The 56,253-nt window shown below is 65.6% G+C and carries 55 protein-coding genes (2 of these 55 only partly in view); 13 read left to right on the plus strand and 42 right to left on the minus strand.

Going from position 1 to position 56,253, the window contains the following annotated elements:
* Positions 1-1,353, minus strand: the 5' portion of a protein-coding gene (locus tag ASC94_RS27765) for a hypothetical protein (protein ID WP_200955846.1). The gene continues 291 nt to the left of window position 1, outside the view; the window shows 1,353 of its 1,644 coding nt (coding positions 1-1,353); its start codon is at positions 1,351-1,353; its stop codon lies off the left edge, out of view.
* 163 nt (positions 1,354-1,516) lie between these two features.
* Here ASC94_RS27765 and ASC94_RS27770 point away from each other — a divergent pair, with 163 nt between their 5' ends.
* The 3 genes from ASC94_RS27770 (at position 1,517) to ASC94_RS27780 (ending at position 4,601) form a co-directional block, all read left to right on the plus strand.
* Positions 1,517-2,890: a family 43 glycosylhydrolase gene (locus ASC94_RS27770; RefSeq protein WP_056404045.1), complete on the plus strand. Its 1,374-nt coding sequence runs from the start codon at positions 1,517-1,519 to the stop codon at positions 2,888-2,890.
* A gap of 90 nt (positions 2,891-2,980) precedes the next feature.
* Entirely contained in the window at positions 2,981-3,742 is a 762-nt protein-coding gene (locus tag ASC94_RS27775; protein ID WP_056404047.1) for an ABC transporter substrate-binding protein, read from the plus strand.
* Between the two features lie 172 nt (positions 3,743-3,914).
* Positions 3,915-4,601: an ABC transporter substrate-binding protein gene (locus ASC94_RS27780; RefSeq protein WP_229417433.1), complete on the plus strand. Its 687-nt coding sequence runs from the start codon at positions 3,915-3,917 to the stop codon at positions 4,599-4,601.
* On the opposite strand, the gene ASC94_RS27785 is transcribed toward ASC94_RS27780, so the two are convergent.
* The gene (locus ASC94_RS27785; RefSeq protein ID WP_229417434.1) at positions 4,586-4,981 is read right to left on the minus strand and encodes a hypothetical protein; all 396 of its coding nucleotides are present in this window, start codon (positions 4,979-4,981) and stop codon (positions 4,586-4,588) included. The two genes, ASC94_RS27780 and ASC94_RS27785, sit on opposite strands and share 16 nt — an antisense overlap.
* 226 nt (positions 4,982-5,207) lie before the next feature.
* Here ASC94_RS27785 and ASC94_RS27790 point away from each other — a divergent pair, with 226 nt between their 5' ends.
* Both ASC94_RS27790 and ASC94_RS27795 read left to right on the plus strand, forming a co-directional pair.
* Complete coding sequence (locus tag ASC94_RS27790; RefSeq protein WP_056404051.1) at positions 5,208-5,765, plus strand: hypothetical protein; 558 nt, start codon at positions 5,208-5,210, stop codon at positions 5,763-5,765.
* Between the two features lie 45 nt (positions 5,766-5,810).
* Positions 5,811-7,856, plus strand: a complete 2,046-nt coding sequence (locus ASC94_RS27795; protein WP_056404053.1) for a S8 family serine peptidase — start codon at positions 5,811-5,813, stop codon at positions 7,854-7,856.
* On the opposite strand, the gene ASC94_RS27800 is transcribed toward ASC94_RS27795, so the two are convergent.
* The 29 genes from ASC94_RS27800 to ASC94_RS27935 form a co-directional block, all read right to left on the minus strand.
* Complete coding sequence (locus ASC94_RS27800) at positions 7,816-9,405, minus strand: S41 family peptidase (protein ID WP_056404055.1); 1,590 nt, start codon at positions 9,403-9,405, stop codon at positions 7,816-7,818. The two genes, ASC94_RS27795 and ASC94_RS27800, sit on opposite strands and share 41 nt — an antisense overlap.
* Before the next feature lie 79 nt (positions 9,406-9,484).
* Positions 9,485-10,264, minus strand: a complete 780-nt coding sequence (locus tag ASC94_RS27805; RefSeq protein ID WP_056404058.1) for an enoyl-CoA hydratase — start codon at positions 10,262-10,264, stop codon at positions 9,485-9,487.
* Positions 10,265-10,340: 76 nt separating this feature from the next.
* A complete protein-coding gene (locus ASC94_RS27810; protein ID WP_056404060.1) occupies positions 10,341-11,537 on the minus strand; it encodes an acetyl-CoA C-acyltransferase in 1,197 nt (398 codons plus the stop codon).
* A gap of 40 nt (positions 11,538-11,577) precedes the next feature.
* Complete coding sequence (locus ASC94_RS27815; protein ID WP_229417435.1) at positions 11,578-12,075, minus strand: PaaI family thioesterase; 498 nt, start codon at positions 12,073-12,075, stop codon at positions 11,578-11,580.
* Between the two features lie 6 nt (positions 12,076-12,081).
* Positions 12,082-14,481, minus strand: a complete 2,400-nt coding sequence (locus ASC94_RS27820) for a 3-hydroxyacyl-CoA dehydrogenase/enoyl-CoA hydratase family protein (RefSeq protein ID WP_056404062.1) — start codon at positions 14,479-14,481, stop codon at positions 12,082-12,084.
* 17 nt (positions 14,482-14,498) lie between these two features.
* The gene (locus tag ASC94_RS27825) at positions 14,499-16,289 is read right to left on the minus strand and encodes an acyl-CoA dehydrogenase C-terminal domain-containing protein (RefSeq protein ID WP_056404064.1); all 1,791 of its coding nucleotides are present in this window, start codon (positions 16,287-16,289) and stop codon (positions 14,499-14,501) included.
* A gap of 99 nt (positions 16,290-16,388) precedes the next feature.
* Complete coding sequence (locus ASC94_RS27830; RefSeq protein WP_056404066.1) at positions 16,389-16,976, minus strand: TetR/AcrR family transcriptional regulator; 588 nt, start codon at positions 16,974-16,976, stop codon at positions 16,389-16,391.
* 257 nt (positions 16,977-17,233) lie between these two features.
* Positions 17,234-17,611, minus strand: a complete 378-nt coding sequence (locus ASC94_RS27835) for an RNA-binding S4 domain-containing protein (RefSeq protein ID WP_056404068.1) — start codon at positions 17,609-17,611, stop codon at positions 17,234-17,236.
* Positions 17,611-18,774 (minus strand): cardiolipin synthase ClsB, encoded by a 1,164-nt coding sequence (gene clsB / locus ASC94_RS27840; RefSeq protein ID WP_056404070.1) that lies wholly within the window; start codon positions 18,772-18,774, stop codon positions 17,611-17,613. The genes ASC94_RS27835 and clsB overlap by 1 nt, the downstream gene beginning before the upstream one ends.
* A 6-nt stretch (positions 18,775-18,780) precedes the next feature.
* Positions 18,781-19,587, minus strand: a complete 807-nt coding sequence (locus tag ASC94_RS27845; RefSeq protein ID WP_056404072.1) for an endonuclease/exonuclease/phosphatase family protein — start codon at positions 19,585-19,587, stop codon at positions 18,781-18,783.
* An 87-nt stretch (positions 19,588-19,674) separates the two neighbouring features.
* Positions 19,675-20,592, minus strand: a complete 918-nt coding sequence (locus ASC94_RS27850; RefSeq protein WP_056404075.1) for a fatty acid desaturase family protein — start codon at positions 20,590-20,592, stop codon at positions 19,675-19,677.
* Entirely contained in the window at positions 20,589-21,812 is a 1,224-nt protein-coding gene (locus ASC94_RS27855; protein ID WP_056404358.1) for a hypothetical protein, read from the minus strand. The genes ASC94_RS27850 and ASC94_RS27855 overlap by 4 nt, the downstream gene beginning before the upstream one ends.
* Before the next feature lie 14 nt (positions 21,813-21,826).
* Positions 21,827-22,849 carry a glycosyltransferase family 2 protein gene (locus ASC94_RS27860; protein ID WP_056404095.1) on the minus strand — a complete coding sequence of 341 codons (1,023 nt, stop codon included), beginning with the start codon at positions 22,847-22,849 and terminating at the stop codon, positions 21,827-21,829.
* A gap of 90 nt (positions 22,850-22,939) precedes the next feature.
* The gene (locus ASC94_RS34385) at positions 22,940-23,134 is read right to left on the minus strand and encodes a DUF2442 domain-containing protein (protein ID WP_373888139.1); all 195 of its coding nucleotides are present in this window, start codon (positions 23,132-23,134) and stop codon (positions 22,940-22,942) included.
* Positions 23,082-23,546, minus strand: coding sequence for a dihydroneopterin triphosphate diphosphatase (gene nudB / locus ASC94_RS27865; protein ID WP_056404097.1), 465 nt, complete (start codon positions 23,544-23,546; stop codon positions 23,082-23,084). The genes ASC94_RS34385 and nudB overlap by 53 nt, the downstream gene beginning before the upstream one ends.
* A gap of 48 nt (positions 23,547-23,594) precedes the next feature.
* Positions 23,595-25,400: an aspartate--tRNA ligase gene (gene aspS / locus ASC94_RS27870; protein ID WP_056404099.1), complete on the minus strand. Its 1,806-nt coding sequence runs from the start codon at positions 25,398-25,400 to the stop codon at positions 23,595-23,597.
* A gap of 29 nt (positions 25,401-25,429) precedes the next feature.
* Complete coding sequence (locus tag ASC94_RS27875) at positions 25,430-26,017, minus strand: DUF502 domain-containing protein (protein ID WP_056404101.1); 588 nt, start codon at positions 26,015-26,017, stop codon at positions 25,430-25,432.
* A gap of 4 nt (positions 26,018-26,021) precedes the next feature.
* Positions 26,022-26,333: an FmdB family zinc ribbon protein gene (locus tag ASC94_RS27880; RefSeq protein ID WP_056404102.1), complete on the minus strand. Its 312-nt coding sequence runs from the start codon at positions 26,331-26,333 to the stop codon at positions 26,022-26,024.
* A 65-nt stretch (positions 26,334-26,398) separates the two neighbouring features.
* Entirely contained in the window at positions 26,399-27,049 is a 651-nt protein-coding gene (locus tag ASC94_RS27885) for a methyltransferase (protein ID WP_056404104.1), read from the minus strand.
* Positions 27,046-28,614, minus strand: a complete 1,569-nt coding sequence (ubiB, locus tag ASC94_RS27890; RefSeq protein WP_056404107.1) for a ubiquinone biosynthesis regulatory protein kinase UbiB — start codon at positions 28,612-28,614, stop codon at positions 27,046-27,048. Before ubiB ends, ASC94_RS27885 begins: the two co-directional genes overlap by 4 nt.
* On the minus strand, positions 28,611-29,240 hold the full coding sequence (locus tag ASC94_RS27895; RefSeq protein ID WP_200955839.1) for an SCP2 domain-containing protein: 630 nt from the start codon (positions 29,238-29,240) through the stop codon (positions 28,611-28,613). Before ASC94_RS27895 ends, ubiB begins: the two co-directional genes overlap by 4 nt.
* Positions 29,241-29,310: 70 nt before the next feature.
* Positions 29,311-30,267: a Tim44 domain-containing protein gene (locus ASC94_RS27900; protein WP_056404109.1), complete on the minus strand. Its 957-nt coding sequence runs from the start codon at positions 30,265-30,267 to the stop codon at positions 29,311-29,313.
* 13 nt (positions 30,268-30,280) lie between these two features.
* Positions 30,281-31,015, minus strand: coding sequence for a bifunctional demethylmenaquinone methyltransferase/2-methoxy-6-polyprenyl-1,4-benzoquinol methylase UbiE (gene ubiE / locus ASC94_RS27905; RefSeq protein WP_056404111.1), 735 nt, complete (start codon positions 31,013-31,015; stop codon positions 30,281-30,283).
* Between the two features lie 72 nt (positions 31,016-31,087).
* The gene (locus tag ASC94_RS27910) at positions 31,088-32,425 is read right to left on the minus strand and encodes an RNA polymerase sigma factor (protein ID WP_056404114.1); all 1,338 of its coding nucleotides are present in this window, start codon (positions 32,423-32,425) and stop codon (positions 31,088-31,090) included.
* Positions 32,426-32,448: 23 nt separating this feature from the next.
* Positions 32,449-32,799, minus strand: a complete 351-nt coding sequence (locus ASC94_RS27915) for a YciI family protein (RefSeq protein WP_056404362.1) — start codon at positions 32,797-32,799, stop codon at positions 32,449-32,451.
* Between the two features lie 110 nt (positions 32,800-32,909).
* Complete coding sequence (locus tag ASC94_RS27920; RefSeq protein ID WP_200955840.1) at positions 32,910-33,326, minus strand: gamma-butyrobetaine hydroxylase-like domain-containing protein; 417 nt, start codon at positions 33,324-33,326, stop codon at positions 32,910-32,912.
* The gene (locus ASC94_RS27925; protein WP_056404117.1) at positions 33,323-33,772 is read right to left on the minus strand and encodes an HIT family protein; all 450 of its coding nucleotides are present in this window, start codon (positions 33,770-33,772) and stop codon (positions 33,323-33,325) included. The genes ASC94_RS27920 and ASC94_RS27925 overlap by 4 nt, the downstream gene beginning before the upstream one ends.
* Entirely contained in the window at positions 33,769-37,773 is a 4,005-nt protein-coding gene (locus tag ASC94_RS27930) for an FAD/FMN-binding oxidoreductase (RefSeq protein WP_056404119.1), read from the minus strand. The genes ASC94_RS27925 and ASC94_RS27930 overlap by 4 nt, the downstream gene beginning before the upstream one ends.
* 206 nt (positions 37,774-37,979) lie before the next feature.
* Entirely contained in the window at positions 37,980-38,474 is a 495-nt protein-coding gene (locus tag ASC94_RS27935) for a YqaA family protein (protein WP_056404122.1), read from the minus strand.
* Between the two features lie 148 nt (positions 38,475-38,622).
* On the opposite strand from ASC94_RS27935, the gene ilvA reads away from it, so the two are divergent.
* Entirely contained in the window at positions 38,623-40,158 is a 1,536-nt protein-coding gene (gene ilvA, locus ASC94_RS27940) for a threonine ammonia-lyase, biosynthetic (protein WP_056404124.1), read from the plus strand.
* An 8-nt stretch (positions 40,159-40,166) separates the two neighbouring features.
* On the opposite strand, the gene ASC94_RS27945 is transcribed toward ilvA, so the two are convergent.
* Both ASC94_RS27945 and ASC94_RS27950 read right to left on the minus strand, forming a co-directional pair.
* Positions 40,167-40,607 carry a hypothetical protein gene (locus tag ASC94_RS27945; RefSeq protein WP_157201619.1) on the minus strand — a complete coding sequence of 147 codons (441 nt, stop codon included), beginning with the start codon at positions 40,605-40,607 and terminating at the stop codon, positions 40,167-40,169.
* A gap of 127 nt (positions 40,608-40,734) precedes the next feature.
* Positions 40,735-41,169: a hypothetical protein gene (locus ASC94_RS27950; protein WP_056404363.1), complete on the minus strand. Its 435-nt coding sequence runs from the start codon at positions 41,167-41,169 to the stop codon at positions 40,735-40,737.
* A gap of 182 nt (positions 41,170-41,351) precedes the next feature.
* Between ASC94_RS27950 and ASC94_RS27955 the strand changes: the two genes are divergently transcribed.
* The 6 genes from ASC94_RS27955 (at position 41,352) to rapZ (ending at position 46,919) form a co-directional block, all read left to right on the plus strand.
* The gene (locus tag ASC94_RS27955; protein ID WP_056404128.1) at positions 41,352-42,680 is read left to right on the plus strand and encodes an SDR family oxidoreductase; all 1,329 of its coding nucleotides are present in this window, start codon (positions 41,352-41,354) and stop codon (positions 42,678-42,680) included.
* Positions 42,680-43,144 carry a DUF2269 domain-containing protein gene (locus tag ASC94_RS27960; RefSeq protein ID WP_056404130.1) on the plus strand — a complete coding sequence of 155 codons (465 nt, stop codon included), beginning with the start codon at positions 42,680-42,682 and terminating at the stop codon, positions 43,142-43,144. Before ASC94_RS27955 ends, ASC94_RS27960 begins: the two co-directional genes overlap by 1 nt.
* A gap of 82 nt (positions 43,145-43,226) precedes the next feature.
* On the plus strand, positions 43,227-44,060 hold the full coding sequence (gene queF, locus ASC94_RS27965) for an NADPH-dependent 7-cyano-7-deazaguanine reductase QueF (RefSeq protein ID WP_056404365.1): 834 nt from the start codon (positions 43,227-43,229) through the stop codon (positions 44,058-44,060).
* Positions 44,061-44,422: 362 nt separating this feature from the next.
* Entirely contained in the window at positions 44,423-44,905 is a 483-nt protein-coding gene (locus ASC94_RS27970) for a PTS sugar transporter subunit IIA (protein WP_056404132.1), read from the plus strand.
* Positions 44,906-44,959: 54 nt separating this feature from the next.
* On the plus strand, positions 44,960-45,895 hold the full coding sequence (gene hprK / locus ASC94_RS27975; RefSeq protein ID WP_056404135.1) for an HPr(Ser) kinase/phosphatase: 936 nt from the start codon (positions 44,960-44,962) through the stop codon (positions 45,893-45,895).
* Positions 45,896-46,055: 160 nt separating this feature from the next.
* Entirely contained in the window at positions 46,056-46,919 is an 864-nt protein-coding gene (gene rapZ / locus ASC94_RS27980) for an RNase adapter RapZ (protein ID WP_056404137.1), read from the plus strand.
* A gap of 77 nt (positions 46,920-46,996) precedes the next feature.
* On the opposite strand, the gene ASC94_RS27985 is transcribed toward rapZ, so the two are convergent.
* The 8 genes from ASC94_RS27985 to ASC94_RS28020 all read right to left on the minus strand — a co-directional run bounded on the left by ASC94_RS27985 (position 46,997) and on the right by ASC94_RS28020 (position 53,614).
* Positions 46,997-48,079, minus strand: a complete 1,083-nt coding sequence (locus ASC94_RS27985) for an enoyl-CoA hydratase/isomerase family protein (RefSeq protein WP_056404139.1) — start codon at positions 48,077-48,079, stop codon at positions 46,997-46,999.
* Between the two features lie 93 nt (positions 48,080-48,172).
* Positions 48,173-48,529 carry a ribosome hibernation-promoting factor, HPF/YfiA family gene (gene hpf, locus ASC94_RS27990; RefSeq protein WP_056404142.1) on the minus strand — a complete coding sequence of 119 codons (357 nt, stop codon included), beginning with the start codon at positions 48,527-48,529 and terminating at the stop codon, positions 48,173-48,175.
* A 67-nt stretch (positions 48,530-48,596) separates the two neighbouring features.
* Complete coding sequence (locus ASC94_RS27995) at positions 48,597-50,087, minus strand: RNA polymerase factor sigma-54 (RefSeq protein ID WP_056404143.1); 1,491 nt, start codon at positions 50,085-50,087, stop codon at positions 48,597-48,599.
* Positions 50,088-50,094: 7 nt separating this feature from the next.
* Positions 50,095-50,865: an LPS export ABC transporter ATP-binding protein gene (gene lptB / locus ASC94_RS28000; protein ID WP_373888140.1), complete on the minus strand. Its 771-nt coding sequence runs from the start codon at positions 50,863-50,865 to the stop codon at positions 50,095-50,097.
* A 2-nt stretch (positions 50,866-50,867) separates the two neighbouring features.
* Positions 50,868-51,443, minus strand: a complete 576-nt coding sequence (gene lptA, locus ASC94_RS28005; RefSeq protein WP_056404145.1) for a lipopolysaccharide transport periplasmic protein LptA — start codon at positions 51,441-51,443, stop codon at positions 50,868-50,870.
* A 15-nt stretch (positions 51,444-51,458) separates the two neighbouring features.
* Positions 51,459-52,064: an LPS export ABC transporter periplasmic protein LptC gene (gene lptC / locus ASC94_RS28010; RefSeq protein ID WP_056404148.1), complete on the minus strand. Its 606-nt coding sequence runs from the start codon at positions 52,062-52,064 to the stop codon at positions 51,459-51,461.
* Between the two features lie 12 nt (positions 52,065-52,076).
* On the minus strand, positions 52,077-52,616 hold the full coding sequence (locus ASC94_RS28015; RefSeq protein WP_056404150.1) for an HAD family hydrolase: 540 nt from the start codon (positions 52,614-52,616) through the stop codon (positions 52,077-52,079).
* Positions 52,616-53,614: an SIS domain-containing protein gene (locus tag ASC94_RS28020; RefSeq protein WP_056404153.1), complete on the minus strand. Its 999-nt coding sequence runs from the start codon at positions 53,612-53,614 to the stop codon at positions 52,616-52,618. Before ASC94_RS28020 ends, ASC94_RS28015 begins: the two co-directional genes overlap by 1 nt.
* 109 nt (positions 53,615-53,723) lie before the next feature.
* On the opposite strand from ASC94_RS28020, the gene ASC94_RS28025 reads away from it, so the two are divergent.
* Complete coding sequence (locus ASC94_RS28025; protein ID WP_056404155.1) at positions 53,724-55,700, plus strand: monovalent cation:proton antiporter family protein; 1,977 nt, start codon at positions 53,724-53,726, stop codon at positions 55,698-55,700.
* A gap of 113 nt (positions 55,701-55,813) precedes the next feature.
* Here ASC94_RS28025 and ASC94_RS28030 read toward each other — a convergent pair whose 3' ends face one another.
* On the minus strand, positions 55,814-56,253 hold the 3' portion of the coding sequence (locus ASC94_RS28030; protein ID WP_373888141.1) for a DUF484 family protein. It continues 703 nt past the right edge of the window; only the last 440 of its 1,143 coding nucleotides appear in the window; its start codon lies off the right edge, out of view; the stop codon is at positions 55,814-55,816.

Below are 56,253 nucleotides of genomic sequence, written 5' to 3' on the forward strand. Positions count from 1 at the left end.
GCGCAAGCTGTCCGCCTCCAGGTAGCCGTTCATGTCCTCGACCCGCACCTTCACCTCTGCGTGCAGGCGCTCCAGCCCTAGTTGGGCCGCGCACATCTGGTACAGCGCGCGCACCAGCGTCTGCTCCGAAATATCCTTGAACCAGTATCGGTGCGTGAAGCGCAGGAAGCCTTCGAAAGAGGAGCGGATGCGGCGCTTGAAGCGGCGCACGCTGTTCGCGTCCACCACGCTCAGGCAGTTCAGCGCTTCGGCCAGCCGGTCCGAGAACATCAGCAGCGAAGACTTCTGCAGGTGCGCGATCAGGAACAGCAGGAAGTGCTGGTGGCGGAACTGCGCCAGCACGCCCCTGTCCCGGCAGCAGAAGAAGTCCGAACGGGCCGCGCCGACCACGATCAGCGACAGGCCGCTGCACAGGTAGCGCGTGTCCGGTGCGGCGCCGCTGCCGCCCCAGAAGCGGTCGTAGCACACCTGCCGCTCGAAGTCGTTCAGGTGCTCCTCCGAATAGGGCAGCGAACCGCGCCCCTGCCCCGTCACCAGGCCGAGGCGGATGAAGTCCTCGCGCGACAGGGCGCGCGGGTCCTCCAGCGACAGGTAGGCCATCACCGGCATGCGGTAGTACTCGATCTGCCGGTAGCGCAGCGCGCCCGGCTGGTCGCTCAAGTCGTACACCAGGGGCTCCAGCATGAACTGCCAATGCGCGGCGATGCGCGGGGCGCGCTTTTCGCAGACGTGCGACAGGAAGGCATCGCGCTGCTGCGCGTCGGAGCGCGACAGCACCCGGTCCCGTGCGTCCAGCCACTCCACGCTGTGCATGCAGTGCAGCGCCTTGCCCTCGCCGTCCCAGCCTGCCGGGTAGCCGCGCCCGAAACGGTACAGCAGCTCCTGCGCCGCTTCCAGCGCCAGGTCGTCCGCGCTCACTTCCAGGTTGAGCATCACCACGTCCACGTCGAAGAAGAAATACAGGTCGGTGTGGACGATGGACAGGGTAAGGGGTGCATCGCCTTCGCGCGCGGTGACGCGCACCTTGGCCACGTCGTGCCGGCGGAACACGCGCATGCCGGCGCCGGAGGTTTCGCCGCGTCCGCTGCGCGCCTCGCCGTACAGGAAGCGCTGCACATAAGGCAGGAAGGTGACGAACTCGTTGTAGTGGCGCTCATGGAAGTTGGCGGCGTCGCCGTCGAATTCATCGACCACTTCGCGCCACGGCGAGCCGCCGCCAGCATCGCCCAGACCGCGCAGCACTTCCCACGGACGCTGGTGGGTATGGTCGGCGCCGGTAGCCGGCATCAGGCGCAGAGGCCAGAGCAGCACCTGCCTCAAGTGATGAACATGGGTGCCCGCTGTGGTTTCCATCATCCCGCCTCCCATCTTTTGTTTGAATCCATTCTAGCGGAAAGGCGATACCAAAGCCGGTATCGCTTGCCGAAAAAATGTGATTGGTGGCGCGCGCGTGGCGGGCATAAGCTGGCTGCGCATTGCTCGTGAATGCACCATAAAAAATCAGACGGAGACGCTTATGAAAAAACTACTGGCACGATGGTGCCTGGCGCTGTGCGCGCTCGCGCCGCAGGCAGCCCAGGCCATCAACCTCGGCGGCCTGCAGAACGCCCACGATCCCGGCACGCTCACCAAGGACGGCGACACCTGGTTCAACTTCACCACCGGCACCGGTATCTGGTACTCAAAGTCCACCGACATGGTGAACTGGTCCGGCGGCCCGGCGCCGGTGTTCAGCAGCTACCCTTCCTGGATCGCCGCCAAGGTGCCCAACTTCAGCGGTTCGTTCTGGGCGCCGGACGTGATCCACATGAACGGGTATTACTACCTGTACTACTCCGTCTCCACCTTCGGCACCTCCACCTCCGCCATCGGCGTGGCGCGTTCGGCCTCGCTGAAAAACCCCAGCTGGACCGACCTGGGCATCGTGGTGGAATCGTTCGGCGGCGCCAGCGAAATCAACGCCATCGACCCGGCCCTGTTCCGCGACCATGACGGCAAGGTCTACATGTCCTACGGCTCCTTCTTCGGCGGCATCGGCGTGGCCGAGATCAACCAGGCCACCGGCAAGCTGGCCGGCAACGTGACGCCCATCCTGGGCGGCGGCCATGTGGACATGGAAGCGCCCTACATCGTGCGCGAAGGCGGCTACTACTACCTGTACGTGAACCGCGGCGCCTGCTGCAAGGGCGCCAACAGCACCTATTACGTGGAAGTGCAGCGCGCCACCAGCGTGACCGGTCCCTACACCGGCACCCGCACCATCCTGCCCAACGTGGACGGCAAGTACAAAGGCCCCGGCCATGTCGGCGTGCTGAAACAGGACGGCTGCAACTTCGCCTCCATCCATTACTATGACCTGAACGACGGCGGCAACGCCAAGCTGGACATCCTGCGGCTGAGCTACAGCGGCGGCTGGCCCGTGATGACGCGCAATTTCAGCGACTTCAACGGCTGCGGCGGCCTGAGCGACGCGCGCTACGTGCTCACCTCGCGCTTGAGCGGCAAGGCGCTGTCCGTGGCCGGGTCGTCCACCGCCAACGGCGCCATGGTGCAACAGCAAAGCTACAGCGGCGCCAAAAACCAGCAGTGGTACGCGGTGGCGCACGGCGACGGCCAATACAGCTTCATCAACGCCAACAGCTTGCTCAGCCTGGACAACTACGGCAACTCCACCACCGCCGGTACCAATATCGCGCAGTGGGGCTATTGGGCCGGCAACGGCCAGCACTGGAGCGTGAGCAGCCCGGCAAGCGGCTACTACGTCGTGAAGAATCTGCTGAGTGGCATGGTGCTGGATGTGGCCAGCAAGAGCACGGCGGAAAATGCGCAAATCATCCAGTACACGCAGAACAACGGCAGCAACCAGCAGTGGACGCTGACGCGGCCCTGATGCCGGCGCCGGACGGCCGCCCTGGCGCGCAAGCTTGACTTTCCAGCCGGTTCTGTCACATTGAAGCTTTACCGGCTGGCGAACTCAATCATGCACGCCCGCACCATCGTTCTGGCAGTTGCGCTGTGCCTGTCCGGCGCGGCAGCGCAGGCCTGCACGCTGCGGCTGGCGCCCGAAGCCTGGCCGCCCTATATCTTCATCAACCCGCAGGGCAAGCTGTCCGGCCTGGACTACGAACTGGTGCAAGCCATCATGCGGGAAGCCGGCTGCGCGCTGCAGCTGGCGACCGAACTGCCGTCGCTGCGGCGGCAGCTGCTGTTCCGCCAGGGCCAGCTCGACCTGATGCTGGCCGCCTCCGACACGCCCGAACGGCGCGCCTACGCGCGCTTCAGCACCGCCTACCGCACCGAAACCGTGGGCCTGTTCACCAGCCCCGACAACCTGGCGCGCTTCCGCGGCCTGGCCAGCTTCGAGGCGATACAGGCGCGCGGCGTATCGCTGCTGGCGCCGCGCGCCGGCTGGTACGGCGAGCACTACCAGCAAGCCATCGCCGGCCTGGACGCGGCGGCGCGCCGCAGCACCTTCGGCAGCTTCGAGCAGGGCGTGCTGATGTTCAAGGCCGGGCGCGGCCAATTGATCATGGGCGACGCCGCCGCCGTGCGCCACGAAGCGCACCGCCTGGGGGTGGCGCTGGCGGCGCTGCCCTTCGTTCCCTTCCGCGCGCCGGTGCACCTGATGCTCAACGCGGCCAGCACCACGCCGCTGCAGCTGGAACGCATCAACGCGGCCATCGCGCGCCTGGAACAGGACGGCACGCTGGCCGCCATCCGCGCCCGCTACGGGGTGCGCTGAGCCGCCCGCCGCCCCCCGCCGATGCGATGGCGCACGGGCCGACTTGACATTCCGGGCCGTTCTGTCACATTGGGGCTTTTGGTAACGCGGCAAAAACATGAGCGGACGCACCCTAATGCTAACAGCGGCACTGTGTTCCCTGGCAGCTCCCGGTCACGCCTGCATTCTGAAAGTGGCGCCCGAACCCTGGCCGCCCTACATCTTCATCGACCAGCGCGGCGGCCTGTCCGGCCTCGACTACGAGCTGGCACAGGCTATCATGAAGGAAGCCGGCTGCGCGCTGCGGGTGGAGATGGCGCTGCCCACGCTGCGGCGGCAAATGGAATTCCGCCAGGGGCGGCTGGACCTGACGCTGGGCGCGTCGGACACCGCGGAGCGGCGCGCCTTCGCCCGTTTCAGCCTACCCTACCGGAACGAGACGGTGGCGCTGTTCACCAGCCCGGCCAATGCCGCGCGCTACCGTGGCCTGGACGGCTTCGACGCCATCCTCACGCGGCACGTCACACTGCTCACGCCGCGCGGCGGCTGGTACGGCGACAGCTATGCGCGCGCCCTGCCCCAGCTGGACGCAGCGGGCGTGCGCAACCCCTTCAGCAGCTATGAACTGGGCATGCGGATGTTCAAGGCCGGGCGCGCCGACGTGATCATGGGCGACATGGCCGCCGTGCGCCACGAGGCCGAACGGCAAGGCGTGCCGCTGGCAACCCTGCCCTGGGTGCCGTTCCGCGCCCCGGCGCACCTGATGCTCAACGCCGCCAGCACCACGCCGGAGGAGCTGGTCCGCATCAACGCCGCCATCACCCGCCTGGAACAGAGCGGCGCGCTGGCCGCCATCCGCGCGCGCTACGGCTCCAACTGATCGGCGCTGCGCTGGCGGTGCGCGCGCCGGTAGCGGCGCTCGGCCTCGGTCAGGTGGCTCACCAGCAGGTGCGAGATGATGTTGATGCCCACGCCGGCAAACAGCGCCGGCACCAGGTACAGCGCCAGCGAGATGCCGGAGGCGAACAGCTGGTCGTCCAGCAGCGAAGGCGTGTGCGCGGTCAGTTCGGCCAGGCGGCGCAGCACCGCCACGTTGACGCCGGCCAGCACGATCAGGCTCAGGCCGAAGCCGAAAATCGCCAGGCGCGACAAGGCGCGCTTCCACATCATGTAGCCGTAGATCGCCGCCGGCAGCAGCAGCGACAGCACGATGAGCAGAAAAAAATCCAGCTCCACGAACACCGATTGACTCACCGCCATCTTGCCTCCCGAACCTAGCCGTTCAGGCGATTATAGCCGGGGCCTGCCGCGCGGCTGTGTCGCGCAGGACCGCGAATGTAAGCAAAGGCAACCGTCCCCATCAGCAAAAGCAGGCGTGCCGTTTGCGCAGGATCAAGCGCCGCCCAGATAGGCGCGCCGGCGCAGCCAGTCTGTCCTAAGCTGGTCTGGCAGCCAGCCGCCATGCACCGACGCCGGGGAGGTCACCATGTTCAGGAAAATCGCAGCTTCCGTCCTGCCCGCCGTGGCCGTTGCGGCCGCTGCGGCCGTCGCGGCGCTGACCGCGGGATGCGCCTCGTCGCTGGGCACCTTCTACAACCGGCCCGTGGTGGAGGACAAGGTGGGCGAAACGCTGTCCACGGTGTCGCTGTCGGCCGACCGGCGCACCATCGTGGTGTCGCAGCTGCCGCCCGGCTCGCCCAAGCCCCTCTACTGCGCCGAGCCGCCGCCGGACACCGCCACCGGGCTCAAGACCAGCCTGGACACTTCGCTGAAACTGCCGGCCAAGGGCGACGCCTCGCTGAAGGACACGTTCGAGGGCCACGTGACCGTGCTGGCGGCCCGCAACGCCCCGCTGGACGCCTTCCGCACCGGCGTGTTTTCCCTGTGCCAGTACTACATGAACGGCGCCATCAAGGCGGAAGACGTGCGGCCCATGTTCGAGCGCCTGGTCACCATGTTCGAAGCCACGCAAAGCCGGCTGCCGGCTGTGGTGGCCCCCGCCGCGCCCGTTTCACCACCGCCCAGGCAGGACGGCGGCCGTTGAGGCTGCGGCTTTTTCAACCGAGCAGGACTGCTACAGGAGAATGGAATGTCCGAGGCAAACTATTTCTGGCAAGGCGGACGCAGGATCGACATCCGCAAAGACGACTCCGCCATCACGATACAGGCCGAGAACGAGCACGAGGCTTACCAGGCCGCGCGGCAGGCCGGCGTTGAACTGCGCGCGGCCACGCCGGTGACGCCGGGCCTGGTGCGCGCTACCGTGGTGGACGACCGCGAGCAGGCGGTGGACCGGCTGCGCGCCGCAGACCGGGTGGTGCACCACGTTTACCGCGACCAGGAAAGCGGCGATGCCGAATACCTGATCACCGAAACCTTTTTTATCAAGTTCAAGCCGGACACGCCGGACAGCCGCATCCGCGACTACTTCGCGGCCGAGCAGCTGCTCGTCGACAAGGTGCTGGGAGAGAAAACCTACCTGGTGCGGGTGACCACGTACACCGGGCGCAATCCCATCCGCGCCGCCAATGCGGCCACCAACCGCGACGACGTGGAATACGCCGAGCCCAACCTCGTCCGGCCACTGATCAAGTTTTCCTTTATCCCGCCCGATGACCTGTTCTGGCGCCAATGGCATTTGCACGCGCCCGCCGCAGCCGCCGACCTGGTGGCCGGCGCCGGCGTGTTCGCGCCGGAAGCCTGGGACATCACCCGTGGCCGGCGCGAGGTGGTGGTGGCCGTGGCCGACGACGCCTTCGACCTGAGCCATCCCGATTTCCAGGGCGACGGCAAGGTGGTGGCGCGCCTCAACGCGTCCATACGCGGCAGCGAAAACAATGCCGGCATCGACTGGGACGACAACGTCGCGCCGCGTCCCGGCGACTACCACGGCACGCCCTGCCTGGGCGTGGCGGTCGCCGAGGGCAACGGCACCGGCGTGGTGGGCGTGGCGCCCGGCTGCGCCCTGGCCGCCGTGCGCTTCCCGCTGGCGGAAATGTCGGACGCGCACTTCATCATCATGTTCCATAAAATCTCGGCGCTGGCCGATGTGGTGTCGTGCTCATGGGGCTACGGCCCGGCCGACGCGCCCATGAGTACGACCCTGAAGGACACCATCGCCACGCTGGCCCGCAGCGGGGGCAGGCGCGGCAGGGGGCTGGTCATCTGCATCGCCGCCGGCAACAACAACTGCCCGGTGCAGGACCTGGACAACACGCGCACCTACCGCTACCGCACCCGGTCCGGCATCCGCAGCTACAGCGGCCGCATCGACCGCTGGATCGCCGCGCACCCGGACGTGATCACGGTCAGCGCCAGCACCTCGGGCAAGACGCGCTCGGCCTACTCCTCCTGGGGCAAGCAGATCTGCGTGTGCGCCCCGTCCGACAACTGGGACGACCTGGGCGAGATCTCGCCGCGCGGGCTGGGCGTGGTCACCACCGACAACGAGGGCGCCGGCCCGAATTCCGACTTCACGCCGGGCTCGCGCTTCACCGACCGGTTCGGCGGCACGTCCAGCGCCACGCCCACGGTGGCCGGCGTCTGTGCGCTGGTGTTGTCCGCCAATCCGGTGCTCAGCGCCATGGAAGTCAGGCAGATCCTGGAGCAGACCGCCGACCAGGACATGTCGCTGGAAACGGACACCCCGGTCAACGAGGCGGGCGACTTCCACGACGGGTTCAGCCTCTGGTTCGGACACGGCAAGGTGAACGCGTTCCGCGCCGTCGAGATGGCCGCCGACCGCAATGCGGCGGAGCGCCCCATCGAGGCCAGCGACGACACGCCGCTGGATATCCCGGACGACGGCGCAGCGGTGCTGGGCGCCATCGAGATAGGCGACGAGGGCACGATCACCGAACTGCGCGTGCAGGTCGATATCGAACATACTTTTATCGGCGATCTGCGGGTGGACCTGATCGCGCCGGACGGCACCGGCGTGGTCCTGCACAACAACGCCGGCGGCTCGGCCAACGACCTGCTGCGGACCTACGCGGTGCAGGACACGCCCGCGCTGCGCCCGCTGCTGGACCGGCCCATACGCGGCACCTGGCGGCTGCGCGTGAAAGACACCGCGCGGCTGGACACCGGGCGCCTCAACGGCTGGCGGATTGCGGCGCGGGTGGCCGGCCAGTAGCCAGATCCTGCTCGATCACGCGGCGGAAGGCTGCGGTGCTCCAGACCAGGCTGCGCACCATGATGTCGGGCTGGTAGCCCTCCCCGTTGCCCCTCGGACGGTGGACGTAAAGCTTGGTAGGCACGACCACCACCGACAGGCCCGACGGGACTTTCTCCAGCCTGACTTCCATGTACGTCGAGTCGGCCGAACTGGGAGCGCCAATCAGCCTGGTATTGGGGAAGAGCTTGAAGGTGTCGATCGCGTCCAGGCAGGCGCTGGCGCACTGGCCGGGGACGATGACGTACACCGGCCGCGTGAACGCGGGCGGGTCTCCCGCCTGGTCGGCGGCGGCGTCAGTGGCGGCGTCAGTGGCGGCGTCGGGGGCGGCGTCAGTGGCGAGACCGATGCCAGCTGCCTGCGGCGCAGCCGGGGCGTCGGCCGCTTGCACGTAGAAGGCCTCGCCGCGCGCCAGCGCAGCGCGGATGTGCACGCTTATCTCCCGGGCCCATGCTGCCGTTTCCGCTTCCTTGTCGCGCAGGGACTGCTGGTGCAGCGCCTCGAAGTGCGCCAGGTTGCCGGGCGTGGCGCGATACCAGGTCTGGGTGCGCGCGAAATACGCCGCCGTGCGGCGCTTCACGCGCGCTTCTCCCCACAGCGCAGCAGCGAAGTCCTCGCTCCAGGAAGACGAGCCGCCCTGGTTGTCGCGCAGGTCGATCACGACCGCGTGCGCTTCCAGCATGCGCTGGCGCTGCTGCCTCACCTGGGCGGACATGGCCCGGTAGGCGGCCCGGTCCGCCTCTTCCGGCACGAAGGTCGGCATGGCGGCCCAGAACAGTCCGGGCGCGGGTTCGGTCAACCCGACCGGAAGAACGTCGCCATTGTAGCTTTCCTTGCTCCAGCGCTCCGCCTGCGGCGTGGCCGCGCGCCAGGTCAGCGCCAGCGCAGATTTCCTGCCCTGGTGCTGGAACACGCAGCGCTGCGGATGGCGTATGAAGGGGTTGCCGTCGTCGCTGAACAGCCGGCGGCCGCGCGACCACCACTGGCCCGCTTCGGCGATACGGCCGCTGAAGCTGAACAGATTGTCGCGCATCAGCTGTTCGCTGGACTTGCCATCGCAGGAGACAATGCGGGCGCCGGCGGCGGGCGAGCCGTTTTCGGCCGCGTAGACGTACAGCCCATCCCCGCGCCATGCGGCGACAAAGCCAGGCCAGCGCTTCGCCGGCGTCCCGGACTCCAGCTGGCTCGCCATGCCCGCATGGCCGTCCCGGATGCGGACGTTAAAGGCGTTGATGGCCGCCGCATAACCGGCCGCGTTGCGCACCTTCTGTGCTAGTCCCAGCGCGTACGCGCGCGCTTCGCGCAGCTTGCCAGGGAAGCCGGGATTGTGCGGATCGACCGCGCCGGGGTGGTTCTCCAGCGTGATGCGGTAACCGTCTTCGATGTCGCGGATGACGGCCGCGCGCCACTGCGCCGGCGAGGCGGGCAGCGGCGGCAGGTCCGCAGCCTGCACGCTGCAGACGGCGGAGAACAGGAAGCTTGCAGCAGTGCGGCGGCGGGCAGGGATCACTTGGTCAGCTCATGATGTTAACTATCCGATATTAACAAATTATGAACTGCGCCTGAAGCGCCCCGCCCCTCCGCCCCGCTCAGTTGAACTGGCTGAAGTCCGGCTTGCGCTTCTCGAAGAAGGCGGTGAAGGCTTCCTTGGCTTCCGGGGCCAGCAGCATCTGGCCGAACAGCTGGCCTTCGGTTTCGATCACGGCCTGCACTTCGCTGTTGCGGCCGGCCTTCATCAGGCGCTTGGTGTTGCGGATGGAGGTGGCGGGCAGCGCGGCCAGCTTGGCGGCCTGGCCCTGCGCGTAGGCCAGCACCTCGGCGGCCGGCAGCACTTTCGAGACGATGCCCATGTCGTACGCTTCCTGCGCCAGGAAGGGTTCGCCCAGCATCAGCTTTTCGGCTGCGCGCGCATGGCCGGCCGCTTGCGTCATCAGCAGGCTGGAGCCGAATTCCGGGCACAGGCCCAGCTGCGCGAACGGCACCGAGAACTTGGCCGTGTCGGCCGCATACACCAGGTCGCAATGCATCAGCAAGGTGGTGCCGATGCCGATGGCCGCGCCGGCGACGGCAGCCACCACGGGCTTGCTGGCGCCGCTCAGCGCGCGCATGAACTGGAACACGGGACGGTCGGTGAAGGCGGCGCCGTCGGCCGGCTTGGCGGTCTTCAGGAAGTCGTCCAGGTCGTTGCCTGCGGTGAAAATCTCCGGCTTGCCGGTGATCAGGATGGCGCGCACCGAGGCATCCTGCTCGGCGTCCTTGATGGCGTCGGCCATGGCCTGGTACATCACGGTGGTGATGGCGTTCTTGCGCTCCAGGCGGTTGAATTCGATGGTGAGGATGCCGTTGGCTTTGCTGCTCAGAATATCCATGTAGGGGTCTCCGTTTTAGTATGAAAAAAGGCGCCGGGGTTGTGCCGCGGCGCCTTCAGTTAGTATGCAGCGATGCTTATACGCGTTCGATGATACCAGCCGCGCCCATGCCCGCGCCTACGCACATGGTGACCATGCCGTATTTGAGGCTGTTGCGGCGCAGCGCGTGCACCACGGTAGCGGCGCGGATAGCGCCGGTGGCACCCAGCGGGTGGCCCAGGGCGATGGCGCCGCCCATCGGGTTGACCTTGGAGGTGTCCAGGTTCAGGTCGCGGATCACAGCCAGCGCCTGCGCTGCGAACGCTTCGTTCAGTTCGATCCAGTCCAGCTGGTCCTGGGTGATGCCGGCAGCTTTCAGGGCTGCAGGAATCGCCACTTTAGGACCGATACCCATGATTTCCGGCGGCACGCCGCGCACGGCGAACGAGGAGAACTTGGCCAGCGGGGTCAGGTTGTGCTCGCGCAGGATTTTTTCGGAGACCACGATCAGCGCGCCGGCGCCGTCGGACATCTGCGACGACGTGGCGGCGGTGACGGTGCCCTTGGCGGCGAAGACCGGCTTCAGCTTGCCCATGGTTTCCATGCTGGCGTCGGCGCGCGCGCCTTCGTCCTTGTCGACCACGCGCCTGGAGACCTTGATCTCGCCGGTGCGCAGGTCCGGGGTGCGGGTGATGATTTCAACCGGGGTGGTCTCGTCCTTGAAGAAACCGGCTTCCTGCGCGGCGATGGCCTTGCGGTGCGATTCCACGCCGAACGCGTCCTGGTCTTCGCGCGAGATTTTCCACTGCTGCGCCACTTTCTCGGCGGTCAGGCCCATGCCGTACGCCAGGCCGATGTTCTCGTCCTTGAAGGTGTCCATGTTGATCGACGGGTGGTGGCCCATCATCGGCACCATCGACATCGATTCCACGCCGCCGGCAATCATCACGTCGGCTTCGCCAACGCGGATGCGGTCCGCCGCCATGGCCAGGGCGGTGATGCCGGACGCGCAGTAGCGGTTCACGGTGACGCCGCCCACAGTGTTCGGCAGGCCGGCCAGCACCACCGAGTTACGGGCGATGTTGAAGCCCTGCTCGGCTTCCGGGAAGGAGCAGCCGATGATGGCGTCGACGATCAGCGCCGGGTCCAGGCCAGGCACGGCGGCCATGGCGCCCTTGATGGCGGCGACCAGCAGGTCGTCCGGGCGGGTCTTGTTGAACATGCCGCGCGGCGCCTTGCCGATCGGGGTGCGGGTCGCTGCGACGATGTATGCGTCTTGAAGTTGTTTGCTCATTTTCTGCTTTCGAATATTGTGTGATCGATTAGCGCTGTCTTTATCGCTTGGCCGAGAGATACCAGTCCACCTGTACCTGTGCCGCCAGCGTGCCGTGCTCGTCGACGATGTCGACGTTCACAGGGAAGGCCAGCTTGCCCTCCGCCGCCAGCTGCGCCTTCAGCGCGGCCAGGTCGCCCGGCACGCGGCCGCTGGCGCGCGTGGCGCCCTTGGCCAGCTTCTGGTACTGGATGCGCGACTCCTTGGCCACCGGCCGCATGTCTGCGATCAGTTCGGCGAAACCGCCTGCCATGGCCGCCCCGCTGGCCGTCTCCGCCAGCGTGAACAAGGCGCCGGCGTGCGGCGTGCCAAGATGGTTGTGCAGCTTCGCATCGTCCGGCATCGACACTTCGGCAGTGCCGTTGCCGATGCTGTCGATGCGGATGCCGAGCAGCCGTACCATGGGCAGGGTGTCCATCATTTGCTGCTTGATACGGTCGTATACCATGCTCGGTTTCACTTTCAGCAGGACTTTGAAGGCCAGCGACAGGAGGGACATCGTGGATTAGTTGCGCACCGGCTTACCGGTTTGCAGCATGCCCATGATGCGCTCTTGCGACTTCGGATTGTTCAGCAGCTCCAGGAAGGCCTTGCGTTCCATGTCCAGCAGCCACTGCTCGCTCACCACGCTGCCCTGGTCGATGTCGCCGCCGGACACGATTTCAGCAATCATGTCGCCCAGCTTGAAGTCGTGCGCGGAGATGAAGCCGCCGTCGCGCATGTTGACCAGCTGGCCCTTGATGGTGGCCCAGCCGTAACGGCCGGTCACGGTCACGGGACGCTGGATCGGTGCGCGGTAGCCCGCGTCGAACATGGCGCGCGCGGTCACTTTGGCCACGTGCAGCAGTTCGTACGGGTTGAACACGATCACGTCATCTTCCTTCAGGTAGCCCATGGCCTTAGCTTCCAGCGCGGACTTCGATACTTGCGCGGTGGCGGCGTTGGTGAAGCCGGTCTTCAGGAATTGCAGAATGTCGTTCCCCTTGGCTTCCTTGAAGGCGCGTACCGCCGCTTCTTTCAGGCCGCCGCCGGCAGGAATCAGGCCCACGCCCACTTCCACCAGGCCGATGTAGGATTCGATCGAGGCCACGCGCTTGGACGCGTGCAGCGCCATTTCGCAGCCGCCGCCCAGCGCCAGGCCCGCCACCGCCGCAACCACCGGCACGTTGGAGTACTTCATGGCCTGGAAGGTGTCCTGCAGTTCCTTGATGATCGGGTCCACTGCTTTCGCGCCGCCCTGCATGAATGCAGGCAGTGCCGATTGCAGGTCGGCGCCAGCCGAGAACGCGCCGCCGTCGGCTGCGTCCGCGCTCCAGATCACCAGGCCCTTGAAGTTCTTGCCGGCTTCTTCCAGGCCCATTTTCAGGCCCTTGATCACGCCGTCGCCGATCACGTGCATCTTGGTCTTGAGCGAGATCACCAGCACTTCGTCGCCGGAGTGCCACAGGCGTACCGATTCGTCCTCGAACACGGTGGTGCCGGCCTTGGTGCCGTCGATGGCGCCGCTGCCGAAGATCTGCGCGCGGAATTCCTGGCGCTTGTACACGTCCAGCGTCGAGCGCGGCACGTAGCTGTTCGATGCTGCCGAGTAGGAGCCCTCAGGGGTGTGCACGCCCTTCTCCGCCACCTGGCCTTCGAATACCCACGCCGGCAGCGGTTCGCTGCACAGAGCCTGGCCCGCGTCGATGTCGGCTTTCACCCACTCGGCGATCTGGGTCCAGCCTGCGGCCTGCCAGGTTTCGAACGGGCCGGATTTCCAGCCGAAGCCCCAGCGCAGCGCGAAGTCGATGTCGCGCGCGTTGTCGGCGATGTCTTTCATGTGCACGGCGATGTAGTGGAACACGTCGCGGAAGATCGCCCACAGGAACTGGCCTTGCGGGTTGGTCGATTCGCGCAGCGCCTTCATCTTCTTGACCGGATCCTTTTCCTTCAGGATGCGGGCGATGATGTCGGCTGCCTTGGCGCCGCCTGCCACGTATTCGCCGGTGGCGAAGTCCAGGCGCATGATGTCCTTGCCGACCTTCTTGTAGAAGCCGGCGCCGGTCTTGGAACCCAGCGCGCCTTTTTCCACCAGCTTGCTCAGCACTTCAGGCGTCTTGTAGATGGCTGCGAAGGGATCGTTCGGCAGGTAGTCCTGCATGGTCTTGATCACGTGACCCATGGTGTCCAGGCCAACCACGTCCGCGGTGCGGAAGGTGCCGGAGCTGGCGCGGCCCAGCTTGGAGCCGGTCAGGTCGTCCACCACGTCCACCGACAGGCCGAACTTTTCGGCTTCGTGGATGGTGGCCATCATGCCGAACACGCCAACGCGGTTGGCGATGAAGTTCGGGGTGTCCTTGGCGCGGACCACGCCCTTGCCCAGGGCCGAGGTCAGGAAGGTTTCCAGCTGGTCCAGGATCTCCGGCTTGGTGGCGGCGGTCGGGATCAGTTCCACCAGGTGCATATAGCGCGGCGGGTTGAAGAAGTGCACGCCGCAGTAGCGCGATTTCAGTTCTTCGTCGAAGCCTTCGGACAGCGTGGTGATCGACAGGCCCGAGGTGTTCGAAGCGAAGATGGCGTTGGCGCCGATGTGCGGAGCGACCTTCTTGTACAGGTCATGCTTCCAGTCCATGCGCTCGGCGATGGCTTCGATGATCAGGTCGCAGCCGGCCAGCAGGTCCAGGTTGTCTTCGTAGTTGGCTACCTGGATCAGCTCAGCGTCGGCCTTGTCGCCGAACGGCGCCGGCGACATTTTTTTCAGGTTCTCGATAGCGCGCAGAACGATGCCGTTCTTTGGGGTACCCTCTTTTCCCGGCAGGTCGAACAGCACCACAGGCACTTTGGCGTTGACGCAGTGGGCGGCGATTTGCGCGCCCATGACGCCGGCGCCCAGCACGGCTACTTTTTTAACGGTGAAATTGGTCATATCGGTCCTCTATGCTCTTAGAACAGGTCGGCGTCGAGCGCCATCAGGCTGGCGGCGCCGGAGCGCGCCTGGCGGATCAGGGTTGCGGTTTCCGGCTGCAGGCGGGCGAAGTAGAAGCGCGCGGTGGCCAGCTTGGCTTTGTAGAAGTTGTCGCCGGAGTCCTGCTTTTCCAGCGCGATCTTCGCCATTTGCGCGAAGAAGTAGCTGTACACCAGGTGGCCCACGACGCGCAGGTAAGGCACGGCGGCGGCGCCCACTTCGTCCTGGTTCTGGAAGGCCTTCATGCCGATTTCCATGGTCAGCTTGCCGACTTTCTCGCCCAGGTCGCCCAGCGGGGTGATGAATTCGGACATCGCTTCGTCGGTGCCGTTCTCTTCCACGAAGGCGCGGATCTTGTCGCCGAACTTGCGCAGCTTGGCGCCGTTGTCCATCAGGATCTTGCGGCCCAGCAGGTCCAGCGACTGGATGGTGTTGGTGCCCTCGTAGATCAGGTTGATGCGCGCGTCGCGCACGTACTGCTCCATGCCCCATTCGGAGATGTAGCCGTGGCCGCCGTACACCTGCATCGCTTCCGAGGTGGCGATCCAGCCGTTATCGGTGATGAAGGCCTTGACGATAGGGGTCAGCAGCGCCACTTCGTCGGCGGCTTCCTTGCGCACTTCTTCGTCCGGGTGGTTCAGTTCGCGGTCGATCTGCAGCGCGATGTAGGAGGTGAATGCGCGCGCGCCTTCGGCGTAGGCCTTGCAGGTCAGCAGCATGCGGCGCACGTCGGGGTGCACGATGATCGGGTCGGCCGCCTTGTCCGGCGCCTTCACGCCCGACAGGGAGCGCATCTGGATGCGGTCCTTGGCGTAGGTCAGCGCGTTCTGGTAGGCGATCTCGGTCAGGCCCAGCGACTGCATGCCCACGCCCAGGCGGGCCGCGTTCATGAACACGAACATGGCGTTCAGGCCCTTGTTCGGCTGGCCGATGATCCAGCCCTTCGCGCCGTCCAGGTTCATCTGGCAGGTCGAGTTGCCGTGGATGCCCATCTTCTCTTCGATCGCGCCGCAGGTGATCGGGTTGCGCGCGCCGACGGTGCCGTCTGCGTTCGGCAGGAACTTCGGCACCAGGAACAGCGAGATGCCCTTCGAGCCTTCCGGCGCGTCCGGCACGCGGGCCAGCACCAGGTGCAGGATGTTGTCGGACATGTCGTGCTCGCCGGCCGAGATAAAGATCTTGTTGCCCGTGATGGTCCAGGAGCCGTCCGCTTCAGGGATGGCTTTCGAGCGCAGCAGGCCCAGGTCGGTGCCGCAGTGCGGCTCGGTCAGGCACATGGTGCCGGTCCATTCGCCGGAGACCAGCTTGGGCAGGTACAGGCGTTTCTGTTCATCGGTGCCGTGTTCTTTCAGGCACTCGTAGGCGCCGTGCGACAGCCCGGGGTACATGGTCCAGGCCTGGTTCGACGAGTTCAGCATCTCGTAGAAGGAGTTGTTCAGCACCACAGGCAGGCCCTGGCCGCCGAATTCCGGATCGCAGGCCAGTGCGGCCCAGCCGCCTTCAACGTACTGCTTGTAGGCTTCCTTGAAGCCTTTTGGAGTGGTCACGGTCTTGTTGACCGGATCATGGGTGCAGCCTTCACGGTCGCCCGAGTGGTTCAGCGGGAACAGCACTTCCGAGGTGAACTTGGCGCCTTCGTCCAGCACCGCGTTGATGATGTCGGCGTCGGTTTCCGCGTGGGCCGGCAGTTCTTTCAGCTGCTCTTCAACCTTCAAGAACTCGTGCAGCACGAATTGCATATCCCGGATTGGTGCGACGTATTGACCCATGATTTTCTCCTGATGGCGCAAACTAAAAAAGTAAGCTAAATAAGTAAAAGCGCTGCGGCGGACCGCGGCTGCCCGTGCATTCCGTGCACCCAGCCGAGGCTAGGTGCGGTAGTTTTCAATCAAGCGCGTAAAGCCGGTGCGGGCCCGTTCCACGCTGCCCGGCGTGCGCAGGAAGCGTGCGTCGTGATGCACCGCCAGGATCAGGCCGTACATCTCGTACACCAGCTGCTGCGCGTCGGTGTCCTGCTTCAAGTCGCCGGTGTCGATGGCTTGCTGCACGCTGCGCACCAGCGCGCCCTGCCAGGCCGACACCATGCCCACCAGTTCCTCGCGGATCGGGCCGGGGCGGTCGTCGTATTCGACGGCGCCGCTGATGTAGATGCAGCCCGAGGCGATCTCCTCGCTCACGCGCGAGATCCAGCGCGCAAACATCGCGCGCAGACGCGGCAAACCGCGCGGTTCCTTAATGCTGGGGAAGAACACTTCCTGCTCGAAACGGTGGTGATACAGTTTCAGCACTTCCAGCTGCAAGTCCTCGCGCGAACCGAAGTGGGCGAACACACCCGACTTGCTCATGTTCATTTTGTCCGCAAGCAGGCCGATGGTCAGGCCTTCCAGACCGTCCCGGCTGGCCAGTTCCAGCGCCATATCCAGGATGGCTGCGCGGGTGAGCTCGCCCTTGCGCATAAATTTGATTGAAGTATTAATAGTTGCCACTCAAAGTTGTAGTCCAGGTCAGGGAGTTCTATTTTCTCCCACCTGGATTTTCTTCGTGTGAAAAGAATTGCGAACGCTCGTACTATTATCCAGCGGGGGGTAAAAGTCAAACGCCTTCGTTAGAGGCGGCGTTCTATTGGTGCAGCGCAGCAATAAAAATGGGGTCAGGGTTAATATTCCGCTGTGCGGAATATTAACCCTGACCCCATTTCGGAGATGAGAAGGGCTTATTCGTCGTGGAAACGGCCTAGTTGACGGCGGTCGCGCTTGGTGGGGCGGCCTTTGAAGTCGGCGCCGGGTTCATGGAACAGTTTGCGGCGCTCGTGTTCTGCAGTGCGGCGGGCGATGCTTGCCGCGCTTTCCTCGTACAACAGGCGCGCCACCGGGGCGCCGCCGCGCTTGTCTGAAATCCCCAACACACGCACTTCCCACGCGTCCGAGCCGTTGTCGATGGCCAGCTTGTCGCCCACCCGCACCGCGCGCGCGGGCTTGATGCGCTCGCCGTCCAGCTTTACCTTGCCGGTTTCCACCGCGTCCGACGCGAGGGAACGGGTCTTGAAGAAACGGGCTGCCCACAGCCATTTGTCGATGCGCACATTGTCCATTACGCGTACTTTCCTACAGCAAAAATTCTCATCAACAGCTTGTAGAACACGAAGGCCACCTCGTAGCCGATGCGGCGCACCCTGCCAACGTGGGCGAAGTCTTCGGCGTGGATCACCACGCCGTCGGCAATGCCTTGCTCGATGTGCTGGCGCAGGCTGCGCGCGAATTCGGCATCCTTGATGACCACGTTTGCTTCCTGGTTCAGGAACAGGCTCAGCCCGTCCACATTGCTGGAGCCGACCGTGGCCCAGTCGTCGTCGATCACGGCCACCTTGGCGTGCAGCTGGGTCTTGCGGTATTCCACCACTTTCACGCCGGCCGCCAGCAGCTTGGGGTAGAAGGAGTGGGCCACCGCGTCCTGCAGCCAGATCTCGCCCACGCCGATCAACAGCACCACTTCCACGCCGCGCTGGGCGGCGCGCGCCAGCGCGTGGCGGAACTTGCGGCCGGGCGCGAAATAGGGATTGGCGATCAGCACGCTCTTGCGCGCGCGGCCCAGGGCCTGCAGGTAGGCGCGCTGGATGGTGGCGCGGTTGCGCAGGTTGTCGCGCACCACGAAACCGGCTTGCACCGTGCTCTGGCGCGCGATCCTGTTCACCTTACGCATTTCGTTGAACAGGCCGATGCGCTTGATGATGCTCATCTTGCCCAGGCGCTGCCACTGGGTCTGTGCTTCCTGCTGGATGGAGGCCACCAGCGGACCGCGCACGGCCACTGCGAAGTCCCAGCGCGGCGCGGCCAGGCAGACGTCGGGCTTGGTGTCGCAGAACATGTCGTCGTTGATGTTGATGCCGCCTACGAACGCGACCTCGCGGTCCACCACGCAGATCTTGCGGTGGGTGCGCGTCACGCCGCGCTTGAACCAGGGATTGAAGATGCGGTGCTCCACGCCGGCCGCCACCAACTGCTCGTGCATGCGGTTGACCTGGCGGTGCCCGGTGCCGAACCAGTCGGTGATCATCCTCACGGCCACGCCGCGCTGGGCGGCGCGCACCAGTGCGCCCAGCACGGACTGGCCGGTGTCGTCCCCGGCGAAAATATAGGTTTCGAAGTAGATCTCGTACTGCGCGGCGTCGATCGCTTCCCGCAGGGCCGGGAAGTAGTCGGTACCGCAGTGCAGGAGCTTGACTTCGTTATCGGCGATGAAATTAACTGAGCGCATACGGCGTCAGTTTAACCCCAGTGTCGCCACGATGGGAGAATGGTCGGACAAGCGTGCCCACTCGGGGCCGTGCAGCACCTGCGCGGTCTCCACGCTGAAGCCGCGCACATAGATGCGGTCGAGCCGGAACACGGGCAAGGCGGCCGGGAAGGTGCGGGCCGGATGCAGGGCAGCCTTGCGCCGCGCCAGGGTACGGACCAGGTCGCCCAGCGCGGAGGGCGGGCGGATCTCATCGAACACCTCCACCACGCCCAGCGCCTTGCGCAGTGTGGCGCTCAGGGTATTGCGCCAGTCGTTGAAATCGCCGGCGATGATCACCGGCTCGTTATCGGGGGCGGTTTCCTTGACAGCGTCGATCAGCGCCTGGGTCTGGCGGGTGCGGCCCGCTTCAAACAGGCCCAGGTGCACCACGTAGCAATGCACCGGCGTGCTGGGCGTGTCGATGATGCAATGCAGGATGCCGCGCGCCTCGTAGGCGTGGTCCGAGATATCGGTATTGGTCCACTTGGCGATAGGGAAATTGCTGAGCAGTGCGTTGCCGTGGTGGCCGTGGTCGTACTTGGCGTTCATGCCGTACACCGAATGGCGGCCGTCGCCGAAGAACTCGTGCTGCGCCGTGGTGGGCCAGTGGCGGTGGCCGTGCAGCTCCTCGCCGAACTTTTCCGCAATGCGGTCGTGCTTGCCTTGCACTTCCTGCAGGAACACAACGTCCGCCTCGAACTTGCCGATGGCCTGCTTGAGCGCATGCACGCGCGGCTGAGAGCGGTACGACACGCCCTTGTGAATATTGTAGGTGGCGACTCGGATCTTCATGGGAACAATTCTACTCCCAACAGTCCGCTTGCCGTGCGGCTATTGTGCGGTGGCGGTTGTGTGCGGCATGGCACAGACCGCCGGGCGTTATCCTGTACGCGTGGAAACGTCGCGCAGGACGCGGCCGTAGCCGCGGTAGAGATTGGCCGGAGGCAGGACAGGCAGCATGGCCTGGTGCACCTTGGGCAGGCGGTAGAACGGCGCGCGGGGGTGGCAATGGTGTTCGATATGGTAGTGGATGCAGTGCGGACCGAACAAAAAGGTTTGCCAGCTGCGCCGCACCACCGTGCGGGCGTTGCTCATCTGGTCGCCCGCTTCCGGGTAGCCTGCGTGCTCGGTGATGGCACGGATGCGCGCGAACAGTTGCAGCAGCGTGACCGCCGGCAGCAGCCACAGCCCGGCGTACAGCAGCGGATGGCCGGTCAGGCACAGCGTGCCCAGCAGCAGGCCGTGGCTGCCGGCGATGGAGGTACGCACCAGCCACTTCTGCTGCGCGCTGGCGGGCGCTGCCGGGGACAGGGCGAGCTGGCGGTGCTTGCCGGCCACCACGTCGTACACGCCGGAAAAACAGGACAGGCCGCACAAGTCCCGGCACAGTCGCCGGACCAGCTCGCGCCGCGTGACGGGGTAGTCGGCAATGCGGAACACCAGGGCCACCGGGTCGTCCGCGCTCATGGGCGCGCGGTGGTGCTTGAGGTGGCCGTAGCGGTAGAAAAACATCGAGACCATCAACGGCCCGGCGGCAAACAACTGGCCCGCCGCGTCGTTCAGGCGGCGGTTCGCGTACAGCGTGCCGTGGGCGCTTTCGTGCATCAGCACGGCAAGCGCCAGCTGGGTGCGTGCGACCAGGACGGCCGCCGCCAGGTAGACTGGCCAGACCGGCCAGCACGCCGCCGCCCAGAAGCAGGCCGCGATGATGGCCCAGTCCAGCGCGATGGCGGCCGAGGCGCGCCAGGGGTTGATGGTGAATAGTTCCGCTGGCAAAGCCGGCTTTTCGCCCGTCATGCCGTCGGCCTCAACTGGCCGGATGCGCTGGCTTGCGCCAGGCGGCGCCCTTGCGCGAGCCGCATCAGCGTCAGCACCCAGGCTTGCACCCGCGCCTCGGCCGCAGCAATGCCCTCAGCCAGCAGGGCCGCCCCCGCAGACCCGGTTGCCGCTAAGCCGTCAGCCGGCGGCGCGGCAAGTGCCGGCTTGGCGGCAGGCGCGCCGGCCAGCAGCGCCTGGGCTGCGGTTTGCACCGCCAGGCGGAAGGATGCGGCATCGCCGCGCCAGACTACTACGCGGTGCGCCAGCCCCAGTTCAGCGACGCGGGCGGCGTTTGCCTGCTGCTCCGGCTGCTCGGTGACAATCAGCAGGATGGGCCTGCGGTAGACCAGCGCCACCGACAGCGCGGCCATGCCGGGCGCGGAGACGATCAGGCGGCTCTGCGCGGCGCGATCGACCCAGGCCGCGTCCCGCGCCTGCCAGCCCGGCCGGCCCGCATAGCCCTCGCCCACGAGATGCAGCAAGCTCGCAAGCGGGGCCAACCCCTGCTCCAGCGCAAGCGCCAGGTCAGCGTCCCGGAAATGCGGGTTGAGGTAGACTGCCGCTTCGCATGGCAGGCCAGCCGGCTGTGCCGGCGCGATGGCAACCGGCGTGGGCAGGCGGTAGTTCCGGCCCGGATGCAGCTGCGGCTCCGCATAGGCGAAATCGTGCTCCAGGCGGGCATGGCTGGCGTCGATCTGCACACTGACGGCGGCCCGGAACAGCGCGGCGGCCCAGCGCGGCAAGCTGCCGTCAAAGGTACCCTCCAGCGCCCGCCGCAAACTGCCGCCGTAGACGTGCACCACCTTGTGCCGCCAACCGGGCAGGTAGCCCATCAGGAGCAGCGCCGGATGGAAGGAATCGTTGACTACCAGGTCGCTGCGCGCGAAGGCGGCCCGCAGCCGCCAGACGTCGCGCAGCATGCGGCCGGGATGCAGCATGTAGCGCAGCACGTTGGCGGCGCTGTCCCTGCGCCGCATGTTCTGGCAGCTGTCGAACTGCATCGCGTAGTGCGGCGACAGCACGAGCGCATCGATGCCGAAGCCGGCCAGAAAAGTGCGCCCCGCTTCCGATGTGGTCAGCACATCGACAGCGGCGCCTTTAGCGCGCAGGGCTTGCGCCAGCAGCTGCGCGCGCATGAGGTGGCCGCGCGCATCGGCCGTCGCCAGGTAGAGGATGCGCAGCGGAGCGGAAGCGTGCATGGGCAGGCCGTCCATCAGCGGCGATGGTAAGACAGCGTGGTTTCCTGCGCGCCGTGCGCGGTGCGCAGGCCCAGGCTGTAGAACAGCGCGCCCGCCATGTCGACCGCAGAGAACAGGCCTATTGCCGCCATGCCGCCCAGCCAGCGCAGGCCACGCAGGCGGGTCAGGTCCTGCCGGTTGAGCGCGCGCACGCTGCATCCCAGCCTGGCCAGCTGCACGCATAGCGGGCCGACCGGGCCGCTGCGCGCCAGCCATTGCAGCCAGGACGGCAGCAAGGTGAGCACCAGGTGCGGCGTGAGCGCATGCGTGTCCTCGCCGCGCATCCAGCGCAGCTGCAGGGTTTCGCGCCAGGTGTCGGGCAGGCGGTGCTCGGTGTGCGCGGCGGCGGCGTAGTGCAGCGGCAGGCCGGCCGCGTGCAGCCGCATTCCGAGCACCTGGCAATGGGCGCGGTACACGCCTTCCAGGGGCTGGTACTGATAGCGCGCGAACACGTCGCGACGGAAGGCCACGTTGTTGGCGTAGAAGTTGCGCGTGGCGCCGGCTGCGAGGCGGCTGGGGAAGTACATGAAGTCCATGGTGGTCAGCGCGCTGCCGACCACGTTGTCCGCGTAGCTGGTGCGCCCCGCCACTACGGCCGGCGGCGACGGCTGCGCAAAGGGCGCGAGCATGGCGGCGAGCCAGCCGGAATCGGGGCGGCAGTCGGCATCGGCGAAAAGGACATAGGCGCAGCGGGCGGGATCGGTGGCGGCAAAGCCGGTGTTCTTGGCGTCGTAGTAGCCGGTATCGGCGCTGATTTCGACGAAGTCGATGCGGCACCCGGCCGCTTGCGTCAGACTGTCGCGGCAGGCCGCGCTCAAGCCATCGTGCGTGATCACGACCTGCGCCAGCGCGGACAGCGGCACGGTCTGGCTGGCCAGCACGCCCATCACGTGCCGCAGACTGGCTTCGGCGGCAGCTAGCTGGCGGTCCCCGCCGCGCAGATTATTCGTTTCCAACACCAGCGCGGTACGTCCCGCGATCTCGTTGATACGCTCCATGGCCACCCTCCTCTGTCGTACGATAATCAATCGTAGCGAGCGGGGCTGAGGCGGGTCTTAAGATTGCGCAAGCAAATGGCAGGTGACGGCTTACTTCAAGAAAACTTGATCAGCGTGCCGGTCGCCGTAGCCGGCGAGCAGATGCGCAACGCTGATGTCCTCATCCAGCGCCGCCCAGTGCAGGCCGGCAGCGCTGATCAGATAGTCGGACCGCTGCGCCGGCACACCTGGATCAGCCGCGCAGTAAAGCCAGCTGGTGGGGCAGCTGCAGGATGGCTTCGGCATTGGAGGACGAGAAGCATTTGTCCGCCGCTTCCAGGTAGGGCAGCCACACGTGTGCCGTGTGCTCGCGCGGGCTGAGCAGGATGGGGATGCCGCGCGGGACTTCGACGCTGAACACGTGCTCGGTGTTTTGCGTCACGCCGGGCGCGTAGCGGTGGCGCCAGACGGGGTAGATTTCGTAGATGTTGGACAGCTGCCAGTCGCGCAGCGCGATGCGCTCGCCGTCGGCGACGATGCCGGTTTCCTCGAACAGCTCGCGCGTAGCGGTCGTCAGCAGCGGCTCGTCCGGCGCGTCCAGCGAACCGGTGACCGATTGCCAGAAGCCGGGATTGCCGGCCCGCTCGATCAGCAGCACTTGCAGGTCGGCCGTGTGGATCACCACCAGCACCGACTCGGGTATCTTGTAAGGCTTCATAGTTCCAGATAAAAGAAAAGGCGCCGAGGCGCCTTTTCCAATGCTACATCAGCCGGCGACTTTCGGCTCGGCGGTGCGCAGGCGGATGTGCAGCTCTTTGAGCTGCTTCTCGTCCACTTCCGACGGCGCGTGGGTCAGCAGGTCTTGCGCACGCTGGGTTTTCGGGAAGGCGATCACGTCGCGGATCGAATCGGACTTGGTCATCAGGGTCACGATACGGTCCAGGCCGAAGGCCAGGCCACCGTGCGGCGGCGCGCCGTACTGCAGCGCGTCCAGCAGGAAGCCGAACTTCAGGCGGGCTTCGTCGGCATCGATCTTCAGCGCGCGGAACACTTTCGACTGCACTTCTTCGCGGTGGATACGGATCGAACCGCCGCCCAGTTCCCAGCCGTTCAGCACCATGTCGTAGGCCTTGGCGATGCAGGCGCCCGGATTGGTTTCCAGCATGTCCTCATGGCCGTCTTTCGGCGCGGTGAACGGGTGGTGGGTCGCGGTCCAGCGGTCGCCTTCTTCGTCGTATTCGAACATCGGGAAGTCGATCACCCACAGCGGCGACCAGACGTCGTCGAACAGGCCGGCTTTCTTGCCGAATTCGGAGTGGCCGATCTTCACGCGCAGCGCGCCGATGGCGTCGTTCACCACCTTGGCTTTGTCGGCGCCGAAGAAGATCAGGTCGCCGTCCTGCGCACCCGTCAGTTCCAGGATCTTGGCCAGGGTGGCGTCGTCGATGGTCTTGACGATAGGCGATTGCAGGCCGTCGCGGCCTTTCGCTTTTTCGTTGACCTTGATGTAGGCCAGGCCCTTGGCGCCGTAGATGGCCACGAACTGGGTGTAGGCGTCGATTTCCGAACGCGGCATCGAACCGCCCTGCGGCACGCGCATGCCGACCACGCGGCCGTTAGGCATGTTGGCGGCAGCGTTGAAGATCTTGAACTCGACGTTCTTGACCACGTCGGTCAGTTCGGTGAATTCCAGCTTGACGCGCATGTCCGGCTTGTCCGAACCGTACTTGCCCATGGCTTCCGAGAAGTTCATCACCGGGAACGGGTTCGGCAGGTCCACTTCCATGGTGTTCTTGAACACCAGGCGGATCATGTCTTCGAACAGGTCGCGGATCTCCTGTTCGGTCAGGAAGGAGGTTTCGCAGTCGATCTGGGTGAATTCAGGCTGGCGGTCGGCGCGCAGGTCTTCGTCGCGGAAGCACTTGGTGATCTGGTAGTAGCGGTCGAAGTTGGCCACCATCAGCAGCTGCTTGAACAGCTGCGGGGACTGCGGCAGCGCGAAGAAGTTGCCGGCGTTCACACGCGACGGCACCAGGTAGTCGCGCGCGCCTTCCGGCGTGGACTTGGTCAGCATCGGGGTTTCGATGTCGATGAAGCCCAGCGCGTCCAGGTACTTGCGCACTTCCATGGTCACCTTGTAGCGCAGGCGCAGGTTGTTCTGCATCTGCGGACGGCGCAGGTCCAGCACGCGGTGGGTCAGGCGGGTGGTTTCGGACAGGTTGTCGTCGTCCAGCTGGAACGGCACGGCCACGGAGGCGTTCAGCACTTCCAGCTCGGAGCAGATGACTTCGATCTTGCCCGACTTCAGGTTGTTGTTGATGGTGCCGGCCAGGCGGTCCTTGACCACGCCGGTCACGCGCAGGCAGAACTCGTTGCGCACGGACTCGGCCGCCTTGAAGACCTCAGCCTGCTCTGGATTGCAGACGATCTGAACCAGGCCTTCGCGGTCGCGCAGGTCGATGAAAATCACGCCGCCGTGGTCGCGGCGACGGTGTACCCAACCGCACAGGCTGACGGTTTGGCCGAGCTGGGCTTCAGTGGTGAGGCCGCAGTAGTGAGTGCGCATAGACATGGTTATTTCTCAGTTCAGGTTAATTTGGTTCATTCGGGCGCAACCACGCCCATGGAAACGATGTACTTCAGGGCCGCATCGACGCTCATGTCGAGCTCGATGACATCTTTCTTGGCCAACATCAGGAAAAATCCCGAGGTCGGATTCGGCGTGGTGGGCACGTACACGCTCACGTAGTCGCCCTCCAGGTGGTTCTTCACGTCGCCGCCGGGCACGCCGGTCAGGAAGGCGATGGTGCGCGAATCCTGGTGCGGGTACGGGATCAGCACGGCCTTGCGGAAGGCGTTGCCGGACGAGGAAAACAGCGTGTCCGACACCTGCTTGACGCTGCCGTACAGCGAGCTCACCACCGGAATGCGGTGCAGCAGCTTTTCCCACATGCGCACGATGTAGTTGCCGACCAGGTTGTTGGTCAGCAGGCCGGTCACGAACACGATCAGCACGGTCAGGATGGTGCCCAGCCCGGGAATATCGAAGCCGAACAGGGCCAGCGGGCGGAAACGCTCGGGCACCAGCAGCAGGGACTGGTCCATGGTGCTGATCACCAGGTTCAGCACCCACGCCGTGATGGCGATGGGAACCAGGATCAGCAGGCCGGTGATGAAGTATTTGCGCATCGGATCAGGCCGTGCCGGTGGCGCTGGCCGGCGCGGCGGCCGGCGCGGCTGCCGCACTGTCGGACTTGGCCTCGGCTTTGGATTCGGCCTTGCCATCGGCAGGGCCGGTGGCCACGCCGGTGGCGGGCGGCGTGCCGCCGCGGAAGTCGGTGGCGTACCAGCCCGTGCCCTTGAGCTGGAAACCGGCAGCGGTCAGCTGCTTCTTGAAGGTTGCCTTGCCGCAGGTAGGGCAATCGGTCAGGACCGGATCGGACATCTTCTGCAAAACATCCTTGGCAAAGCCACAGTCGTCGCAGCGGTAAGCGTAGATCGGCATTCAATTACTCCGCAAAAATCATCAAAACCCTGAATTATAAAGCCTTTTCCGGCGCGTAATGCGAATTACAGGCGCCGCCAGGCCATCCAGCGCTCTCTTCCCTCGAAAACCGGCAGCGAATCCAACACCGCCTCGTCGGCCACGCAGCGGAAATGCGGCGTGAGCAAGGCCTCCAGCTGTTCGCGCGCAATGCCGAACGGCGGACCCTTGGCATTGTTATCGAAGAAGAAATACCCTGCCAGCAAAGCACCGCTCGGCAGCAGTTCGGCCCAGCGCGCCGCCACCTGCGGCCACATGGCACGCGGCAAGGCGCACAGGAAGGCGCGTTCATAGATCAGGTCCAGCGGCGCGGCGGGCTGGTACTGGAAAAAATCGGCCTGCACCACCCTGTCCTGCCACTGCGGGCCGACCGCGCGGCGCGCGGCGGCCACGGCGGCCGGGGAAAAGTCGATGGCGGTGGCGTTCCAGCCCGCCTGGCACAGGAAAGCCAGCTCGTAGGCCGAGCCGCAGCCGGGGATGAGGACGGTCGGCAAGCCGTGCAGCTCGCCGGCGAACGCGCGCAGCCGCGCGGGCACGCCGCCCAGGTCCCAGGGCGTGAAGCCCTTGTCGAAGCGCTCGTCCCAGAAGGCCGGCTCGCGCGGGTCGCGCGCGCCGAAGCTGGGGGCGTCCGGCGCGGGCGGCGCAGGCGGCGCAGGCGGCGCAGGCGGGCGCGTCACAGCATGCCCTTCCAGCGCAGGATGGCCTGCAGGCCCAGCGCGCCGACCGCAAAGGCGCCGGCGAAATAGACCACGAAGCTGATCAGGCGGTTGGTGCGCTGCTGCTCGGCGATGAGCACGCGCAGCAGTTCGTTGTTGGTGTTGTCCGGCTCGCCAGCCACCGCCAGCGCGCGGTGCATCAGGCGCGGCAGCTGCGGCAGCACGTGGGTGTAGCGCGGCGCCTCGGCCTTGAGCCGCTCCAGCATGCCCTGCCAGCCGACCTGCTCGGCCATCCAGTTTTCCAGGTAGGGCTTGGCGGTCTTCCACAGGTCCAGGTCCGGGTCCAGCTGGCGGCCCAGGCCTTCGATATTGAGCAGGGTCTTTTGCAGCAGCACCAGCTGCGGCTGCACTTCCACGTTGAAGCGGCGCGAGGTCTGGAACAGGCGCAGCAGGATCTGGCCAAAGGAGATGTCCTTCAGCGGGCGGTCGAAGATCGGTTCGCAGCAGGCGCGCACGGCCGATTCCAGTTCGTCCACGCGGGTTTCCTTGGGCGCCCAGCCGGACTCGATGTGGGCCTCGGCCACGCGCTTGTAGTCGCGGCGGAAGAAGGCCAGGAAGTTCTGCGACAGGTAATCCTTGTCGAAGTCGTTCAGGGTGCCGACGATGCCGAAGTCGAGCGCAATGTAGCGGCCGAAGCTGGCCGGGTCGATGGACACCAGGATGTTGCCTGGGTGCATGTCCGCATGGAAGAAGCCGTCGCGGAACACCTGGGTGAAGAAGATTTCGACGCCGTCGCTGGAGAGCTTTTTCAGGTCCACGCCGGCTTCGATCAGGCGCTCGGTCTGGGACACGGGAATGCCGTGCATGCGCTCCATCACGATCACGCTGGACGAGCAGTAGTCCCAGTACATTTCCGGCACCAGCAGCAGGTTGCCGCCGGCGAAGTTGCGGCGCAGCTGGCTGGCGTTGGCCGCCTCGCGCATCAGGTCCAGTTCGTCGTGCAGGTATTTGTCGAACTCGCCCACCACCTCTTTCGGCTTGAGGCGCTTGCTGTCGGCCCACAGGCGGCCGATCCACTCGGCGGCGATGTGCATCAGGGCCACGTCCTCGTCGATCAGCTTCTTCATGCCGGGGCGCAGCACCTTGACCGCCACGTCCTTGCCGTCCTTCAGGGTGGCGAAGTGCACCTGCGCGATCGACGCCGAGGCCACGGGGGTACGCTCGAAGCTGGCGAACAGGCGGTCCGGATGGTCGCCCAGCGAGCGCTGGATCTGGGCGATGGCCAGGTCCGAGTCGAACGGCGGCACACGGTCCTGCAGCAGGGCCAGTTCTTCCACGATGTCGAGCGGAATCAGGTCGCGCCGGGTGGACAGCACCTGGCCGAACTTGACGAAGATGGGCCCCAGTTCCTCCAGCGCCAGGCGCAGGCGCAGGCCGCGCGGCGCGGAAATGTCGCGCCAGAAGAAGAAGGTGTCGATCAGCTTGGCGGTGCGCGGCACGCGCAGGCCGGAAAATGCGATTTCATCGAGTCCGTACTGGACGGCGACCCGCAGGATTTTCAGCAGGCGCAGGAATTTCAAGATCATGTATGGTCCCCGGCGCCCTGCGCCAGTTTCTTTTCCAGGTTGGCCAGGCGCTTGGCGAAGCGCTCGGTGTCGTCGCGCAGGCGGCGCACGTCCGCGCCGAACTGTTCGGTCACGGCCGGGCGCACCAGCAGGGGATTTTCTTCAAGGAAGTACTCGGCGGCGTTCTCGGCCAGCTTGCGCTGGCCGGTCTTGAATGCCGCGAAGGCAGCCTTGGCGCCTCCCACCAGGCGGGTGGCTGCGATCGGCCCCAGCACCTTTTCCAGGTCGTGCTCGGCTTCCCAGCGCAGCGACTTGGAGAGCTGCGAGATGGCGTTGGCGAACTCGGCGTCGCCCTCGATTTGCACGTAGGAAAAGGCGCGCTCGCGGTTTTGCGCGATCAGCGGCAGGTCGGACAACTTCAGGCGGATGGTGACGCTGGCGGCGGCATCGGCGGGCGCCGGCTCCACCATGCCGTCGGCGGTGACGCCCAGGCGCAGCTCGACCGGCGCGGCGGCGATGCAGGCCACCTTGCCGGCATGCAGGCGCAAGGCCGCGCGGGCCCACGGCTCCTGGGCCAGCAGGTGGTTGATGGTGGCGGCGACAGGCGCCAGCGGCGAAGGCAGATTGGGTATGGTCGTTGAGGGCATGCGTGCAGACGCTAAAAAAAACAAAACCGCCCAGTTTGCCTGGGCGGTCTTGATCTTACCAGTTCAGAGCTTAGGCAAGTTGCTGGATGCCGGCCAGCAGCCAGCCGCCGTTGCCGGAGACCGGCTTGGTCAGGTTCCACACTTCCTGGAACGGCTCGGCCAGCGCGTCCGGCGCGGGCTTGATGGAACCGTAGAACTTCACGCTGGCCAGGTAATCCCTGCCGTCGTTTTCTATGCCCAGCAGCTCGGCGTCAATGGACACCACGTCGGTGTAGTCCGCTTGCGCGCCGCGCTCGGCGATCTGCATCTTCAGCTCGGCGAACACTTCCGGGGTGGTGAACTCGCGGATGTCGGCGGAGTCGCCCTTGTCCCAAGCCGCTTGCAGGCGGATGAAGTTGCTCTTCGCGTGGCGCAGGAAGGAAGCGGTGTCGAAGTCGGCAGGCACGCCCCATGGGGTATGCGCCGCCGCGGCAGGCTTGTCCAGGTTCAGGCCGCCCGATACCGGCTGCAGCGGCGGCAGGCCGGAACCGATTTCCGGCGTGCGCGCCACCGGCTGTTGCGGCTCAGGCTGCCAAGTGTTGCCGCCGAAGCCGCCCACCGACGCTGCGGCCGGGCGCTGCGGCGACATCTTGCTGCGCACCAGGCGGAAGATCAGGAAGGCTGCGCCAGCGATCAGCAGCACGGTGAGCAGCGAGCCCAGCATGGACGCCATGGCGCCGCCCATGCCCAGGTGGGAGAACAGCGCGCCCAGGCCGAGGCCCAGCAGTGCGCCGCCCAGGATGCCCTTCCACGGGCTGGCAGGCTTGGCCGGCACCGGTGCCGGCGCGGCAGCCGGGGCCGTCGCGGGCGCGGCCGGGCGCGCAGCCTGGCTAGGCGCAGGCGCAGGCTGGGCCGGCATGCGGCTCACGCTTTGGGACTGACGTCCGATGGAGCGGCCGCCGCCCATGGGACGGGCGATCGCCTCGCTCAGCATGGCGGTGGCGGACAGCGCCAGTACGGCGCCAACCAGAAATTTCTTCATATTCATGATAGTTTCCCGCTTACAGTTTGATACCGGTGTGCAAAGCGGCCACACCTGCCGTCAGGTTGTAATACTGGACCCGCTCCAGTCCCGCATCCTGCATCATCGTTTTCAGGGTTTCCTGATCGGGATGCATGCGGATCGATTCGGCCAGGTAACGGTAGCTTTCCGCGTCACCGGCAATTTTCTGTCCCAGCCAAGGCAGCACCGAGAACGAATACAGATCATACGGCTTTTGCAGGGGCTCCGCGACTTTGGAGAACTCCAGCACCAGCAGTTTGCCGCCCGGCTTGAGCACGCGGCGCATTTCCGCCAGGGCCTGGTCCTTGTGCGTCATGTTGCGCAAGCCGAAGGCGACGCTGACCCGGTCGAAATAATCGTCCGGGAAGGGCAATTTTTCCGCGTCACACAGCAAGGTGGGGGTGACCAGGCCGCGATTCAAGAGGCGGTCGCGGCCCACGCGCAGCATGGACTCGTTAATGTCGGTCAGCCACACCTCGCCGGTGGGGCCGGCCTGCCTGGCGAAGGCCTTGGCCAGGTCGCCGGTGCCGCCGGCGATGTCCAGGCACTTGAAGCCGGGGCGCACAGCCGCGTTGGCGATGGTAAACGTCTTCCACAGGCGATGCAGACCGGCCGACATCAGGTCGTTCATCACGTCGTACTTGGCGGCCACGGAGTGGAACACCTTGGCGACTTCCTTCACTTTATCGTCTTCGGAGACGGTCTTGTAGCCGAAATGGGTGGTATTGGTCATGGTCAGGGCAGCTGTGGATTTGCCTGCATTATACAAGCGCAGCAAGGAAAATCCCGCCCGGGCAGCATGCCGCTACATTTTCCCCGGCGACGGGCGCGCAGGGAGCAGTTCCTGGCGGCGGCTTGCCAGGTATTGCTGCTCGACAGCATTGGCGGCGAGCTCGACGGCGCTGGTGTAGGCGGCAATGGCGGCGTCCAGGTCGCCGAGGCGACGCAGCAGTTCAGCCTTGGCCGCGTGCAGGTAGTGCAGGCCGGCCAGCTGGCCGCCCTGCTCCAGTCTGGCGATCCATGCCAGCCCTTCGGCCGGCCCGCGGGCCATGCCGAGCGCGACGGCGGCGTTCAGTTCCACCACCGGCGTGGGCAGGTAACGCAGCAGCGCGCCGTACAGGGCGGAGATTTGCGGCCAGTCGGTGGCGGCGGCGCTGGGGGCCTTGCTGTGCAGCGCGGCGATGGCAGCCTGGATCTGGTACGGGCCGGGGCGGCGCAGCGGCAAAGCAGCGTCCAGCAGGGCCATGCCTTCAGCAATGGCGGCGCCGTCCCACAGCGAGCGGTCCTGGCACTCCAGGGTCATCAGGCTGCCGTCGGGAGCTGTGCGGGCGCCGCTGCGGGCGTGGGTCAGCAGCATCAGGGCCAGCAGGCCTTGCACTTCGGCATCGCGCGGCGCGAGTTCGGCCATCAGGCGGGCCAGGCGGATGGCTTCGCGGCACAGGTCGGTGCGCACCAGCCGTTGACCGGTGGTGGCGCCGTAGCCCTCGTTGAAGACCAGGTAGATCACCTGCAGCACCAGCGCCAGGCGGGCCGGCAGCTGGTCCGGCGCGGGCACGGCGAAGGGGATGCGCGCGTCGGCGATCTTGCGCTTGGCGCGCACCAGGCGCTGCGCGGTCGCGCTTTCCGTCTCGCAGTAGGCGCGCGCAATTTCGCGGGTGGACAGGCCGCACAGCGTGCGCAGGGCCAGCGCCGTCTGCGCGCCCGGCGCCAGTGCCGGGTGGCAGCAGATGAAGATCAGCCGCAAGCGGTCGTCGTCGATGGCGAGCCCGTAGCCCGCAGCGGAGATGCCGGACCGGACCGGCGGCATGGCGCCGGCGGCCCTGCCGGCATCAGCGGCGGCAGCAAAGCTGCCGTCGACCCAGCCATCGGCCTCGTGGGCCAGCTGCGCCAGCACCTCGGTGGAGTCGGGCAAGGTCCAGGCGGCGCGGCGCAGGTAGTCGAGGCCGGCGTTGCGGGCCACCGTGGTGAGCCAGGCGGCCGGATTGGCGGGCAGACCGTCGCGCGGCCAGCGCTCCAGCGCTTTGCCGTAGGCGTCGTGCAGCAGGTCCTCGGCCAGGCTGATGTCGCCGAAGCGCCGTATCAGCCCGGCCAGCACCTTGCCGCCCTCGCGCCGGCACACTTCGTCCACCGCCCGCGTCAGCACGGCTCAGCCCCGCCCGGCGGCGCTCAGACGGTTTTCACCTGGGGCCGCACTTCCATCGAGCCGTCCTTGGCCCCCGGACACCTGGCGGCCCATTTGATGGCTTCGTCCAGGTTGGCGCAGTCGATCAGGTAGTAGCCGCCCAGCTGCTCCTTGGTCTCGGCGAACGGACCGTCCGTGCAGGCGATCTTGCCGTCGCGCACCCGCACCGTGGTGGCGGTGTGCACCGGCGCCAGCTCCGAGCCGCTGCGCATGACGCCGGCGGCGATCAGCTCCTGCGTGTAGGCGCCGTAGGATGTCATCAGCTCGCCCAGCTGCTGTTCGCTCATGCCGCTGTACAGTTTTTCGTCGGCGTAGATCAGGATCATGTATTCCATGTTGCTCTCCTTAAAAGTCATCCGGACGGCCCGGACACCACCACGACGAACGGTTTTTCAAATATCGACAACGACGGCGAAAAAAAATCCCCGCGCGGGCGGGGATGTCATCAATGCTTGTGGCCGCAGCCGTGTGCCTTCGGTGCTGAAGGCAAGGCGGCGCCGGATTCGCGCCCGCTGTCGCCGTCGAAGCCGGCGGCGTGCAGGCGGTCCATATAGTCCCGCCACAGCTGCTCCTGCTCGGCGCCCAGCTTGTACAGGTAGTCCCAGGTGTACAGGCCGGTGTTGTGGCCGTCCGAGAAAGTCGGCTGCACGGCGTAGTTGCCGACCGGCTCGATGCCGGCGATGCCGACCTCGCGCTTGCCGACCTGCAGCACTTCCTGGCCCGCGCCGTGGCCCTTCACTTCCGCCGACGGCGAATACACGCGCAGCAGCTCGAATGGCAGGTTGAAAACGGCGCCGTCGTCGAAACTGATTTCGAGGATGCGCGATTTGTTGTGGACCGTCAGGCCGGTGGGCTGTTTCATGATGCTGGACTCAAGTTGGCGGCGATGGCGGCGCGCAGTTGCGGCAGCAGCGCGCCGCGGGCGGCGATGGCGCTCGCGTCCGGCGCACGCTGGGCCTCGCCCCAGGTGGGGTTAGGAAAATGCACGTCGTCGGTGTAGCGCGGGATGACGTGCCAGTGCACGTGCGGCGTCATGTTGCCGAAGCTGGCCAGGTTGACCTTGGCCGGCGCCATTACCGCGCGCACCGCCGCCTCCACCTGCCAAACCGCGTTCATCACGTGCGCGCGGTCGGCCGGCGCCAGGTCCGTCATTTCCTTGACGTGCTGGTTCCACACCACGCGCACGAAGCCGGGATAGCTGGCTTCGTCCACCAGCACCACGCTCAGCTTGTCGTCGCGCCAGACCAGCGCGTCGGCCGGCGCAGCCAGCAGCGTGCACAGGTCGCAGGCGCGCGCCGGCTGCGTCATACCAGCACCCGCTCGATGCCGCCGTTGTTGGCCTTGGCCACGTAGTCCGGCATCCAGTTCTCGCCCAGCAGGTGCTTGGCGATTTCCACCACGATGTAGTCGGCGGTGGTGCCGGCGTCTTCGCCGTAGCGCGACACGCCGCCCAGGCAGGCCGGGCAGCTGGTCAGCACTTTCACTTCGCCGGTAAAGCCGTCGGCGCGCAGCTTGTCCGCGCCCTTGATCATTTCCTCTTCCTTGCGGAAGCGGACCTGGGTCGAGATGTCCGGACGCGCCGCCATCAGGGTGCCGGAATCGCCGCAGCAGCGGTCGTTCTTCTCGATCTTGGTGGCGTCCACCGTGGTGATCAGCGCGTTCACCGTTTTCAGCGGGTCCTGTATCTTCATCGGCGAGTGGCAAGGGTCGTGGTACATATAGCGCGTACCGGTGACGCTTTCCAGCTTGACGTTCTTCTCCATCAGGTATTCATGGATGTCCATGATGCGGCAGCCCGGGAAGATCTTCTCGAACTCGTAGGACGCCAGCTGGTCGTAGCAGGTGCCGCACGACACCACCACGGTCTTGATGTCCAGGTAGTTCAAGGTATTGGCCATGCGGTGGAACAGCACGCGGTTGTCCGTCACCATTTTGTCGGCCTTGTCGAAGTCGCCGGCGCCGCGCTGCGGATAGCCGCAGCACAGATAGCCCGGCGGCAGCACGGTCTGCACGCCCACTTCCCACAACATGGCCTGGGTGGCCAGGCCCACCTGCGAGAACAGGCGCTCCGAACCGCAGCCGGGGAAGTAGAACACGGCTTCGGTGTCGGCCGTGGTTTTCTTCGGGTCGCGGATGATGGGGATCATCTTGTTGTCTTCGATGTCCAGCAGCGCGCGCGCGGTCTTCTTGGGCAGGTTGCCCGGCATCTTCTTGTTGATGAAGTGGATCACCTGCTCTTTGATGGGCGGCTTGCCCACGGTCGGCGGCGGCGCCTTGGTCTGGTTCCTGGCGAACTTCTTCAGCACGTCGTTGCCCAGGCGCTGGGCCTTGTAGGCCACGCCCACCATGCCCTGGCGCACCGTGTTGATGGTGGTCGGGTCGGTGGCGTTCAGGAAGAACATGGCCGCCGCCTTGCCAGGGTTGAAGCTGCGCTTGTCCATCTTGCGCAGCAGGTTGCGCATGTTCATGGACACGTCGCCGAAGTCGATGTTGACCGGGCACGGCGTAACGCACTTGTGGCACACCGTGCAGTGGTCGGCCACGTCCTCGAATTCTTCCCAGTGCTTGATGGAGATGCCGCGCCGGGTCTGCTCTTCGTACAGGAAGGCTTCGATCAGCGAGGACGTCGCCAGGATCTTGTCGCGCGGCGAGTACAGCAGGTTGGCGCGCGGGACGTGCGTCGAGCAGACCGGTTTGCATTTGCCGCAGCGCAGGCAGTCCTTCACGCTGTTGGCGATTTCGCCGATATCGCTTTGCTGCATGATCAGCGATTCGTGGCCCATGAGTCCGAAGGACGGGGTATACGCGTTGGACAGGTCGGCGTCCATGCCGGGCAGGTTGAGCAGCTTGCCCTTGTTGAAGCGCCCTTCCGGGTCCACGCGCTGCTTGTAGGCGCGGAAGTTGACGATTTCTTCTTCGGTCAGGAACTCCAGCTTGGTGATGCCGATGCCGTGCTCGCCCGAGATCACGCCGTCCAGCGAACGGGCCAGCTTCATGATGCGCGCCACGGCCTTGTGCGCCAGCTGCAGCATCTCGTAATGGTCCGAGTTCACCGGCAGGTTGGTGTGCACATTGCCGTCGCCGGCGTGCATGTGCAGCGCCACGAACACGCGGCCGCGCAGCACGCGCTTGTGGATGGCGGCCGCTTCGTCCAGGATCAGCTTGAAGGCGGCGCCGTTGAAGATCTGGCGCAGCACCGCGCGGATTTCCTGCTTCCAGCTCACGCGCACGGTGCGGTCCTGCACCACGTCGAACAGGGTGGCGTCCGGCTGGCGCACCAGGCGCTCGTCGAAGGCCGCGTCCAGTGCGCCCAGGCCCAGCGCGCGCAGCTCGCCGCGCACGGCGGACAACGGCTGGTCCAGATTGTCCTGCGTGAAGGTCCAGCGCTGCTGCACCAGGTCCAGCAGGGCCAGCGCCTGCTGTGCGCGGTCGCCCAGCATTTCGGCGTCACCCACCTTGTCGTCGGAAGCGTCGTCGCTCTTGCCGACCGGCAGATTGCCGGCCGCAAAGAACGCGCGCAGCTCGGCCGCCAGCTGCAGCTTGTTGGTGATGGACAGCTCGACGTTGATGCGCTCGATGCCGTCGGTGTATTCGCCCATGCGGTTCAGCGGGATCACCACGTCTTCATTGATCTTGAAGGCGTTGGTGTGCTTGGCGATGGCGGCGGTGCGGGCGCGGTCCAGCCAGAATTTTTTGCGCGCTTCCGGGCTCACGGCCACGAAGCCTTCGCCTACACGGGTATTCGCCAGGCGCACCACTTCGGAGGCGGCAATCGCCACCGCGTCCTCGTCGTCGCCGACGATGTCGCCGAACAGCGCCATCTTGGGCAGCACGCCGCGTTTCGACTTGGTGGCATAGCCCACCGCGCGCAGGTAGCGCTCGTCCAGGTGCTCCAGGCCGGCCAGGCGCAGCGTGGCGAACTTCTCGCCGGTGGCCGGCAGGCCGTCCAGGTAGTCCTTGATTTCAACGATGGACGGGATCGCGTCGCGCGCCTGGCCGAAGAACTCCAGGCACACCGTGCGGGTGTGCTTGGGCATCTTGTGCAGGATCCAGCGCGCCGACGTGATCAGGCCGTCCGTGCCTTCCTTCTGGATGCCCGGCAGGCCGGCCAGGAATTTGTCGGTCACGTCCTTGCCCAGGCCTTCCTTGCGGAACACGCGGCCGGCAATCTCCAGGATCTCGGTCTTGAACGGCTCGCCCTTGGCTTCGCCGCGCGCGTTCGGATGGGTCCATTCCAGCTTGAAGCGGGCCAGCGGGGTGTCGTGGATCTTGGACAGGTTGTGGTCCAGGCGCGTGACTTCCAGCCAGTCGCCGTTCGGATCGACCATCTTCCAGGAAGCCAGGTTGTCCAGCGCGGTGCCCCACAGCACGGCCTTCTTGCCGCCCGCGTTCATGGCGATATTGCCGCCGATGCAGGACGCGTGCGCCGAGGTCGGGTCCACCGCGAACACGAAGCCGGCTTTCTCGGCCGCTTCGGATACCTTGTTGGTGATCACGCCGGCGCCCGAGTAGATGGTGGCGTATTCCTTGTCCAGGCCGGGCAGCACCTTCATCTCGACCTTGCCCAGGTCGAGCAGCTTCTCGGTGTTGATGACGGCCGACAGCGGCGTGAGCGGAATGGCGCCGCCGGTGTAGCCGGTGCCGCCGCCGCGCGGGATGATGGTCAGCCCCAGTTCGATACAGCCTTTCACCAGGCCGGCCATTTCATCTTCCGTGTCCGGCGTGAGCACCACGAAGGGGTATTCGACACGCCAGTCGGTGGCGTCGGTCACGTGCGAGATGCGCTTCATGCCGTCGAAGCAGATGTTGTGCTTCTCCGTGTAGCGGCCCAGGACCTTGGTGGTGCGCTTGCGCAGGTCGTAAGTCTGGCGGAATTCTTCGCCGAACGCTTCCACCGCCCGGCCGGCGGCCTTGAGCAGCTTTTCCACGTTCAGGCTGCGGGTCTTGTCTTCCTCGGCGCCGTCCACGCTGACGCGGCGCTTGTCCACCTCGGCCAGGCGATGGTGCAGCGCGTCGATCAGCTCCTGGCGGCGCTTGGGATTGTCCAGCAGGTCGTCCTGCAGATAGGGGTTGCGGCGCACGGCCCAGATGTCGCCCAGCACTTCGTACAGCATGCGCGCCGAACGGCCGGTCTGGCGCGCGCTGCGCAGCTCGTCGAGCAAGCGCCACGAGTCCTCCCCCAGCAGCCGGATAACGATCTCGCGATCGGAAAACGACGTGTAGTTGTAAGGGATTTCACGCAGGCGCGTGGCTGCGGGACCGTTTGGCGTTTCGGCGAGGAGAGCTTGGATTTGTGCGGGGGCGTTCATTGTTTAATCTGCTGCGGACTGACCCTAAGGAAGGACATTCTATCTTATTGCGCCGCACCACGCGCCAACAGCCTTAGACCGCCACAGGGTTACGCAAACGTCAAATAGCCGATAAAAATTCGAAAAAATAGTATTTTCAAACAATTTCCTGCCATTTCAGCCGTTTTCACCATCTTTCATGTGCCGAAAACCCGCATGAACCAAATTCATCCACCCAGCGCGGCGGCCATGGTTTTCCAGACGCCGTCCGGTACGTACAGCAACAGCGTGGTCATGGTGAGGTAGCGCGCGCACTTGCCGATGGCCATATAGCCGATTGACGGCCAGAACGGCAGCTTGAGCCAGCCGCCCAGCGTGCACAGCGGATCGCCGATGCCGGGCACCCAGGACAGCAGCATGGTCTTGGCGCCGTAGCGGGCCAGCCAGCGGAACCAGCGGCTTTCGCGCTCCTTGGCGAAGGCCACCTTGGCGCGGTAGCCGATCCAGTAGTCAACCGCGCCGCCCAGGGTGTTGCCCAGCGTGGCCACCGCGATGGCCGGCCAGAACAACTCGGGATTGGCCTTGATGGTGGCGAACACCATGGGCTCGGAACCCATGGGCACCAGGGTGGCGGAGACAAAGCTGACGAAGAAGACCGAGGTCAGGCCGACTTCCGGCGCGGACAACTGCTCCAGCAGCCACTGGATGGTGGATTCAATCATATTCCCATTATAATGAGTCGGCATGGCGCGTGAGGTACTACACAACAGTACGCTGTATAGCGCCCGCCCCTTCCCGGTTACCCGCCGTTGAAAAGCAAGTCCTTGCACTACGCACCAGGGCTCCGCCCCAGACTAAACCATGCAGACTATGACTATCGACTACCTGAAGAAAATCCTGACCGCCCGCGTCTACGACGTGGCCCACGAAACGCCGCTTGAGCTGGCGCCGACCCTGTCGCAGCGCTACCAGAACCGAATTTATTTCAAGCGCGAAGACATGCAGGACGTGTTCAGCTTCAAGATCCGCGGGGCCTACAACAAGATGGCGCACCTGAGCGAGGGCCAGTTGAAGCGCGGCGTGATCTGCGCTTCGGCCGGCAACCACGCGCAGGGCCTGGCCTTCTCGGCCAACAAGATGGGCTGCCGCGCGGTGATCGTGATGCCAACCACCACGCCGCAGGTGAAGGTCGATGCGGTGCGCACGCGCGGCGGTCCGGGCGTGGAAGTGATCCTGCATGGCGAGTCCTACACGGACGCCTACAACCACGCGCTGACGCTGGAAAAAGAACAGAACCTGACCTTCGTCCACCCCTTTGACGATCCGGACGTGATCGCAGGCCAGGGCACCATCGGCATGGAGATCCTGCGCCAGCACGCCGGCCCTATCCACGCCATCTTCGTGCCGATCGGCGGCGGCGGGCTGCTGGCCGGCGTGGCGGCCTACGTCAAGCAGGTGCGGCCGGACATCAAGATCATCGGCGTGCACACCTTCGATTCGGACGCCATGGGCAAGAGCGTCAAGGCCGGCGAGCGCGTGACGCTGGCCGACGTGGGCCTGTTCGCGGACGGCACCGCCGTGCGCCTGGTGGGCGAGGAAACCTTCCGCCTGGCGCAGCTGTACGTGGACGACATCATCATTGTCGACACGGACGCCGTGTGCGCGGCCATCAAGGACGTGTTCACCGACACGCGCAGCATCCTGGAGCCGTCCGGCGCGCTGGCCATTGCCGGCGCCAAGGCCTATGTGGAGCGCGCCGAGCTGACCAAGGACCCGATCCGCAACGAAACCCTGATCACCATCGCCAGCGGCGCAAACATGAATTTCGACCGCCTGCGCTTCGTGGCCGAGCGCGCCGAACTGGGCGAGTCGCGCGAGGCGGTGTTCGCGGTGACCCTGCCGGAACAGCGCGGCAGCTTCAAGCGCTTCTGCTCGCTGATCGGCCCGCGCAATGTCACCGAGTTCAACTACCGCATCAGCGACGAGAAGGAGGCGCACGTGTTCGTGGGCGTGCAGATTTCCGACCGTGGCGAGTCCGGCGCGGTGGCGCGCAGCTTCGAGGCGGCCGACTTCAAGACGCTGGACCTGACGCACGACGAACTGGCCAAGTCCCACTTGCGCCACCTGGTGGGCGGCAAGAGCGCGCTGGCCAGGGACGAGCTGCTGTACCGCTTCGAATTCCCTGAGCGTCCGGGCGCGCTGATGCGCTTCCTCGATTCGATGGCGCCGAACTGGAACATCTCGCTGTGCCACTACCGCTCGCAAGGCGGCGACGTCGGCCGCATCCTGATCGGCCTGCAGGTGCCGCCGGACGAGATGGACGAGTTCACGCGCTTCCTGGCCAACCTGGGCTACCGCTACTGGGACGAGTCGCAGAACCCGGTCTACAAGCTGTTCCTGGGCTAAGGCAAGGCTTAGCGGTCGTAGAACTGGTGCTTGCCGCGGTTGCCGGCGCCGGCGCCGCTCTGGCCAGTCTGGCCGCTCTGCTCCGCCGCGCCGGTCTGCCCGGCCTGGCCGCTGCCCGAGCCGGTGGCGCCGGCGGTGCCGGAACTGCCGCTGGTGTCGGCGCCGGTGGCCGTGCCGCTGCCTGCAGCCATGGTGCCTGCCGCGCCGCTGGCCGGGCCGGTGCTACCCGCTGCCTGGTTGCCGGTCGAGCTGCCCGGGGTGGCCGCCACGCCGGTGCCGCTGCTGGTGCCGGTGGCGGTTCCGGGCGCGGTCGCGGTGCCGCCCGCCACGCCCGATTCGCTGCTGCCCGCGCCGGTCGCAGGCGTGTCCGGATTGCGGTCTTTACAGCCAGTGATGGTTAATGCGCTGAATGCCGCCACGCACAGCAATGCCGTGATCCTGTTAGCCATGATGAACTCCTTCAAGGTTGGTAAGGTGTGCCGTCACTGTAGAACCTGCGGGCGGTCGCGCGTATAGGACGCCGCTCGTTGCCGCTGTAGGACGGTTTGCCATGGCCTTGCAGGAAAAACCGGGCCCTTAGTCCCGCCTTCCCGCCAGCGCCCCCAGCGCCAGCGATCCTGTCGAGAGGCGCTTTTCGTAGCCCGGATGCAGGCGCTGCGGCGTCATCTTGTAATCCACAAAACAAGCCACGGCCGCCATCGCCGTGCCGGCAGCGGCGGCCGGCAGGGGCTCGCGGCGCGCCAGGACGCGCCTAAACCAGCGCTCGAACAACACGCCCCAGAACATGGCACTGGCATGGTGAATGCCGTAGCCCAGCAGCGTATAGCGCAAGCTGGGCTGATCCTTGTGTGCCGCCTTGTCGCCCCAGAGCCAGTGGCTGACGGCGTTGACCGCGCTGAACGGGCTGTGGTTCTCGCCTTGGCTGCACAGGGCCAGCGCCGCCGCCGACGTGGCGCTGGCCACGCTTCCCGTCACCGCGCCGCGCCGCAATGCATCGCTCCAGTTTTCCATGGTGCTTTCCTCCTCAATTTTCTGCGCCAAATAGCTGTGCAAATAGCTGTGCACCACGATACCGGAAACAGCGCCGCGCGGCACGGGCGAACGCCATCCGTACGGGCCCGCTTGCGTGAAATGGCGCACGGTATGCGGCACGCGCCGCCGCCACAATCCAGGGAATTCATCATGGAGTCGTCATGCATGTCCTGATCACCGGTGCCAGCGGCTTTGTGGGCCGGCGCGTGACGCAGGCGCTGCTGGCCCAAGGTAGCCGTGTGACGGCAGCCGGGCGCGCGCCCCTGCCGGATGCGCGCATCGCGTTCATTGCCGCCGACTTTGTGCGCGACACCGATCCTGCCGCGTGGCTGCCGCGCCTGCGCGGAGTGGACGTGGTGATCAACCTGGTCGGCATCATCCGCGAGCGCGGCAGCCAGCGCTTCGCGCAACTGCACGTAGCCACGCCGCGCGCGCTGTTCGCGGCCTGCGTGGAGGGCGGCGTGCAAGGGGTGATCCAGCTGTCCGCGCTGGGGGCGGACGAACACGCCGCCACCGAATACCACCTGAGCAAGAAGGCGGCGGACGACTACCTTGCGGCGCTGCCGCTGCGCTCGGCCATTGTGCAGCCGTCGCTGATCTTCGGCCCCGGCGGCGGCAGCGCGGAACTGTTCAAGACGCTTGCCGTACTGCCGCTCGGCGTGCGCCTGGGCCGCTCGCCGCAGCTGGTGCAGCCCATCCATATCGACGACGTGGCAGAGGCCATCGTGCGCCTGGCCAACAGCCTTGCCCCTGCGCAGCCGGCAGCGGCGAACGGCAAAGCGGCGCCAGCGCCACCGTGCGGCAGCCGCCGCATCGCGCTGGTGGGTCCGGAAGCGATGCCCCTGCAGGACTACCTGGCGGCGCTGCGCCGCACGCTCGGCCTGGAACCGCAGCGTGTGCTCACCTTGCCGGACGCGGCGGCGCGGGCGTTCGCCTGGCTGGGCAGCGTGCTGCCGGGCTTGCCAATGGACCGCGACGCCCTGCGCATGCTTGAGCGCGGCAACACGGCCGACCCGGCGGACACTGCCGCCCTGCTGGGCCGCCCGCCGAGAGCCGTGCAAGACTTCATGGCGCCCGCCCAGCGCGGCGCCGAACGCACGCTGGCCCAACTGAACTGGCTGCTGCCGCTGCTGCGCCTGAGCATCGCCGCCGTGTGGATAATCACGGCGTACGTATCCGCCCTGGTCTATCCGGAAGCGGACAGTTACCGCCTGCTGCAGCGCACCGGCGTACCGTCCGCGCTGGGGCCGCTGATGCTGTATGGCGCAGCCGGCCTGGACCTGCTGCTGGGCGTCGCCACCCTGGCGCTGCCGCAACGCCTGCGCAGCCCGCTATGGCTGGCGCAGATCGCGCTGATCGTCTTTTATTCCGTGCTGATCGCCTGGCGCCTGCCGGAATTCCTGGCCCATCCCTATGGTCCGCTGACCAAGAACCTGCCCATGCTGGCCGCCATCTGGCTGTTGTACGAACTCGAAAAAGGAAAGCGCTGATGGAATACCTCATCATCAAATGGCTGCACATACTGTCCTCCACGCTGCTGTTCGGCACCGGCATCGGCTCGGCCTGGTATTTGCTGTTCGCCAGCATCAGCCGCGACACGCGCGCGGTCGCCGTGGTCAGCCGCAATGTGGTGCGTGCCGACTGGCTGTTCACCGCCACCACCATGATCGTCCAGCCCGCCACCGGCTACTACATGGCCCACCTGGCCGGTTACCCGCTGCACAGCCGTTGGATCATGTGGTCGCTATGGCTCTACCTGCTGGCGGGCGCCTGCTGGCTGCCCGTGGTGTGGATACAGATGCGCCTGCGCGACGTGGCTGCCGCGGCGGACGCCGCCGGCCAGGCGCTGCCGCCGCTCTACTGGCGCTATTTCCGCTGGTGGGTAGTGCTCGGCATACCAGCTTTTTTCGCCTTTGTCGCGGTGTTCTACCTGATGGTGGCCAAGCCGGCATGAAGCGCCCCGCCGCGTGCCGCCGCGCCGCATTTGCGCTACCATGCACCCTTCGCCGTTCGCTTTCACCTTCATTGCCGCCATCATGACCAATACCGCCGACCTGTCCCCGCTGGGCAAAAACTCCGCTTACCGCACCGATTACGCGCCGGAACTGCTGTTCCCCATTCCGCGCCAGGGCAAGCGCGACGAACTGGGCCTGAAAGGCACCCTGCCCTTCTTCGGCGTGGACATCTGGAACGCCTACGAGCTGTCTTGGCTGAACATGCGCGGCAAGCCGCAGGTGGCGGTGGCCAAGATCACCTTTCCGGCCGACTCGCCCAACATCATCGAATCGAAGTCCTTCAAGCTCTACCTGAACTCCTTCAACCAGACCCGCCTGGCCAACGAGGAAGCGCTGCGCTCGCTCATGGTGCAGGACCTGTCGGCTGCCGCCGGCGCCAGCGTACATGTCGTGATTACCCTGCAGGAAGATTTCGCCAGGCTGGCAATGGGTGAACTGGAAGGCTTGCTGCTGGACCGCCTGGACATCGACGTGGACAACTACGCGCCCCAGCCGGAAGTGCTCAAAGCCAACTTCGACGACCTGCCAGTGGAAGAGGTGTTCATCTCCCATCTGCTCAAATCGAACTGCCTGGTGACCGGCCAGCCGGACTGGGGCAGCGTGCAGATCAGCTACGCCGGCCCCCAGATCGACCAGGAAAGCCTGCTGCGCTACCTCATCGGTTTCCGCGAGCACAACGAATTCCACGAGCAGTGCGTGGAGCGCATCTTTACCGACATTCTGCGCCATTGCAAACCGGCGCAGCTGGCCGTATATGCGAGGTATACGCGGCGCGGCGGGCTGGACATCAACCCCTGGCGCGCCAACTACAGCACCGGTCTCAAGCCGTCCAACCTGCGCAATGCCCGTCAGTAACATGTATCAGCTTTGCGGGCCGCACGCGGAATCTCGTATCGCTTGGCCCGGATTTGTCTTACAATGAATCAATAAAGGTTGCAGCGTTCGAAGCTGCAGCCGATAACAGTAAAAGACATTCAAAAATCGGCGAATCCGCTTAGTCCCTGACAAAAAACTGGCGTTTGTCTTGTATTCGACGCGGAAATAGCTAATATCTCTGCCAGTGCTTATTTAACAACGCTACGGCCTGCCCCAAGCGGACTGCGGCGGATAGCGGAGCCGGCCATGGCGCAAGCGAATTCCAGTTACAAGGCAAAAAAACAAGCCTATAATTCTGCTCGCAAGCCACATTTGTGCGCCGCACCATTCCACGTCGCGTTATGAACAACCTGAGCAAAATCCTATCCCTCGAAAACGTCCAGCTCGATCTGGAAGTTTCCAGCAAAAAGCGCGCTTTCGAGCAAGCCGGCCTGATTTTTGAGAACAACTGCGGTATCGCCCGCTCCACCGTGTCGGACAACCTGTTCGCGCGCGAGCGCTTGGGCTCCACCGGCCTGGGCCACGGCGTGGCCGTGCCGCACGGGCGCATCAAGGGCATGAAGAGCCTGAAGTCGCCGCTGGCGGCCTTTGTGCGCCTGGCCGAGCCGATTCCGTTCGAATCGCCGGACGGCAAGCCTGTCAGCCTGTTGTTCTTCCTGCTGATCCCGGACCACGTGACGCAGCAGCACCTGGAAATCCTGTCGGAAATCGCCGAAATGTTCTCGGACGACAGCTTCCGCAGCGCGCTGGCCAGCGATCCGGACCCGCAGTCGGTGTACAGCCGCATCGTCAACTGGCAACCCAGCTTGCAAGCTGCAGGCTAAAGTACGCTAAAAGCAGTTAAACTAAGGCGTCCACCATTCCTGAACTGAGATGCCATGCTGCAAACGCCCCTGACGATACAACGCCTGTACGACGACAATCGTGAAACGTTGCAGCTAGGCTGGTTCGCCGGCTTTCCAGGGGGCGAACGCCTGATCTCAGGCGACGTGGCTTCGGCTGCCGACCAGGTCGGCCACTTGAACACCATCCACCCGGGCCGCATCCAGGTCTTCGGGCACCAGGAAATCAACTACTACCAGCGCCTCAAGTCGCTCACGCGCGCGCACGTGATCAGCGAGCTGATCGCCGGCGGGCCGCCTGCGCTCATCATCGCGCAAGGCCTGGAAACGCCGCCCGATATCCTCGCTATCTGCGACGAAAAGAACATTCCGCTGTTTTCCACGCCGTTGCCGGCCGCACAGGTGATCGACTTCCTGCGCGTGTACCTGTCGAAGAAGCTGGCGCAGCGCATCATCATGCACGGCGTGTTCATGGACGTGCTGGGCGTGGGCGTGCTGATTACCGGCGACTCCGGCCTGGGCAAGTCGGAACTGGGGTTGGAACTGATTTCGCGCTCGCACGGCCTGGTGGCCGACGATGCGGTGGAGTTCGCGCGCATCGCGCCCAATATGATCGAAGGACGCTGCCCTGCCCTGCTGCAGAACCTGCTGGAGGTGCGCGGGCTGGGGCTGCTGGACATCAAGGCCATCTTCGGCGAGACGGCCGTGCGCCGCAAGATGCGGCTGAAACTGATCGTGCATCTGGTGCGGCGCTCGGCGCTGGAGGAAGAAGTGGAACGCCTGCCGTTCCAGTTCCCCACCGAGGACGTGCTGGGCCTGCCGATCCGCAAAGTGGTCATCCCTGTGGCGGCCGGCCGCAACATCGCGGTGCTGCTGGAAGCGGCCGTGCGCAACACCATCCTCCAGCTGCGCGGCATCGATACGCTGCAGGAATTCATGGAACGGCAACGGCAAGCCATGAGCGGCGACTAGGCATGCCTCCCGTAGGGCGGGTTAGGACGCAGTCCGTAACCCGCCATGGACGCGCAGCGACGGCTCCGGCGGGTTACGCTGGCGCTAACCCGCCCTACGGGCCCCACCACAAGAGGGCAGGACACACCTATCGCGTAGTCTTGATGTATTATCTTTAGCTATGCGTATCGTTCTCATCACCGGCATCTCCGGCTCCGGAAAATCTGTCGCCCTCAACGTTCTTGAGGATACTGGCTATTATTGCGTGGACAATCTGCCGCCCGCCTTGCTGTCGCAGCTGGTCTCCCAGCTCACTGACGAAGGTACGCAGGCCCTGGCCGTGGCGGTCGACGCGCGCAGCGCCGAGTCGCTGACCAACTTGCCGGACGCGGTGCAGGCCTTGCGCCAGCAGGGCCACGATATCAAGATCATGTACCTGACGGCGAACACCCATTCGCTGGTGGCGCGCTTCTCGGAAACGCGCCGCAGCCATCCGCTGTCGCACGAATTGAAGCCGGGCCAGAATCCGGCCGCGCGCCGCACGCTGATCGAGTGCATTTCAGAGGAACGCGAACGGCTCTCGGCCATCGAGCAGCTGGGGCACGTCATCGATACGTCGGAACTGAGCGCGAACAAGCTGCGCGCCTGGATCAAGGACCTGGTGCAAAGCGAGAACGCGCCGCTGACGCTGTTCTTCGAATCGTTTGCCTTCAAGGTCGGCGTGCCGCTGGATGCGGACTTCGTGTTCGACGTGCGCGCGATTCCCAACCCCTATTACGACCTGGCCCTGCGTCCCTTGACCGGCCGCGATGCGCCGGTGATCGCTTTCCTGGATGCCCAGCCCAGCGCGGACGAGATGTTCAAGGACATCCGCGATTTCGTGGCCAAGTGGCTGCCGTCGTTCAAGAAGGATAACCGCAGCTACCTCACCGTGGCCGTGGGCTGCACCGGCGGGCAGCACCGCTCGGTGTACATGGCCGAGCGGCTGGCGCGGCATTTCCACCCGACGGAGCAGGTGGTGCTGCGGCACCGCGAGCAGTCGTAACCCGCGGGTTACGGCACCCAATACGGATACCGGTGGGCGTGTAGGGCGGGTTAGCGCGGCACGCGCGTAACCCGCCGTTACAGGTGCCGCAGCGGATGCGCGTGCTCAGGCCAGGGCGGCGCGAAGAATCCGGCAACCATCTCCGGCGTTACTTCCTCCAGCGTCGCCGGCGACCACCTGGGCGCGTTGTCCTTGTCGATCACCAGCGCGCGCACCCCTTCCAGCACTTCGCCATGTTCGAAATTGCGCCGCACCAGGTTGCGCTCCATGCGCAGGCAGTCCGCCACGTCCAGCGCGGCGCCGCGGTTCAACAGTTCCAGCGTCACGCACATCATCAGCGGCGAGCGGCTTCGCATCGCCTTCAGCGCCGCTTGCGCGAACGCGTCCTGGTCTCGCGCCAGCGAGGCCATGATGGCCGCCACGCTGCCGTGCGCGAAGTGGCGCTCGATCACGGTGCGCTGGGTTTCCAGCACGCCGGCGCCGGCGCTGCCCTTGAACGGCGCGGCAAACGCTTCCACCGCATCGCGCAGTTCAGCGCCGGGCACTGCCTCCAGCAGATCGCGCAGCGCGTCCCATGCCCCGGCAGGCACGTAGTGGTCCGCCAGGCCAACATAGAGCGCGTCCGCCGCGCCTGCGGTCAAGCCGGTCAGGCCCAGGTAGCGCCCCAGGCTGCCGGGTGCGTGCGACAGGAAATGGCTGCCGCCGACGTCCGGGAACAGGCCAATGTTCACTTCCGGCATGGCCATCTTCGTGCGATCGGTCACGATGCGCACGCCGCAGTCCGGGCCGCCCTGCGAGATGCCCATGCCGCCGCCCATCACCACGCCGTCCATTAATGCGATATACGGTTTAGCGTAATAGTGGATCAGGTGGTTGAGCGCGTATTCTTCGGTGAAGAAGTCCTCCAGCAGCGCGCTGCCGCCCTGCGGCGTGGCGTGGCCCACTTCATGGAAGAAGCGGATGTCGCCGCCGGCGCACAGGGCCTTTTCGCTGCTGCTGCGGATCACCACGGCGGCCACGGTGCTGTCGCTGCGCCAGGCCAGCAGCGCGGCGGTCAGGCTGCGCACCATGTCCAGGGAAAGGGAGTTGAGCGCCTTGGGGCGGTCGAGGGTGATGAAGCCGGTGCCGTTGGCAACCTGGGTAATGACGTGCTCGCTCATGGCTGGATGTCTCTGGAATTATTAGACCGCCATTTTAGCGCGGGCGCAAAAAAGGGCGCCAGATGCGCCCTTGTTTGGAGTGCCGCTTACGCCTTATGCGGAAGGAGCCGGTTCGTAAGTGTCCGGGAGGTGCTTGATGGCGTCGTGGCCATGCTCCTGCACTTTGGCTTTGTACTTCATGACTTGGCGGTCCAGTTTGTCAACCAGCGTATCGATGGCAGCATACAGGTCTTGCGACAGGCTTTCCACGTACACGGTCTTGCCGGACATGCGCAGGTTGATCTCGGCTTTTTGCCTTTTGTCTTTCTCGGTGAGGTTATCTACAGTCAGGATGACAGCAATATCAATAACTTGATCGAAATGGCGCTTTACCCGTTCCAGCTTGTTCTGCACGTATTCACGGATGGCGGGGGTCACTTCGAGATGATGTCCACTGATGGTGAGATTCATACACACTCCTAAAGATAAGGGCTCGTACGCTGTAATATTATTGGAGCGCAGGGGAACCCAAGTAAAACTACAAAGCTTTACGCAGACTTACCGGAGGGATTTTCAAGGCTTCGCGATATTTGGCAACAGTCCGTCGCGCAATTACCATGCCCTGTTCACCCAGCATGTCCGCAATCTTACTGTCGGATAAAGGATTTTTCGGGTCTTCAGCTCCTGTCAATTGCACAATCAGCGCCCGTATCGCCGTCGAGGATGCTTCTCCTCCTGCTTCGGTGGCGACGTGACTGCCAAAGAAATATTTCAACTCAAACATCCCATGCGGAGTCAGCATGTATTTCTGAGTTGTTACGCGAGAAATAGTGCTCTCGTGTAGTCCCAGTGTATCAGCAATTTCACGCAACACAAGGGGTCTCATGGCCACTGCGCCATGGCTGAAAAAGTTCTTTTGTCTTTCTACTATCGCCTGCGCCACGCGCAGAATCGTGTCGAAACGCTGGCGCATATTCTTGATCAGCCACTTCGCTTCCTGCAGCTGCGCGCCCATGGCCGACTCGCCCTTGCCCTGCTTGAGCATGTTGGCGTACAGGGCGTTGACGCGCAGGCGCGGCATCACGTCGTTGTTCAAGGTGACCTGCCAGCCATTGCGCGCCTTTTTCACGATCACGTCCGGCACCACATAGTCGGACACGTCGGAGGCGAACTCCGCGCCCGGGTGCGGATTGCACTGGCGGATCACAGCCTGCGCCTCGCGCAGGTCTTCATCGTCGCAGTCCAGGGCTTTTTTCAGCTTGTTGAATTCGCGCTGCGCGAACCAGGCCAGGTGTTTTTCCACGATGCAGATGGCCATGCGGCGCGTCACCAAGGGCACGCCGGGCATGCGCTTGATCTGCAGCGCCAGGCACTCGGACGCGCTGCGCGCACCAACGCCGATGGGATCGAAACTTTGCAGCAGGGTCAGCGCCGTCTGCAGCTCTTCCAGTTCCACGTCCGCCTCTTCCGGCAGGCGCGCGTGGATCTCCTCCAGCGGCTCTTCCAGGTAGCCGTTCTCGTCCAGCGCGTCGATGATCAGTTCCATCAGCACGCGGTCGCGCGGTTCCTGCACGGTCACGCGCATCTGCTCCATCAGGTGCTCGCGCAGCGTGCAGTGGCTCGCTTCAAGCTGGGGCCGGGAATCCTCGTCGTCGGGCGCCTTGCTGCGGCCGGCGTCGCTCCAGTCGGTGTCGGCCTCGGCGCCGCTGGCGCTGTCGCCCTCGCCGCTGGCGCCCTCGAACGGGTCGGCCTCGCCGGCCGGCGCGCTGTCCGGCGCGGGCGCGCCCACGTCGGCCGGCGAAGCGTCCGCGCCGTTGGGCTGGGTCTGGTTGATGGCGCCGTCGCCGAGCAGGCGCAGCGAGCGGTCCAGCGGGTCGTCCAGCCGTTCCAGCAAGGGATTCTCGCCCAGCAGCTGCTCCAGTTCCTGGTGCAGCTCCAGCGTGGACAGCTGCAGCAATCGGATCGACTGCTGCAGTTGCGGCGTCAGCGCCAGGTGCTGAGAGGTGCGGAGTTGCAGTGACTGTTTCATGGCGGGCTTACATGCGGAAGTGTTCGCCGAGGTAGACGCGCCGCACCGATTCGTCGGCGATGATATCGTCCGGACGGCCGGACGCCAGCACGCTGCCCTGGTTGATGATGTAGGCGCGGTCGCAGATGCCCAGCGTCTCGCGCACGTTATGGTCGGTGATCAGCACGCCGATGCCGCGCTCCTTGAGGAAGCGCACGATGCGCTGGATCTCGATCACGGCGATCGGGTCCACGCCGGCGAATGGTTCGTCGAGCAGCACGAAACGCGGGTTGGTGGCCAGCGCGCGCGCGATCTCGACGCGGCGGCGCTCGCCGCCCGACAGCGACAGCGCCTGGTTCTCACGCAGCTTCTCGATCTGCAGGTCGGCCAGCAGGCGGTCCAGGCGCTCGTCGATCTCCGCCTTGCCCAGCGACTTGCCGTTCACGCGCTGGATCTCCAGCACGGCGCGGATGTTCTCTTCCACCGTCAGCTTACGGAACACGGAAGCTTCCTGCGGCAAGTAGGACAGTCCCAGCGTGGCGCGCTGGTGGATCGGCATGCTGGACACGTCCACGCCGGCGATGTCGATGCTGCCGGCGTCCGACGGCACCAGGCCGACGATCATGTAGAAGGACGTGGTCTTGCCGGCGCCGTTCGGGCCCAGCAGGCCCACCACCTCGCCGCATTCCACTTGCAGCGACACGTCGTGTACCACCTGGCGCTTGCCATAGGATTTCTGCAGGCCGCGCACCACCAGGGTGCTGGTGCAGCCTTCCATGTTTTGCGTTGCTTCAGCCATCGTCATTTCCCCGCTGGCGGTTGCTGCGCCGGCGCATCCGGCGGCGGGCGCTTGGCGGACGGCTGGATCACCATGGTGCCGCGGCCACCGCCCGGCTTGCTCTCGCCGGTGGCGGTGTTCTTCACGCTGAAGAATTCCTTGCGGCTGTCGTAGTAAATGAATTCGCCCTGCACTTCATCGCTGGGCTTGCTGCCTTCCAGGCGGCGCACCTTGGCCTTGTTGAACAGCTTGACCAGCTCGATCTTGCCGTCGTACTCGATGCGTTCCGCCTCGCCTTCCACCCACTGCTCCCCTTCGCCGTCGCGCTTCTGGCGGAAGGTGGCGGGCGTGCCCGGCACGCTGGTCAGGGTCACGTACTGGTAGCCTTCCGGGTCCTGCGTCACCACCGCTTTGGAGGACTTCATCTGCAGCGTGCCGCGGGTCAGGATCACGTTGCCGGTGAAGGTGCGGATCTGCTTCACGTCATCCACGTCCACCTGGTCGAACTTGATTTCGGTGGGCTTGTAGGAGTCGGCTTTTTCAGCCTGGGCCAGACCGGCTGCGCACAGCAGCAGGGCCGAGATCAGAATTTTTTTCATTGTTTTGTTCCTGTGTTATTTGGTATTGGCCGGCGCGCCCTTGGGCGGAAACACGATGGCCCCGCGGCCCTGCAAGTGCACCATGCGGGTGGCGTTGTTGGCCTTCATGCCGGTGCCGGTGGCGGTGGCGCCACCCTGCACGATCTGCACCGGCTGGTCGGTTTCCATGCGGTCCTCGTCCGGGTAGACGGTGAGCGCCTGCGTCGTCATCTGCATCGCCGCGCTCTTGCCCTGCGCCGCGCGGTCTATCTTCACGTTGCCCTTCAACTGCACCCGGGTGTTGCTCTCGTCCACGCGCGCGTGCTCGGCCGTGATGTTCATCGGCGGCTGGGTGCTGCTCAGGTTGCGCATCATCGGCTTGTCGATCTCGGAGGCGTCGTCGATGGGGCGGTGCACCAGCTTGTCGCCGGCCACAATATAGCTCGGCTTGCCGTCCTTGGTCATGCGCACCACGCTGAACTGGTCGATGATGTAATCCGGCTCGTTCAGGCGTTTGTCGGCCAGCATGTCCTCTTCGCCCCGGTTCAGCAGCTGCACCAGCCAGAAGGTGCCGCAAGCGAACAAGACCCCGAACACCAGGGTCAGGGTTAAGCGCCAGCGGTGCGCGGTTCGTTTACGCATGGTTCAACCTTCTCAGACCAGGAACTGGGCCATGACCTGGTCGTAGCGGCCGGTGGCGCGCAGCACGAACTCGCACAGCTCGCGCACCGCGCCGCGGCCGCCCTGCGCCACGGTCACATGGTGTACGCGGTCGAGCACTTCGGCGCGGCCGTTGGGCACGCCCACCGCAAAGCCGACCCGCTTCAAAATCGTCAGGTCCACCACGTCGTCGCCGATAAAGGCCACTTCCCCGGCTTCCAGGCCGGTCTTGGCCAGCAAGTCGTTGAACGGGGTCAGCTTGTCATGGCCGCCCTGGTGCACGAACTCGATGCCCAGGTCGCGCGCGCGGGCCGTCACCTGCGGCGAGCGGCGCGCACTGATGATGGCCGTCAGGATGCCGGCCTCCTGCAGCAGCTTGATGCCCAGGCCGTCCTGCACGTTGAAGGTCTTCATCACTTCGCCGTCCGGGCCGTAGTGCAGGCTGCCGTCGGTGAGCACGCCGTCCACGTCGAAAATCACCAGCTTGACCCTGGCCGCACGCGCCACATTGTCCGGATTGTAGGCCTGGTTCATCAGATCACCTTGGCGCGCGTGAGGTCGTGGATGTGCAGCGCGCCGGCCAGCTTGCCGTCCTCATCGACCACCAGCATCTGGTTGATGCGGAACTGTTCCATGATGGCCACCGCGTCCACGGCCAGCTTATCAGGCGAAATGCTGCGCGGGTTGGCATGCATCACATCACGGATGATTACCTTGCTGAAGTCCTGCACTTTTTCGATCATGCGGCGCAGGTCGCCGTCGGTAAACACGCCCACCGGGCGCCGGTCGGCATCCACGATGGCGGTCATGCCCATGCCCTTCTGGGTGATTTCCAGCAGCGCCTCCGGCAGGCGGGTGTCCAGGCCCACGGACGGCACCGCGTCGCCGCTGCGCATCACGTCGCGCACATGGGTCAGCAGGCGGCGGCCCAGGGCGCCGCCCGGGTGCGAGCGGGCGAAGTCTTCTTCCTTGAAGCCGCGCAGGTCCAGCAGGGCCACGGCCAGGGCATCGCCCAGCGCCAGCGTGACGGTGGTGCTGGCGGTGGGCGCCAGGTTCATGGGGCAGGCTTCCTTGGCCACCGAGACGTCCAGGTGCACGTCGGCCAGCTTGGCCAGGCTGGAGCCGGGCTTGCCGGTCATGGAAATGAGGGTGCTGCCCATGCGCTTGACCACCGGCAGGATGGCCATCAGTTCCGAGCTTTCGCCGGAATAGGAGATGGCGATGAAGGCGTCTTCCGCGGTCACCATGCCCAGGTCGCCGTGCGCGGCTTCGGCCGGGTGCACGAACAGGGCCGGGGTGCCGGTCGAGGCCAGGGTGGCGGCGATCTTGCGCGCGATATGGCCGGATTTGCCGATGCCGGAGACCACAACGCGGCCTTTGCAGTTCAGCAGCAGGGCCACGGCCTTGCCGACGCTGTCGTCGGTAGCCAGGCGCGCGTGCATGGCGGTAATCGCGTCCGCCTCGATCTGCAGGGTTTCTCGGGCCAGCGCCAGCGCGCGTTCGGCCGTGTTGTTGTCAAAAGCTTTCAGCATGGGAATTCCATCGGTTACACTCATGCCGGAAGTATAGCCGAATTGCGAAAGCAAAAAACTTGCCAGTCCTAACAAACAACGGGATCAGCGCCCCAAATGGAACCGCCGCATGTTTTCACCGCTTGAACTGACCCTTTTGCTGCTGGGCAGCGCCGTATTGGGCGTGGTGGCTTTCCGCATGCTGCACCTGCCGCCCATGCTGGGCTACCTGGCGGTGGGCATCATCATCGGCCCGCACGCGCTGGGCCTGGCCGAGCAGAGCGAAGCGAGCCACATCCTGGCAGAGTTCGGCGTGGTGTTTCTGATGTTCTCGATCGGCCTGGAATTCTCGCTGCCCAAGCTGATGGCCATGCGCAATATCGTGTTCGGGCTGGGCATGGCCCAGGTGGGCGCCACCATCGCCGCCACCATGGGGCTGGGCTGGCTGCTGGCCACCCAGCTGCCGGGCGTGCACATCGGCTGGCAAGCCTCGTTCGCGCTGGGCGGGGCACTGGCCATGTCGTCCACCGCCATCGTGGTGAAAATGCTCACCGAGCGGCTGGAGCTGGAAAGCGAGCACGGCCGCAAGATCATCGGCATCCTGCTGTTCCAGGATCTGGCGGTGGTGCCGCTGCTGATCCTCATCCCATCCCTGTCCAAGAACCCGGACGACCTGCTTGAAACGCTGGCCTGGGCGGCCGGCAAGGCTGCCATCGTGCTGGTGCTGCTGCTGTTCGTGGGGCAAAAGCTGGTGCGCGGCTGGTTCACCATCGTGGTCAAGCGGCGCTCGCAGGAACTGTTCATGCTGAACCTGCTCCTGATCACGCTAGGCGCGGCCTGGATCACCGAGAAGGCCGGGCTGTCGATGGCGCTGGGCGCCTTCGTGGCCGGCATGCTGATCTCGGAGACCGAATACAAGCACCAGGTGGAAGAGGACATCAAGCCCTTCCGCGACGTGCTGCTGGGACTGTTCTTCATCAACGTGGGCATGCTGCTCAACCTGCGCCTGGTGGTGGAGCACTGGTGGCTGGTGCTGGTGCTGCTGGCCGGGCCGGTGCTGCTCAAGTTCGCCCTCATTGCCGGGCTGGCCAAGCTGTTCGGCTCGTCCGACGGCGTGTCCATGCGCACCGGCCTGGCGCTGGCGCAGGCCGGCGAGTTCGGCTTCGTGCTGCTCAACCTGGCCGGCGGCATGGCGCTGATGGACCCCTTCATCATCCAGGTGGTGCTGGCGTCCATGGTGCTGTCGATGCTGCTGGCGCCGTTCGTCATCGCCAAGTCGGACCAGCTGGTGATGAAGGTGTCCAGCAATGAATGGATGATGCAGTCGCTGGCGCTGACCAAGATCGCCACGCGCACCATGAGCACGCAAAAGCACGTGATCGTGGCCGGCTTCGGGCGCAGCGGCCAGAGCCTGGCCACCCTGCTCAGCGAAGAAGACATTGCCTACCACGCGCTAGACCTGGACCCGGAACGGGTGCAGGAAGCGCAGGCGGCCGGTGCCAGCGTGTCCTACGGCGACGCGGGCCGGCGCGAAAGCCTGGTGGCAGCGGGCATCTACCGCGCCAGCGCGGTGGTGATCACCTACGCCAGCACGCCGTCGGCGCTGCGGGTGCTGCACCTGGTGCACGAGCTGGCGCCGGCGCTGCCGGTGATCGTGCGCAGCCACGACGACACCGACCTGGACCGGCTGAAGGCGGCCGGCGCGGCCGAAGTGGTGCCGGAACTGATGGAAGGCAGCCTGATGCTGGCCTCGCACGCGCTGGTGATGCTGGGCGTGCCGCTGCGGCGCGTGGTGCACCGGGTGCAGGCGGCGCGCGAGGCGCGTTACGCGTCCCTGCGCGGCTGGTTCCACGGCGCCAGCGACGCCGGCGAAGACGACGACATGCTGCGCCTGCATTCGGTGACGCTGGGCGAGAGCGCCAGCTGTATCGGCAAGACGTTGGCCGAAGTGGCGGTCGAGGCGGCGGGCGCCGAAGTGGCCTCCATCCGGCGCGGCAAAAGCGGCCTGGACGCCACACCCGGCACGGTGCTGGAAGCCGGCGACGTGGTGGTGCTGCGCGGAGCCGCCGACGCGGTCGCCCGCGCCGAACATCAGCTGCTCGCCTGATTCCTACAAACTTTCCAACTATCCTACAGCCAGCCTGAGCCGCATTTTCCCCTACTTCGGGGTCTGACCCCGAAGTAGGGGAAAATGCGGCTCAGCTTGCTTCAGGGGCGGGGTCAGGCGCCGGGGCGGAAGGTGACGACGCGGTTGCGGCCGCTGTCCTTGGCCTGGTAGAGCGCCGAGTCGGCGTGGGCGATCAGTTCCATGGCGGCGCTTTCGGGCGCGGCGGCGGGGTCGCTGCGGTCCAGGCAGGCCACGCCGATCGAGGCGGTAATGGAGACCCGCACGCTGTGCGACACGTCTATCATGCTGGCGGCGATGCCGGCGCGGATGCGCTCGGCCACAAAAGCGGCACTGTCCAGGTCCGCATTGATCAGCAGGACCACGAATTCTTCCCCGCCGAAACGCGCCAGCGCGTCCGATAGCCGCAGCTCGGCCTTGATGCGCTGCGCCACTTCGCGCAGCACTTCGTCGCCGCCCTGGTGGCCCACCGTGTCGTTGACCCGCTTGAAGTGGTCGATGTCGATGTACATGAAGGAAATGTCGTAAGCCTGGC

The sequence above is a fragment of the Massilia sp. Root418 genome (assembly GCF_001425265.1).
GTDB lineage: Bacteria > Pseudomonadota > Gammaproteobacteria > Burkholderiales > Burkholderiaceae_D > Rugamonas.

Coding starts and splice junctions, on each gene's coding strand:
- ASC94_RS28015 (WP_056404150.1), bottom strand. CDS start 52,616: ATGAACCAGGCCTACAATCCGGACAATGTGGCGCGTGCGGCCAGGGTC.
- ASC94_RS27895 (WP_200955839.1), bottom strand. CDS start 29,240: ATGCCCTCAACGACCATACCCAATCTGCCTTCGCCGCTGGCGCCTGTC.
- hpf (WP_056404142.1), bottom strand. CDS start 48,529: ATGAATCTCACCATCAGTGGACATCATCTCGAAGTGACCCCCGCCATC.
- hprK (WP_056404135.1), top strand. CDS start 44,960: ATGCTGCAAACGCCCCTGACGATACAACGCCTGTACGACGACAATCGT.
- ASC94_RS27875 (WP_056404101.1), bottom strand. CDS start 26,017: ATGCGCAAATACTTCATCACCGGCCTGCTGATCCTGGTTCCCATCGCC.
- nudB (WP_056404097.1), bottom strand. CDS start 23,546: ATGAAGCCTTACAAGATACCCGAGTCGGTGCTGGTGGTGATCCACACG.
- lptB (WP_373888140.1), bottom strand. CDS start 50,865: ATGGCTGAAGCAACGCAAAACATGGAAGGCTGCACCAGCACCCTGGTG.
- ASC94_RS27830 (WP_056404066.1), bottom strand. CDS start 16,976: ATGCGCAAGGGCGAGCTCACCCGCGCAGCCATCCTGGATATGGCGCTG.
- ASC94_RS27845 (WP_056404072.1), bottom strand. CDS start 19,587: ATGAAGATCCGAGTCGCCACCTACAATATTCACAAGGGCGTGTCGTAC.
- ASC94_RS28025 (WP_056404155.1), top strand. CDS start 53,724: ATGTTTTCACCGCTTGAACTGACCCTTTTGCTGCTGGGCAGCGCCGTA.
- ASC94_RS27915 (WP_056404362.1), bottom strand. CDS start 32,799: ATGGAATACATGATCCTGATCTACGCCGACGAAAAACTGTACAGCGGC.
- ASC94_RS27995 (WP_056404143.1), bottom strand. CDS start 50,087: ATGAAACAGTCACTGCAACTCCGCACCTCTCAGCACCTGGCGCTGACG.
- ASC94_RS27945 (WP_157201619.1), bottom strand. CDS start 40,607: ATGGCTAACAGGATCACGGCATTGCTGTGCGTGGCGGCATTCAGCGCA.
- ASC94_RS27835 (WP_056404068.1), bottom strand. CDS start 17,611: ATGGACAATGTGCGCATCGACAAATGGCTGTGGGCAGCCCGTTTCTTC.
- ASC94_RS27770 (WP_056404045.1), top strand. CDS start 1,517: ATGAAAAAACTACTGGCACGATGGTGCCTGGCGCTGTGCGCGCTCGCG.
- ASC94_RS27930 (WP_056404119.1), bottom strand. CDS start 37,773: ATGAACGCCCCCGCACAAATCCAAGCTCTCCTCGCCGAAACGCCAAAC.
- ASC94_RS27805 (WP_056404058.1), bottom strand. CDS start 10,264: ATGGATATTCTGAGCAGCAAAGCCAACGGCATCCTCACCATCGAATTC.
- ASC94_RS27985 (WP_056404139.1), bottom strand. CDS start 48,079: ATGAGCGAGCACGTCATTACCCAGGTTGCCAACGGCACCGGCTTCATC.
- ASC94_RS27795 (WP_056404053.1), top strand. CDS start 5,811: ATGTCCGAGGCAAACTATTTCTGGCAAGGCGGACGCAGGATCGACATC.
- ASC94_RS27820 (WP_056404062.1), bottom strand. CDS start 14,481: ATGACCAATTTCACCGTTAAAAAAGTAGCCGTGCTGGGCGCCGGCGTC.
- ASC94_RS27785 (WP_229417434.1), bottom strand. CDS start 4,981: ATGGCGGTGAGTCAATCGGTGTTCGTGGAGCTGGATTTTTTTCTGCTC.
- ASC94_RS27815 (WP_229417435.1), bottom strand. CDS start 12,075: ATGTCCCTCCTGTCGCTGGCCTTCAAAGTCCTGCTGAAAGTGAAACCG.
- ASC94_RS27790 (WP_056404051.1), top strand. CDS start 5,208: ATGTTCAGGAAAATCGCAGCTTCCGTCCTGCCCGCCGTGGCCGTTGCG.
- ASC94_RS27880 (WP_056404102.1), bottom strand. CDS start 26,333: ATGCCGATCTACGCTTACCGCTGCGACGACTGTGGCTTTGCCAAGGAT.
- ASC94_RS27935 (WP_056404122.1), bottom strand. CDS start 38,474: ATGATTGAATCCACCATCCAGTGGCTGCTGGAGCAGTTGTCCGCGCCG.
- ASC94_RS27970 (WP_056404132.1), top strand. CDS start 44,423: ATGAACAACCTGAGCAAAATCCTATCCCTCGAAAACGTCCAGCTCGAT.
- ilvA (WP_056404124.1), top strand. CDS start 38,623: ATGACTATCGACTACCTGAAGAAAATCCTGACCGCCCGCGTCTACGAC.
- ASC94_RS27950 (WP_056404363.1), bottom strand. CDS start 41,169: ATGGAAAACTGGAGCGATGCATTGCGGCGCGGCGCGGTGACGGGAAGC.
- ASC94_RS27825 (WP_056404064.1), bottom strand. CDS start 16,289: ATGGGTCAATACGTCGCACCAATCCGGGATATGCAATTCGTGCTGCAC.
- ASC94_RS27920 (WP_200955840.1), bottom strand. CDS start 33,326: ATGAAACAGCCCACCGGCCTGACGGTCCACAACAAATCGCGCATCCTC.
- ubiE (WP_056404111.1), bottom strand. CDS start 31,015: ATGACCAATACCACCCATTTCGGCTACAAGACCGTCTCCGAAGACGAT.
- queF (WP_056404365.1), top strand. CDS start 43,227: ATGACCAATACCGCCGACCTGTCCCCGCTGGGCAAAAACTCCGCTTAC.
- ASC94_RS27810 (WP_056404060.1), bottom strand. CDS start 11,537: ATGAGCAAACAACTTCAAGACGCATACATCGTCGCAGCGACCCGCACC.
- ubiB (WP_056404107.1), bottom strand. CDS start 28,614: ATGATCTTGAAATTCCTGCGCCTGCTGAAAATCCTGCGGGTCGCCGTC.
- ASC94_RS27775 (WP_056404047.1), top strand. CDS start 2,981: ATGCACGCCCGCACCATCGTTCTGGCAGTTGCGCTGTGCCTGTCCGGC.
- ASC94_RS27955 (WP_056404128.1), top strand. CDS start 41,352: ATGCATGTCCTGATCACCGGTGCCAGCGGCTTTGTGGGCCGGCGCGTG.
- ASC94_RS27850 (WP_056404075.1), bottom strand. CDS start 20,592: ATGACGGGCGAAAAGCCGGCTTTGCCAGCGGAACTATTCACCATCAAC.
- ASC94_RS27860 (WP_056404095.1), bottom strand. CDS start 22,849: ATGGAGCGTATCAACGAGATCGCGGGACGTACCGCGCTGGTGTTGGAA.
- aspS (WP_056404099.1), bottom strand. CDS start 25,400: ATGTCTATGCGCACTCACTACTGCGGCCTCACCACTGAAGCCCAGCTC.
- lptA (WP_056404145.1), bottom strand. CDS start 51,443: ATGAAAAAAATTCTGATCTCGGCCCTGCTGCTGTGCGCAGCCGGTCTG.
- ASC94_RS28020 (WP_056404153.1), bottom strand. CDS start 53,614: ATGCTGAAAGCTTTTGACAACAACACGGCCGAACGCGCGCTGGCGCTG.
- clsB (WP_056404070.1), bottom strand. CDS start 18,774: ATGCGCTCAGTTAATTTCATCGCCGATAACGAAGTCAAGCTCCTGCAC.
- ASC94_RS27900 (WP_056404109.1), bottom strand. CDS start 30,267: ATGAATATGAAGAAATTTCTGGTTGGCGCCGTACTGGCGCTGTCCGCC.
- lptC (WP_056404148.1), bottom strand. CDS start 52,064: ATGCGTAAACGAACCGCGCACCGCTGGCGCTTAACCCTGACCCTGGTG.
- ASC94_RS27960 (WP_056404130.1), top strand. CDS start 42,680: ATGGAATACCTCATCATCAAATGGCTGCACATACTGTCCTCCACGCTG.
- rapZ (WP_056404137.1), top strand. CDS start 46,056: ATGCGTATCGTTCTCATCACCGGCATCTCCGGCTCCGGAAAATCTGTC.
- ASC94_RS27925 (WP_056404117.1), bottom strand. CDS start 33,772: ATGACGCAGCCGGCGCGCGCCTGCGACCTGTGCACGCTGCTGGCTGCG.
- ASC94_RS34385 (WP_373888139.1), bottom strand. CDS start 23,134: ATGCCGAAGCCATCCTGCAGCTGCCCCACCAGCTGGCTTTACTGCGCG.
- ASC94_RS27855 (WP_056404358.1), bottom strand. CDS start 21,812: ATGCACGCTTCCGCTCCGCTGCGCATCCTCTACCTGGCGACGGCCGAT.